Raw genomic sequence first — 57,671 nt, 5'->3', positions numbered from 1 at the left:
CGCTGATGCAGAGTGGTCTGTTCTCCGAGATGGTCCTCATCGACGTGGACAAGAACCGCGCCGAGGGTGAGGCCCTGGATATCGCGCACGGCATGACGTTTGCCGAGCCGATGAAGATCTACGCCGGCGATTATTCCGATGTCGCCGACGCCGCCATGATCGTCGTCACCGCTGGCGCTGCCCAGAAGCCCGGTGAGACTCGCCTGGACCTGGTCAACAAGAACGTCAGCATCTTTAAGTCCATTATCCCCGAGATTAAGAAGTCCGGCTTCGACGGCATTCTGCTCATCGTCTCCAACCCGGTCGATGTTCTGACCTACGCCGCCATCAAGATGTCCGGCCTGCCCGAGGGCCACGTCATCGGTTCCGGTACCGTGCTCGACACCGGCCGTCTGCAGCAGATGCTTGGTGCCCATGTCGAGGTCGACCCGCGCGATGTCCAGGCTTATGTCATGGGTGAGCACGGCGATTCCGAGTTTGTCGCTTGGTCCAGCGCTCAGGTTGCCGGCGTTCCGCTGAACACCTTCTGCGAGCTTCACGGTCATCTGGAGCATGAGGCTGCCGAGAAGCGCATCGCCGAGGACGTCAAGAACTCCGCCTACACCATCATCGAGAAGAAGCACGCCACCTACTATGGCGTCGCCATGGCCGTCAAACGCATCTGCACTGCCGTCATGCGTGACGAGCAGACCGTTCTGCCCGTTTCCTCGCTCATGGTTGGCGAGTACGGCCTGTCCGATCTTGCCATCTCCATGCCGACCGTCGTTGGCCGCGACGGCGTTGTCTGCCGCGTCCCCGTGCCGCTGAACGATGACGAGCAGCACGAGCTCACCGCCTCCGCCAAGGCCCTCAAGGACATCATCGACAGCGTCGACTTCTCCTGCTAAATCAAGCTCGCTAAAGCGAAAAGCTACAATGAAGGCGTCCGAGCCCACACGGCCCGGGCGCCTTTTTGGTGCAAAGTAACCTGACCCCAATGCACCATAGTTGACGGGAGGGCCATGTCGGATTCGCCTAATTTTTTGACCTATGCCCAGACGGCGTTTGACCCGTTTGAGGAACGGCCGTTCTGCGCGGTGGATAGCCTGGTCTTTGCGTGGTTGTCCTATTTGCGTTTGCCGGGTGATATGGCGGAGCTGACGAACTGGCAGGGCCTAGACGTACGCGAGCTGCTGCGTGCCGAGTGCTACTGGGACATGATTGGCGACCTGTGGGACCCAGAGGGGAGCAGGGCCTTGTTGGAGGCCGTGGCAGCAAGCCCTCGCTACCGTGGCGTGCACGTTTGCGGCTATCGTGCCGTGAGCGATGTGGTGGCGACAGAGCAGTTTGCAGCCATGGCGTTCCGGTTTCCGGCGGGGTTTAGTTATCTTTCCTTCCGGGGGACCGACAGCACGATTGTGGGCTGGAAAGAGGACTTTAACATGGCATTCCGGTGTCCTGTGCCGGCCCAGGAATCCGCGGCGCGTTATGTGGACGAGGCGGCGGATGCGATTGACGGGCCGCTTTTGTGCGGAGGTCATTCCAAGGGTGGAAACCTTGCGGTGTACGGTGCGACGATGTGCTCCGATGTTGCCCGTGAGCGAATCGAACGGGTGTATTCCCATGATGGTCCGGGCTTCGTCGAGGAGTTTCTGAACGGCAACGCCTTTGCCGATCTTTCCGGTCGAATCGACAAGACGCTACCTCGGTCGTCGATCTTTGGCATGATGTTTGAGACGCAGGAGGACTATGCCATCGTTGAGAGCACCGAGTTCAGCCTGCTGCAGCACAATCCCTTTAGCTGGGTGGTTGATGGTCGTGACTTCGTGTACTGTGAGCGCCTGTCCGCCGGTGCTCGATACGTTGATGGCTCCATTCGCGAGATGCTGCTTGCAGTGGGGCCTGCCGAGCGCGAGCGTTTTGTAGATGCATTGTTCTCCGTGTTTGAGGCTACGGGTGCTGAGCGGTTTGCGGATATCGCTGGGAATCTGCGCGAGAGCCTGCCCGTGATGCTCCAGACTGCGCAAGGTTTCGACAAGGATACACGACGCTTTGTCTCGCAGACCATCGTGGCAATCCTTAAGTGCGCACTGCTGCCCAAACGACCCCAGATCGACATGTCCGCTGCCGGTAAGAGTCTGGCAGAACAGCTCGAGGCTTGGCAGTCCGAGCTCCTGCGCTAGCCATTGGTGCAAAGCAAACTGTCCCAGATGCACCAATCATCGATGCGCTCGGGGAGGGCTCGACCGCTATACTGGTTCGTGCCGAAATCGATCTAGAACGGAATGCCGTATATGAAAATCAATCACGCGATTCTGCATATCCTGGACTTTGACTCTGCCGTCAACGTCATGAGCCAGCGCGAGCTCGATATCGAGAGTCGTACCGTGCGCAACTTCGTGACCACGCATCTGCGCCGCGCACGTACCTCGGCCGACAATAAACGCGCCACGTTTGCCGAGAACTCTGCGTTTGGCGGCGAGCTCAAGGGCTATTTCTTTGGCGAGCGCGAGTTCGTGGACCTGTCGCAGCAGATTGCAGAGTTTATCTCCTCCGAGCTCACCAAAGCCGAGAAAGCCGAGTCCACCGACGTGCTCGTGGCTGATTTTGACGACGATGAGGATGCCCGCTGGTTTGCCGTGATGCTGCTGGGCTCCAAGCAGGCTTTTATGCACGAAGTGGGCCGCGAGGAGGGAGAGGTGCGCAACGACATCGCGCGCCACTACGCCATTCTGCCGAACCCCTCGCAAAAGGTGCCGAGCTATGCCATCGTGCGCGCGAGTACCATGGAGATCGGCTACGTGGACAAGAAGCGCAAGATTGCCGGCGAGGACCGTATGCTTATCCCCGATGGCCTGCTGCAGTGCGACACGGGCGTATCGGGCAAGGAGGTCATCGACACCGTGACGCGTGTGGTCGAGGAAGTCGCCGAGGAGCACGGTGCCAATACGGCCGTAGCGCTCGCTAAGGTTAAGGCTGCCGTTGCCGAGAAGGTCGAGGATGACGAGGAGCTTCCGCCTTGGGATATCGTCGATGAGGTCTTTGAGGACGAACCGGTCATCAAGGAGAGCGTACGTGCGGCGCTGACCGAAGAGAAGGTGCCCGAGCGTGTGCCCGTGGAGCGCAAGCAGGTCGAGCGTGCGGCCGTGCGCAACCACAAGATTCGTACCGACACGGGCATCGAGATCAGCTTTCCGGCCGAGATGGGCTCGAACTCCGAGTACATCGAGTTCGTCAACGAACCCAACGGCCTCATCTCCATCGAGCTCAAAAACATCGGCAGCATCGAGAACCGATAAACTGCTCTTGGACGCTGCAGAAAAACAAAGGCCGAAGCCTCGGATGAGGGCTTCGGCCTTTTTACTTGGGGCTTAATTACGCTACTGGTTGAGCATAAGTCAGCGAAAACGCCCCAGAGCGAGCAAGGTGACGTGAAAGAGGAGGGCATTGACCTTTTGGTCATGCCCGACGATTGAACGTCAGATTGCCGCTCTGGGGCGTTTGCAGCGTCGGCTAGTTACGCGGTTTGGTAAAACCGCGTAACCCTACAGTTGACGTAAGCCCTCTTCCAGGCCGGTCTTGCTGTCGGTCTTCTCGTCGCGCATCTTGATGACGCGGGCGGGGACACCGGCCACGACGGCGCCGGCGGGGACGTCCTCGACGCACACGGCGCCGGCGGCAACGACGGCGCCCTTGCCTACGTGCACGCCCTCCAGGACCACGGCGTTGGCGCCGATCATGACATCGTCCTCGATGATGACGGGCGTGGCGCTGGCGGGCTCTACGACGCCTGCCAACACGGTGCCGGCGCCGATGTGGCAGTTCTTACCCACGGTGGCGCGGCCGCCCAGCACGGCGCCCATATCGATCATGGAGCCTTCGCCGATGACGGAGCCGATGTTGATGATGGCACCCATCATGATGACGGCGCGATCGCCGATCTCGACGCGGTCGCGGATGATTGCGCCCGGCTCGATGCGGGCGTTGATGCCCTTGAGGTCGAGCATGGGCACGGCGGAGTTGCGGCAGTCGTTCTCTACGTCGTAGTAGTCGATGGAATCGGCATTGGCGACCAGGATGGTCTTAAGCTCATCCCAGTCACCAAAGACGGTCTTGCCGCGACGACCGCCGTAGACGTGCGCATTGCCCCACTGGACCTTCATGCCCGGCTTTTCGCGCACGTATAGTTTGACGGGCGTTTTCTTGGGCGCGGTGGCGATGTAGTTGATAATCCCCTGTGCATCCATCTCGGCTGCGTTACTCATATGCTGTTTCTCCTTTTCGTGGATACGGTTGATACCTGGTTAGGCAAACATGACCTGGTCGAACGTATAGAAGCCGGGTTCGCGGGTGATGAGCTTCTGGGCGGCGGCCAGGGCCCCGTTGACAAAGATCTGGCGGCTCGTGGCACGGTGTGTGAGCGTGACCTCCTCGTCCTGGCCAAAGAAACTCACCTCGTGCACGCCGGCGACAGTGCCACCGCGCAGCGAGTGCATGCCGATCTCCTTGGGGTCGCGTGCACCGCACATGCCCTCGCGGCCATAGACGGGGTGGTAACCTGCCTCGGGCTCGGCTTCGACGACGGCATCGAGCAGCAACTTGGCAGTGCCGCTGGGGGCGTCGACCTTTTGGTTATGGTGCGTCTCGACGATTTCGCAGTCAAAGCCGGGCAGCTCGCGTGTGGCCTGTGCTACCAGATGGCGCAGGGCTGCGATACCGATGGAGTAATTGCCGGAGTGCATGACGCGGGCGTTCTGACCCAGCTCGCGCAGGCGATCCATCTGATCGGGTGTGTAGCCCGTGGTGCCCGAGACCAACGCGGCACCCGTGCGCTCGACATAGGCGACGACGGCGTCGAAGGTCACGACGTTCGAGAAGTCGATGATGACGTCGGCTGCCGGGGCGTTTTCAAGCTCGGACAAGTCGAAACCGATCTGGGCTACGATGTCGAAAACGGGCTGACCGGCGGCGTCGACAACGCCCTCGGCGGTGGTGCGGATGAGCGAGCCCATACGGCCCGTTCCCATAATGACGGTCTTAATCAAGCAGACCAGCTCCCTTCAGAGCGTCGGTAAGTGCGGCACGTGTGTCGTTGGCCATGGGGCACAGCGGCATGCGGTAGTTTGCCTCGATCATACCCATCTGAGCGAGCGCTTCCTTGACGGGGATGGGGTTGACCTCGCTAAAGAGGGCGTTGATGAACGGCTGGCCGGCAATCTGGATATCGCGGGCGCGCTCCACGTCACCGTCCAGATAGGCGCGGCACATGTCGTGCACGAGCTGCGGCTGAACATCGGCCCACACGCTGATGGTGCCCGAGGCACCCAGGCTCATGAGCGGCACGGCGAGCGCGTCCTCGCCCGAGTACATGCGGAAGTCGTCGGACAGCAGGTGGGCGATCTTGGCCGCGTAGGCGACGTTGCCCGAGGCCTCCTTGATGCCCATGATGTTGGGGTGCGCAGCCAGGCGCTCCACGTTGCGCTCGCTGATGCCGCAGCCGCAGCGGCCGGGGATGTTGTACAGGATGCAGGGGATGTCCACCGCGTCGGCAACGGTCTTAAAGTGCTGGTAGATGCCCTCTTCGTTGGACTTGTTGTAGTAGGGGGTGATGAGCAGCAGGCCGTCGGCACCCAGGCCTTGGTAGGTGAGCGACTTGGTAAGCATGGTCTGCGTGGAGTTGGAACCCGAGCCGGCGATGACGGGGACGCGGCCCGCAACCTGCTTGACCACTGCGGCGACGACGGAGTTGTCCTCGTCATCGGTCATTGTGGCGCTCTCGCCGGTGGTGCCCAGGGTGAGGATGGCGTCGGTGCCGTTTTGCAGGTGGAAATCGATAAGGCGCTCGAGTGCGTCAAAGTCGACGCTGCCGTCCTTTTTAAACGGCGTAACAAGGGCGACGATTGAGCCCTCGAGGTTGCGGATATCCATGTTCTTCTCCTTCGCTTCCGCGATCTGGATGCGCTTATTCCATTGGGCGGCGACGGCCAAGCGCTCGTCCTGAGCGCGATGGCGAGCACTTTCGGCGCGCGACTTGGCCAGCAGCTCTCGGCCGCACGGCAGCACATCGAGTGTGGCAAAATAATCGCCCGGGCGCTCGGCGCGGCGGATGAGGTCGGCCGAGCCGTCGGGGCGCAGCAGCACCTCGGCGGAGCGCAGACGGCCGTTGTAGTTGTAGCCCATGGAGTAGCCATGCGCGCCGGTATCGTGGATCACGAGCAAGTCGCCCATGTCGATCCGCGGTAGCTCGCGGTCGATGGCGAACTTGTCATTGTTCTCACACAGATTGCCCGTGATGTCGTAGGTGTCCGTAACGGGTGCTGCGGTCTTGTCGGCGCCACCCGGCTGTCCCATCACCGTAATGTGGTGGTAAGCGCCATACATGGCAGGACGGATCAGATCGACGGCGCTTGCGTCCACGCCGATATAGTCCTTGTAGATCTGCTTTTCGTGGATGGCCTTGGTCACCAGGCAGCCGTAGGGGCCCATCATAAAGCGACCCATCTCGGTGCAAATCGCCACATCGCCCATGCCGGCGGGAACCAAGATCTCGTCGTAGGCCGCGTGTACGCCCTCGCCGATGGCACGGATGTCGTTAGCCTGCTGCTCGGGCAGGTAGGGGATACCCACACCGCCGGACAGATTGATAAAGGCGACATGTGCGCCCGTTTCACGCTCCAGGCGCACGGCAAGCTCAAAGAGGATGCGCGCAAGCTTGGGGTAGTAGTCGTTGGTGACGGTGTTGCTGGCAAGGAATGCGTGGATGCCAAAGTCCTCGGCGCCCTTGGCCTTGAGCATGCGGAAGGCCTCGAAGAGCTGCTCGGTGGTCATGCCGTATTTGGAGTCGCCGGGGTTATCCATGATGCCGTTGGAGAGCTGGAATAGGCCGCCCGGATTAAAGCGGCAGCTGACCGTCTTGGGGATGGGTCCCGCAACGCGCTCAAAGAACTCGATGTGGCTGATGTCGTCAAAGTTGACGATGGCACCCAGCTTGTCGGCGAGCTCAAAGTCCGCCGCCGGTGTGTCGTTGGACGAGAACATGATGTCGTGTCCGGTGATGCCCAGCGAGCGGGCGATCATGAGCTCGGTATAGCTCGAGCAATCGCAGCCGCAGCCGTATTCGTTGAGAATGGAGATGAGTGCCGGGTTGGGGTTGGCCTTGACGGCAAAGTATTCCTTAAAGCCCGGGTTCCATGCAAAGGCGTCGCGCACTTCTTGCATGTTGCGGCGGATGCCCGCCTCGTCGTATAGATGAAACGGCGTGGGGAACTGCTCGACGATATGCTCGAGCGTCTCCTTGTCCACAAACGGCTGCTTGGCCGCATATGCCTCGTTGGGAGTCAATGACATGTCCCGTAAACCTCGCTATCCAGACGGCGCTACCTGCGCATCGAATCCGCATAGCGTGGACCCAATGTCCGGATAGCGCTCCCGCATTGCTGCAGACAGTCCTGCGGGTGTTTCCCGCAGGCCCACCAGGCTGTTCGTGCCCGAAAAACCCAGTTCGGCGGGTTTCGCCTCCCCGCGGGGTCAAAGCCTGCCGGCTCGCCCGCGGCTCTTCGTGCCCGCGCCTCTATCAAGTGGTAACGACCCTACCACGTTGCACTTTACCAAACAAGAGTATTTGTATATAACGTTTAAAAAATGCAGGGATATGCTGGAAATAAGGGTGTAGCAATCTTGCGGCACAATAGATAGCAGCCGACGCGCACCTACGAAAGGAACCAATATGGCCGAGCTCCAAGAACTCCGTCGCTACCGCCGCGACTTGCACAGGATCCCGGAGCTCGACTTCGATCTTCCGCAGACGATCGCCTATATCGAGGGCGTGTTGGCACCGCTCACCTGCGATGTGACCCATCCGTGTCCCAGCTGCGTCTGCGCTTTCTTCGATGCCGGCACGGGCGCCGTGCATGCCACGGCGATTCGCGCCGACATGGACGCCCTGCCCATCGCGGAGGCAACGGGCGCGACCTTTGCCTCGACGCATCCCGGTAAGATGCATGCGTGCGGTCACGACGGTCACATGGCCATGGTGCTTGCCGCCGCGACGTATGTCGATCGTACGATTCGTGAGCAGCCGGGTGCCATCAAGCGCAACGTGCTCTTTGTGTTTCAGCCGGCCGAGGAGACGACCGGTGGCGCCAAGACGGTATGCGAGAGTGGTGTGTTCGAGCGCTATGGGGCCGACCGCATTTTTGGCTTCCATGTGTGGCCCGATCTGCCTGCCGGCACGTTGGCGAGTTGTTCCGGTCCGCTGCTGGCGCGTTCGAGCGAGACGCATATCCATATTCACGGTACGAGCATCCACATCGCTAAGACCTATGGTGTGCCGGTCGGGGAGTCGCACGATGCCGCGTTGGCGGCAGCAAAGTTTTTGGTTGCCGAGCGCGAGCTGATGGACGAGCTGGGCACCGACGAGCCCTGTATCGGTAAGTTTGGTCTGCTGCAGGCCGGTACGGTTTGTAACGCGGTGGCGGGGGAGGCCCATGTGGCCGGAAGCCTGCGTGTGTTTACGGACGACATGTTCGACCGTGCACGCGAGGGTGTGTGCCGCGTGCTTGATGAGGCATGCGCTGCAACGGGCTGCACGTACGATCTAGACTTTGCCGAGGGCTATCCGCCGGTCGACAACGACCCCGAGTTATTTGCCCGAATCGCGCCTGCTCTGCCCGAGTTACAGCTCGTGGACGAGCCGCTGCTGATTGCCGAGGATTTCGCGTTCTATCAGCGCCATCTGCCGGGCGTGTTTTTCTTGCTGGGCACGGGCGTGCCAGAGGACCAAGACAACCCGAGTGATTCGGATGGCTGCCCCGCCTATGCCATGAGCGCCCTGCATACTGATACCATGCTCTTTGACGAGGAAATCCTACTCAAGGGCCTCGATGTCTACAAACGATTGCTTGTGATGGAGTGACGATGAGGCGACGTCGGCAATCTGCCGTATATAGTCCGGGTGGATGCGGGTGTGGTTTGCTGCTACTTCCGGTCATTGCTGTGAGCATTGGCGTGATGTTTGTGCTTGCTGGGCTGGCTGCGGCGGCACTCGTACTGTTTATCACTGCCATCGGCGTGACGATTTGGCTCTGCCGCAATCGCGGGCAACGCCGTGCCGACGGTAAAACCAATGCCGGCTGGGTCGTATTCCTGATCATTGCGTACCCGCTGAGTGTCAGCTACCTGGTGTTCTTTGCCCTGTTGATGATCAGTGCCTTTACCGGGAAATCCGTCACGGTGGGTTGATGCGCTGCCAGCAGACGGTCACGCAAAGTGCGTTTGCTCGGCGTCTGGATAGCTGCATTGGCCGTTTACCGCAACCTTAGCTCTCAGCTAATGAATTCAAATTCAATCCTTCCTACGATGTGCTGTGTGCCGGCACGGTAGCCGGATCGTAGGAAGGATGAATAATGGCAAAAGAGGGAAAGAAGCCGATCGGCAAGATTGTCCTAGGCGTCATCGTGGTGCTGGTTATCGTCGGTGCCGTGGGCTCTATGGGTGGCAATTCAACCGATTCGTCTGCGAGCGATTCGGCAAAATCTGCCGAGACGACACAGCAGGCTGAGGAGCAAAAAGAACCGCAAGAACCGTATACCATTGCTGACGAGGCTGAAGACACCTCCAATCAGTTTGCCTATAAGATCACGGGCACGCTGACCAATAACACGGACAAGGAAAAGAGCTACATTCAGATTGAGTATGTTCTGTATGATGCCGATGGCAACCAGGTTGGAACGGCTCTTGCAAACACCAATCATCTGAAGGCGGGCGGCTCCTGGAAGTTCGAGGCGCTGAGTACGGTGTCTCCCGACCAGGTTGCTAGCTGGGAGCGTTCGGACGTAAGCGGTTTCTAGCATGTTGCATGCACTGGGGGAGGTGAAGTCGTATGCCCGATAAAAAGCTGACCGAGGAGTTGCTCAATGAGCTTCTCGATGCGCCGAACATCGATGGCTATATCAGGGAGCACGACTTTGCCGCCCCGTCGCTTTCGGACTACCTGAAGCAGCTGCTGCAGGAAAAGGGCTTGGAGCGTTCGCGCGTGGTGCGTACGGCCGACCTCAACGAGACCTTTGGCTATCAGATCTTTACTGGTTCGCGCAATCCGAGTCGCAATAAGGTGCTGCAGATTGCCTTTGCGATGGCGCTGACGCTCAAAGAGGCCAACCGTGCACTGACGGCTGCCGGGGTAAGCGTCCTCAACTGCAAGGATCGCCGTGATGCGATTATCATCTTTTGCATCGATCGCGGGTGCAGCCTCCAAAAGGTCAACGAGGAGCTGTATCGCTTTGGCGAGGAGACGGTGAGTTAGCGGCTGATATCTGAGCCGGCGGAGCTGCCGAACAACGATGCAAGCGAACGGGGCGCGGATGCCATGGGGTGTCTGCGTCCTGCGCTATGATGGAGGCTATGGATACTCAGACCACAACATATTCCGATGACGAGCTGACCGCAGCGCTTGCCGAACATCTGGCGTCGCTCGATCGCGACGACAGCTATCGCGTGGAGCGTGTACTTAAGCGCTCGTCCGTTGAAACAACCGAGCTCGTGTACTTTGAAGGAACCGGCGGTGGTTCGCTCGGCCCCTTTGTCCGTAAACGCATCGATGCTTCGGCTCAAATCGGCGGGGCATACGAGCGTCTGTTTGCCGCCCAGCGGGCAGGCAGGCGTTTTGAGCACCTGCCCAGAATCGTCGATTGTCGTCGTGTGGGCGACGAGCTCAACGTGGTTATGGAATACATCGAAGGGGAGACGCTCGGGGTGCTGGTGGACCGTCTGGGAGCCACCCCCGATTATGCGCGTGAATTGTATCCTGCCCTATGCGATGCCGTGGGCGAGCTCCACGCCGGTTTTGCAATGGCGGGGGAGACGTCGGCGCCGGTGATCCATCGCGACCTCAAACCGTCGAATATCATCGTGACGGGTGCGAACTGTACGCTCGATGAGGGCCTGACGTTTTCGTCGCTGGTGATTATCGACTTGGGGATCGCGCGCGTATGGCGCGATGGCGCCGATGCCGACACCGTCAAGTTTGGCACGCGACCCTATGCGCCGCCCGAGCAGTATGGGTTTGGGCAGACGAGTGTGCGCAGCGACGTCTACGCACTTGGCGCCCTGTTGTTCTTCTGCTTGACGGGAGTCGACCCTAAACCAGGGCTCGACATGCGCGAGCAATGCGAGGCGCGTGGCATTCCCACTCCACTTGCCGATGCCGTCTGCATGTCGATGGCGCTCGACCCGGCCAAGCGTTTTGCGAGTGCGGAAGCGTTGGGACGGGCGACGCGCTCGGCATACGATCTGAGCCGCCCCGTGCGGCCTTCTACACCTGCGCCTGTCCGTACTCCGGCCTCGGAGACGGTGTTGACGCTCCAAGGGCTCCAGAACCCCGCAGGGCTTCCTAGGCCTGCCGCCTCCGCTGCATGCGGTCCGCTCTCTCGCGTTCCGGAGTCTCTGGGGCGCATTTGGAATACGCTTGTCTGCTTCTCCCTACTTGTGTTCTTTGCCGGAAGTCACTTTGCCGTCTTTCACCCCACGGGAGCAAACCAAAGCTACCCGACGTGGTTTCTCATAATCGAGTATTTTTTCTTTGTCGATGGCCTTATGGTGCTTATGCATTTTGCGCTGCTCGATAAGCGCCGTCTTCGTCGGCGATTCGCACTGCTCGACAGCTATCGCGGCAAGAAACTCGCGAAACTTTGGCTCAAGGCATTGGGTGTGCTGCTCCTATGCATGATCGTCATAGTCGCGGTTGCCAATGCGACCGGCGTCGTCGATACCTCCGCTACCTAAAAGAAAAGGGCCCCATTGGGGCCCTTTGCAGTTGCACCTAGATGCGGTTCATCTGAGTGGCGACTTTGTTGTACCAGTCCTGCCACGTGGGCGGGCAGTACTTTTTGGCCGCTGCCGGGGTAAGGGTGGAGCCGTAGTTGGCGCCCAGATAGGCAACGTGAGCGGAGATGCCCTCGCTCCAGCTGCCAAAGCTGCGCCAACCGCCGCCACGGGCACTCCAGCCCCAGGCGTTGTAAGAATTGGCGCAATAAGCACCCTTGGTGCTCTCGATGCAGGCGATGGCGGGGGACCAACGGGGGTCGACACCGGTATTCCAAGCGGCGACGGCAAAGTTATAGCCCTGGCCTGCCATGGGGGAGCCGACGAGATAATTGTCGATGCGGCTCGTCCACTCATTAATGAACGAATCGTAATCGGAGCTACCGGTATTGGCGTTGTTCACCGTGGTGTCGATGGTGGTGTTGGTGTTGGTGGCCTGGCTGCTGGAATTGTTGCCGCTAACGCCCTCGCCCGAGATCTTCTCGGCGGCAGCGGCCTTATCGGCCTCAAGCTTGGCAAGCTCGGCGGCATTTTCCTGCTCGGCTTTTGCCTGCGCCTCGCTGCGGAGCTGCTGGGCCTGAGCCAACGCATCCTCGGCGTTTTTCTGCTCTGCCTCAAGCTGAGACTTGGCCTGCTGGAGCTCAGCCTTGTTCTGCTCGAGTTCGGTTTGCATGTTATTGAGCTGTTCGATCTCGTCGACGCTCGAGCTCGTGATCTGGTTGGTGTATTTGCAGGTCGTGATGAACTCACCCAGGCTCTGCGCGTTGACCAGGAAGCTCACGATGGGGTTGGTGCCCTTCTGATACTTGTACAGATCGCGCATGGCGGAGCTTGCCTTGGCCTGCTGCTCGGGAAGCTTGGCCTCGATTTCCTCGATGCTTGCTTCATTGGAGTCAATCTGCTTTTGCAGGTCATCGAGCTTGGTGCGGGCGTCGTTGTAGGCGCTCGTGGTGGCTTCGATCTTCTGCTGGGCTGCGGAAAGCTGGTCCTGCGTTGCCTGCGAGGCGGCATACGCCGCAACGGGGGAGAGCATCGGCGTGGCCGTCAGCGCAACGGCGAGCGCGGCGCTCGTGATGATACGAGCCGGCTTCGACGCAATGAGCGCTGCGGTGCGATGATTCGAATGCTGCATCCAGTCCCTCTGCAATCAATCGTAGGTTATGGTTCGAACGGTATTCTACTACTGCTTTCGACCTCAACTTGAACCTTAAAGGTTCCAAAGGGTCAAGTTGAACTTGAGGCTTTGGCTTTGACCTGCAGTTATGATGAATTGTTGAGAAACCATAGAGTTCAACTTTAACGTTACGGAACCCTGTCGAGAGGGTTTTTGTTTATCAAAAGTCGCCTCATGTGGGGTTTTGCAACTACAGGGTCCCATCACGGCGAGGGCGGATTTCATGCTGGACGATTACGTCGATTGCCATAGATACGGTGGAGCTTTGGGCGCCGGCGGCTTGGCACGCTAGAATAAATCAGTTGCGCAAAGACCGCCCCGTTGTGTGGGCAGTTCATGATAGGAAGTTTCCATGGCATTGCAGTTTACAGAGCGCGAGTTCATTCCCGTGCTGCTCGGTGGCGACATCAACGCCTATTCGGTGGCGCGCGCCTTCTATGAGGAGTACCAGGTCAAGAGTCTGGTCTTTGGCAAGTATCAGACGGGTCCCGCGTACCGCAGCCAGATTATCGACTACACGCCCAACGTGGATATCGATACCATGCCCGTGATGCTCAGGACCGTCAACGGCATTGCCCAAGCGCATGCCGATAAGACGATTGTCCTTGTGGGCTGTGGCGATAACTATGTTGCCCTCGTGGCTCAGGCCAAGGATGCCCATGAGTTGGCGGATAACATCGTCGCGCCTTACGCTCCCTATAGCATGCTTGAGCAGTGTCAGAAGAAGGAGATCTTCTACGAGCTGTGCGAGAAGCATGGCGTGCCCTATCCGCATACCTTTACCTTCACCATGGCGATGCTGAACGCCCAAGGCGAGGCGCCTGCCGAAGTGCTCGACCAGATCGATTTTCCCTACCCGATGATTCTGAAGCCTTCTGACGGCATCATGTGGTGGCAGCACGAGTTCGAGGGCCAGAAAAAGGCCTATGAGATTGCCGACCGTGCCGAGCTGGAACAGGTCATTCGCGACTCGTATGCCAGCGGCTACACCGACGACCTGATCTTGCAGGATCGCGTGCCCGGCAACGACGAGTATATGCGCGTGCTCACCAGCTATTCCGACCGCAACGGCAAGGTCCGCATGATGTGCCTGGGCCACGTGCTGCTCGAGGAGCATCAGCCTCACGGTGTCGGCAACCACGCCTGTATCATCACCGAGCCCAATGACGAGCTCATGGGCGGCGTGCGCAAGTTGCTCGAGGACCTTCACTTTGTGGGTTATTCCAACTTTGACGTTAAGTACGACGAGCGCGACGGCTCGTTTAAGTTCTTCGATTTCAACACGCGCCAAGGTCGCAGCAACTACTACGTCACTAACAGCGGCTTTAACGTTGCCAAGTATGTGGTGGACGAGTATGTGTTCAACCGCCCGTTTGAGCCGGAGTTTGTGACGGCGCAGGACGAGGCGCTGTGGATGGTCGTTCCCATGGGCGTCGTCGACAAGTACGTCAAGGATCCCGAGCTGCGCGCTAAGGTGCATCGCCTGGACAAGGAAGGCAAGGGCGCCGACCCTTCGTTTATGAAGGGCGACTTTGTCTTTAACCGCTGGCTGCGCATGTGGCACACCAAGCTGCGCCACTTTAAGCTGTTCAAGACGTATTACAAGTAGATGAGTGCGGCGCCCGTCCGGTTTACATCGGGCGGGCGCGGGTATGATACGCGCAATTGCGCAAGCGTCACCAAGGAGGCGGCGATGGAAAAGCTGGGAGTTATCGGCGGCATGGGCGCCGAGGCCACGTCGTATTACTACGACCAGGTGGTGCGCCATACGGCTGCTGCCTGCGATCAGGAACATATCGACATGGTGGTGCTCTCCAAGTCGACCATGCCCGACCGCACGCTTGCCATTAAGACCGGCGAGCATGCCAAGCTGCTGGCGACCATGAAAGAGTGTGCCCAGGCACTCGAGTCGCTGGGCTGTGCGCACATTGCCATTCCCTGCAACACGTCGCACTACTTCTACGACCAGATCCAGTCGTTTACGAAGGTGCCGATTATTCACATGCCGCGTGAGTCGGTGCGCTATGCCCTTGCGGGTGCGGTGATGGGGGAGTGCGAGTTCGACCCCAACCTGAGTATGCCGGCCGAGCCAGTGCACAAGATTGGCATTATGGGCACCGACGGAACCGTGGGCGCGGGCGTCTACGGCCGCGAATGTAAGGCTGCGGGTGTTGAGGTTGTCTATCCCAGCGAGAAACGTCAGAACGATGTGATGTCGCTTATCTACGATGATGTAAAGGCCGGACGTGAGCCCGATATGGATAAGTTCGACCGCGTGATGTGGGAGTTCGCCCGTAGCGGCTGCGACCGCGTCATTCTGGCCTGCACCGAGCTCTCGGTGCTGCAAAAGTACCGAGAGATGCCCGAGATCACCCTCGACGCCATGGATGTCCTGGTGCGCGAATCCATCATCCGCAGCGGCGCCCCCTACCGCCTCTAGCTTCCGACCTGCCAAAAAGGGACAGGTTAATTTTGGTAGGTTTTATCTGGGAAAACAGTAAGGCCTCGGCTCGTTTGATGCGAGCCGGGGCCCTTTGCGTTTGGCGGTTGCCGGTGGCGATAGGTTAGAACAGGAATCCGAGGACGATGAGAGCAATGCTGGCAATAAGTAAGGCAATGTCCATGCCCTTGATGGGATAGCGCTTGTACGAGCTCGCGCGCGTACGCAGGTAAAAGCCACGTTGCTCGGCCGCCAAGGCAGTGGCATCGGTCTTGCCCACGGAGCTCACCAGCAGCGGCACGCAGAGCGGTAGCATGAGCTGGATCTTCTTGAGGGGGTTCTTGGTGTCGTACTCAACACCGCGCGCGGTCTGCGCCTCCATGATGGCGTTCATCTCCTGGCTAAAGACCGGTACAAAGCGCAGTGCCGTGGTAAACGTGAACGCATAGCGGTACGGCACGTGCAGCACCTCCACGCAAGCGTTAGCGAGGTCGCCGAGCTGCGTGATGGTGAGCATGAGGATGAGCGGCAGTGCCACGCCGAGCAGGCGAAGCGCCGCCTTGGTGCCGGTGATAAGACCATCTGTGGTAATCCAGGCAAAGATGGGGGCTCCGGTGCGGATAAAGGCGGTCTGCAGGACCAGCATGATTAGCGAGAGTGGCACCATGAGCTTGACGAGCGAGACGAGGCCCGCGGTCGATTTGGCGTAGATGCCCAAGGTAAAAGTCAGCACAAGCAGGGCGATCAGGAGCACATAAGTGTCGCCGAGGAAGGTCGCCAAGATAATAGCCGCGGCCAGGGCTAGCTTGGTCACGGGGTTCAGCCGGTGCAGCAGCGAGTCTCCGGGCACGTAGTCGATCACGTTAGTCATGGTTGAGCATCTCCTTTACCAGGTCGACCAGATCGGAGACCTGACTGATTCCGGCGAATCGGGGCGAAACGTCGCGCGCGAGTTCTTTGGACAGGGCCACAACCTGCGGTGGCTCCACGTAGGCGGCGCGCATGAGGGCATCGTCGGCAAAGATCCGGTTCGCGTCGCCGCGCTCGAGGATGCGCCCGTCAGCCATGACTACCAGGCGCTGGGCAAAGTCCGAGACGACCTCCATGTCGTGGCACACCATGATCACGGCGCAGCCGCGCTCGGCCATCTCGCTCACCGTCTCCATCACGGTCATACACTCGCGGTAATCGAGGCCGCTCGTGGGCTCATCGAGCAAAACCACCTGTGGGTCGAGCACAACCACGGACGCTAGGGCGACCATCTGTCGCTGTCCGCGCGAAAGCGAGAACGGCGATTCGTCCAAGGGGAGCCCAAAGCGCTCCGCCGCCACCCGTGCGCGCTGGCGGGCCTCGTCGGTGCCGACACCGTGCAGTTCAAGACCAAAGGCAATCTCGTCGAGTACGGTGTCGCGGCAGAGCTGGCGGTCGGGGTTCTGGAACAGCGTCGCGCATTTTGCAGCAATCGCGCTGGTGGGAACGTCGGCGGTGTTCATCCCCGCCATACGCACGGTTCCCGACGCTGGATGCAGAAGGCCGTTCAACAGCTTGGTGAGCGTGGTCTTGCCAGCACCGTTCTGGCCGATGACGCCCACGAGCTCGCCGGGATAGACGCACATGTTGAGGTTGCTGACCGAGGCACCACCATGGGGGTAGGCAAAGGTAACATCGGCGAGCTCAACTACTGGCTCCTGATTGGCGCCGCGGGGGACCGCCGGGATATGGGGAGAGGTCTCGGGCATATCGGCGGGCGCGTCCTTGCTCGTTGCATCCGCAAGTAAGGATGAGATTAGCTGGTGTGCTTCGGAAACATTGAGGCAGGGTGCCTGATCGCTCGGCAACAGGCCCGCTTCTGCCAGGCTGTTCGCGATGCGCGCGACGCGGGGACTGTCGACACCCATCTGGCGCAGCTCGCTTGCGTGGGCAAAGACCTGGTGGGGTTCGCCGTCAAACGCGAGCTTGCCGTCTGCCATGACGAGCACACGGCTACAGTATTTTGACAACAGCGCGACCTTCTGCTCGATGACAACCACGGTGATGCCGTGCTCGCGGTTGATTTGGCGCAGGGTGTCAAAAATGAGTGTGGAGCTTGCCGGGTCGAGCGCTGCCGTGGGCTCGTCGAGCACGAGCACGTCGGGTGCCATGGCGATGATCGCCGCGATTGCGACTTTCTGCTTTTGCCCGCCCGAGAGCGTGGCAATCTCGCGGTGGCGCAGGTCGCTAATGCCGACGGTCGCCAGCGTCTGGCTGATGCGCTCCTCGATCTGGTCGTGCGGTATACCAAAGTTCTCGAGGCCAAAGAGCATCTCGTCTTCAACGATGGGTGCAACCATCTGGGCATCGATGTCCTGCAGTACGCTTCCCACCACGCGCGAGATATCCGTGAGGGTGATCTCGCAGGTGTCGCGGTCATCGACGAGCGTGGCTCCAAAGAGCTTGCCGGTGTAATGGTGGGGGATGGCTCCGCTCATAACGGCGGCAAGCGTCGATTTGCCAGCGCCTGAGGGGCCGATGACGCCCACAAACTCGCCCTTTTCGATGGTGAGTGAGACGTGATCGAGGGCATTCTGCGCCTCGTGACCATAGGCAAATGAGACGTCATCGAGCTTGATGATGGTATTGCTGGAGCTCATGGGGGCCTTTCTATCGTAAAAGAGCACTGGTCGCAAAACGACCGGCGGTCTACATGGTAGCAAGTATTACTACTTGGTGAAGACCTTCTTGAGCGGAATGCTGAGGGCCTGGACCAGGATGGCGTTGAAGACGGCGGTGCCTAGGACCAGCGGAATCTTGACCGCGGCGGAGGCGATGGCGCCGCCCATGATTACCGTGCCGAACACGGCGAAGAGTACGCCCGAGATCAACGTGGCGACAAACGTGGCGACGAGCGGGTTGACGTTCTTACCGCCGATGCCTGACTTGACGAGCGAGACCATGGCGAGCGCGGCGACGGTCTCGGTGACAAAGTTGAGGCCGGGGATTGACGTGGTGAGTTGGATGACGCAGGCGGAGATAACCGCGAAGATGATTGCCTGGAGGTAGCTTGCGTCGATCAGAAGAATGGCGAGTGCGTAGGCGGCGATGATGAACTGCGGCTTGATGCCCACGATGGCAAGTGCGTTGCCGAGGGTCAAGTTGAGGATGAAGCCGGCGGCGAGCAGGATGGCGAGCAGGACGAGCGACTTGATGTCGATGATTCCAGCGGAGTTGGCAGTGGCGGTAACGGTGCGGGCGTTGTTTTGAGACATGGGAGTTCCCTCTCTCAATGGGTGTTGCGTCGGCATAGTTGATGGGCGGCGCAGGGATGGGGCGTCGTTGGGTTTTAGAGTGTTATGAGCAGAGTTGTTGTAGAGGTGTCTGCGTGTGGCTTGTCGGCTACTTAGTCGTTGAGCTTGAGGGCCTTCTTGATGGGGATGTAGAGGGCGGTCACGATGATGGCGTTGGCAACACCGGTGGCGGCGACGACAGGAGCCATGACGCCCATGAAAGCCGGGTTGTTCATGACGCCAAAGGAGAAGATCGCGGCGTAGATCATGCCGGAGATGAAGGTGACAACAAAGGTGCCGACGAGCGGGAGCAGGCCCTTGGCCTTGGAGTCGGCGAGCACAGAGACGAGCAGAGCCATGACCATTGCGGCGACGGGCTCAGCGATTAGGTCGGGGCCCTTGACGGAGGCGGTGATTTGGATCACCACGCCGGCGAGGAGGCCGATAATCGCGGACTGGCCGATGTTGGGCTTGACGATGAGAATCTCGAGGCAGAAGGCTGCGATGATGAACTCGGGCGAGAGGAAGCCTCCGGTGAGACCGCTAAAGAACTTGGAGACGGTCATATTGAGGACGAAGCCGGCGGCGAGGAGGATGGCGTAGAGAGTGAGTGCCTTGAGGTCGAGTTTGCCGCGGTCGGCGGTCTGGACGGTGCGGGGCTGGGCGGTGGCGGCGGTGTTCTGAGACATGGTGAAAGTCCTTTCGAAAAGGGGGAGTGCAAGAAAAAGTGGAGGCGCGTGATGCGAATGCGATCGGGCTCGAGATAGAAAAAGGCCCCCGGTCGAAACCGGAGGCCTTTCAGTCACCTAGAGCGTAAAAACAGGCGTGAGGGACTCACCGTCGACCGATCGTATTCGCATCACGCCACCACCAGTTGTTGAGAGACGTCATCGAGTTCTTCATGTTGGTGGCTCCTTTCGTGATGCCGTGGCGCTGTCGCACCTAGTTGCTGTTGCGCTGCACTATAGCACAGCGAAGTGTGTGCGGGGAAATCTTTTTTGAAAAGATTTCGGCGGTGTTTCCCGCCGGTCAGATGACGGGCTAGGAGGGCAAGGCCGCTCACGCTGTCTCGCCCTCCTTTAGAACGTAAGGGTCTTAGGCCTTCTTGCGACGATAGATCACGTAGGCGCAGACACCGATGATGACGACGGCGCCAACGGCCATGGCGGCCATGTTGTTGCCCTCGGACTTCTCCTCGGTCGCCTCTTCCTTAACCTCGGGCTCGGCAACGTCCTCATCGGAGAGGGCCTCGTCGGCGTAGGTGATGGACTCGACCAGGCAATCGTTGTCGGCATCGTAGTCGCTCGGGACGAACTTCTCGGAGAAGTCGCCCTTCTTGAGGTAATCGCGCATTTCCTCGAGCATGGCCTTGCACTTGACATAGGTGTTCTTGGTGGCAGCCTTGCCGGCCTTGTTGGCCAGGGCGGTGCGGGCCTCGGTGTCCTTGGCGGCCTGCATGGCCTCGTCGACGGTCAGGTTCTGCTCAATGAGCTCCTTCTGCAGGGCGTCGAGATAGGCGCGGACGCCGGTAGCGCAGTTGTCGCGGTTCTCATAGGCGAGCGTGTTAATGTCCATGAGAACGTAGTTGATGGAGTTCTTGGGCTCCTCGTTGTTCACAACGTCTTCCTCTTCACAGTGATCGAAGGAGACATCCTGATCGCTGAAGTAGGGGCTGACCTCGGTGAGCAGTGCGGAGTAGAAGGGGATAGCGACGGAGAACTCGGCGTTGGAGAGCATCTCCCACTGGATGGTCGCGATCTCGGGGTCCATGCCCTGACGGATCTGGAAGGTGTGGATCTCGGTGTTGCGGTTGGAACCAATGGCATAGGCGCCGTCGGTGTTGGCATTGAGGCCGGCGACATTCTCGCCACGAGTAGCAAAGCTGCGGATCATCTCAAAGGTGTTCCAGTCGGACTTGCCGGGCTGGAAGAACAGGGGCTGCATCTCGTGGACCAGGGCGCCGGTCGTGGCGCGAGCATCTTCGCGCTCGTCCTTGACGATCTCGTAGTCGGTGCCCTCGGCAAGCGGAGCCATGAAGTAATCGCGTCCCTGGATATAGCGCGACCAAGAATGCATGGCATTCTCGCTAATTTCCTCACCGTAGGTCTGGGCAACGTCGAACTGGCCGTCATCGAAGTACTTGGCAAAGCCCTTTTCTTCGGGCATGGTCTGAATGTCCTTGGAGTGGAGGCAGTTCTCGGTGTCGTCGAGGTTAACCTTGTAGTTAAGGTTGCCGATGTTGGGGTTGACCGAGGCGATGTCATCGGCGAGCTTCATGGCAATCCACTGATGGCCAGAAAGTCCGGCGAACAGCCAGGTCTCGTTGTTGTCGGCGATGATGATCTGGTCGTTGGTGCAGATGCCCTGCTCGTCGACCAGGCTTCCGAGGAGCTCGACGCCCTCGCGGGCCGTGGCGCTTTCGCCCAGGATGACGCTGGCGTAGTTGTACTCACCGATGCCGGTCTCCTCGGTAACGGGGTCGGCCTCCTCGGCCTTCTCGTTGTAGGAGGTGCTCAGCGTGGCAGAGCAGGAGACGCCCTTCTCGTTGATGCCAGCCTCGGAATAAGCGTCATAGCGATCTTCCCACTGAGAGGGGTTGTCGCGAACGAAGGTGTAGCGATACGTGGGGCCCGTGGACTTGTACTCAAAGCCGGATTCGAGCGAAGTGTACTTGCTACCGTCCTTGTGCGCAGGCTCAATGCCAAAGTGCTTGATATAGCGCGTACTAAAGTCCTCTGCGCGGCCGTAGTACGTGTTGCCGTCTGCCGTGAGCTTGCTGCCCATGTAGATCTGGGTGCAGGCGAGCGCCGAAGTCGGCATGGCCATAATGGCCGCAGCTCCGAATGCAAGGCCGCAGCCAAGCTTCTTGAGCGTGTTGACGGGATGAGTAAACCTCATAATCCCTCCCAACCGTTGAAACCCCGCGGAACCGTGCAGGATTTCAGCTAATAAATACATCTATTAGCCTATCGGAAGTCTAAAGAGTATTCATCTATCTTGATGAAATACTCGATGAGCGTCCTAAAATATGCGATGAACGGATAAGAATACTCATTTTGTAGCTTAAGTTAAATAAAGGCACCCTGCAATTACTGCAGCTGGATAAAGCACCTTGCACGAGTCGCAAAGAAAAATCCCCCGCTGTTTGGCAAATGCATAAACAACGGGGGATACGAGAATTGGATGAATATCATACCAATGTGGAATTATTTCTTCCGGCGGTGGATCACGTTGATCGCATAGCCGACGAGCATGGCCAGAACAATGACGATAAAGCCGAGCAGGGGATTGTCATTCATGGGGTCCTCCTATTTTCCGAGCGGGGAGAATTCGTCGACGATGAGGTCGAGGCATTGCGGAAGCGCACGGGCTCCAAAGACGCCCGAGTTGCTGGAGATGATTTCGCCATCGAACTGCATACCCAGCGACGGCGTGCAGGTGATCTTGGCTTCTTTGGTCTGGATGATCTTGAACTGCGGACGGCCGAGCACCTTGCCGGCGGGGTCGAGCGCGGCGGTGATCACGGTGGGCAGGAGCTGGACGGTTTTTACGGGCTCGATGACCGCGATGTCGACCATGCCGTCGTTCATACGGCAATCGGGGAACAGGTTAATGTCGTTTTGAATGACCGAGGTGTTGCCGGCCATGCAGCAGATGCCATCGAGCTCCTCGACAATGCCGTCATGCTCAATCGTAAAGTGCGCCACCGTGGGGTTGGGTGTGGCGAGCGCCGACAGGAAATAGGCGATCTCGCCGATGTCGTTTTTGGTGGGGGCGGCCTTCATCATGATCTCGGCATCGTAGCCCGATCCGGCGATGATAATAAAGCCGTGGCGCTTTTCGTTGCCGTTCTCGTCGAGCCAAAAGAGCTCACCCATATCCGCCTTGACGGTGCGGCCGACGCGGCAGGCCTTGGCGAGCGCCGCGGCCTCAGGGGCATTGCCGATGTTGTTAAAGAACAGGCAGGCCGTGCCGGAGGGGAAGACGAGCGTGGGGACGCCGCATCCGCGCATTTGGTCGAGCACGTTGGAGACGGTGCCGTCGCCGCCCGAAATCACCACGCGGTCAAACTCGCGCACGTCTGCCACGGCGTCCTCGGGTTCCATGCCATCGCCGATAAAACGCATCACGACCTCGTCGCCGCCCTGCGCGAGGGCGTGCGTGAATGCGAAGATTTCATCTGAGCTGGGGCCCGATGCCGGGTTGTGGATGATAAGGCAGCGCATACTTACGTTCCCGTTCTGTGACTAACCGAGTATAGTTGTAGGGCAATGCCGATATCCTACCCGTGTTTTTCGGGCCTAACCTTATTCGATGGGTTGATATGTACATTTCCACACATCAGGCTCTGCTCGACTTTTGTCAGCGCGCCCGCGAGTTCGACGCGATTGCCGTCGATACCGAGTTTTTGCGCGAGCGCACGTTCCACCCGCGCCTGTGCTTGGTCCAGATCGCCACCCCTGCCGAGAGCGTCGCGGTCGATCCTCTGGTGATCGACGACCTATCGCCGCTGGCAGAGCTTATGGCCGACGAGAGCGTGACCAAGGTGTTTCACGCCTGCTCGCAGGATATGGAGGTTATGCTCCATACCGTGGGCGTGCTGCCGCGTCCCATTTTTGACACGCAGGTTGCCGCCGCCTTTTTGGGCGAGCGCCAGCAGATTTCGTATGGCGCGCTCGTTCAGACGTTCTGCGGCGTATCACTGCCCAAGACCGAGTCGCTGACCGATTGGTCACGCCGCCCGTTGACCGATAAGCAGATCGAGTACGCGATCGATGACGTCAAGTACCTGATCGTCGCCTATACCGAGATGATGAGTCGCCTGCGCGAGCTGGGCCGGGTGGACTGGGTACTCGACGAGTTGCGCCCACTGGCCGACGAGTCGCACTATCGCGCCGATCGTCACGAGGCGTTCCGCAAGGTCAAGCGCATCAACTCGTGCAGCCGTCACCAGTTGGGCATCGCGCGCGAGCTCGCCGCCTGGCGCGAGGACCGCGCCGAGCGCCGCAACGTCCCGCGCAAGTGGGTCATGTCCGACGATACGTTGCTGGCGCTCGTCAAGCGCAATCCCGTGCGCGTCGAGGAGTTCCGCAGCATCCGCGGCACCGACCAGCTGGGGGAGCGCGATGTGGACGGCGCGCTCATGGCCATCAAACGCGGCGCGAGCTGCCCGCACGACCGCCTGCCGCTCATGGTGCGCGGGCATCGCCAGATCTCGCCGGAGCTGGAGAGCGTGACCGACCTGATGTATGCACTCATTCGCTTGGTTGCCGAGCGCTCGGGCGTGGCTACCTCGGTCATTGCCTCACGCGATGACCTGGCCGACTACATTGAGCATCCCGAGCAGAGCCGCCTGCGTGAAGGTTGGCGTTTTGAGCTTGTGGGCTCGCGCCTGGACGATCTGCTTTCCGGCAACATGGGCCTCACCGTGAAGGACGGAAAGATTGAGTTGTTATAGGGAAGCCTAGTCGGCTGAGTGGGTAGAATGCCTCCAACGTGTAACTCGATTCGGAGGAATTCGCATGCCTTATTACTATGGATACGGCTTTGGTATCGACCCGCTGTACCTGTTGGTTGTCCTTGTCTGCACAGTGCTTGGCCTTGCCGCGCAGAGCTATATCAACTCGACGTACAAGACGTGGTCTAAGGTGCGCTCGGACGGCGATACGGGCGCCACGGTCGCTCGCCGCATGCTCGACGCCAACGGTTGTAGCGCCGTGGGCATCAAGGGCGTTGCCGGCGAGCTTACCGACCATTACAACCCGCAGGATAACAACCTGTATCTGTCGGACGCTAACCGTTCGGGCGGGTCGGTCGCAAGCGTTGCTGTCGCTTGCCACGAGGCAGGTCATGCCGCGCAGCGTCAAAGCGGTTACGCCATGATGAAGGTACGCACCGCTTTGGTCCCCGTCGTCAACTTTACCCAGAACACCTGGACGATCGTGCTGCTCATGGGCCTGTTTATGAACATAGCAGGGCTCACGACCCTCGCGCTGATCTTCTTCTCGTTTAGTGTGCTATTCCAGCTGGTTACGCTGCCGGTCGAGATTGATGCCAGCCGACGTGCCGTGGCGTATATTGAGCAGTCGGGCATGAGTTCCAAGCAGGTCAACGGTGCCAAGAAGGTGTTGACGGCTGCCGCGCTCACCTACGTGGCCGCGGCGCTCACCTCGATTATTCAGCTGCTCTACCTTATGGCTCGCTACAACAGAAACTCCAACCGATAACAAATGGGACCGACGGGCGCCGTGGGGATTTGTGTCCCCGCGGCGCTGTACTATGTGTTGGACTTGAATTAGCGCAGGGCCGGAGCCCATGTGCACGATGACGAAAGGGGGCTGCGTGGCAGGCTGGAATCTAACCGGCAATGCCGTTTCCGCCGAGTTCGACGGATCGGACGAGCAGGAGCGCAAAGAGCTCAGCGTGAGCCAAGCGGTGGAGATCGCCGCCGGCGCGCTCGATGCCATTCCACAGCTGAGCGTTTTGGGTGAGGTCACTGGTTTCCGCGGTCCCAATGCCCGAAGCGGCCACTGCTACTTCCAAATCAAGGACGACTCGGCGGCCGTCGACTGCATCATCTGGAAGGGCGCCTATCTTAAGCGTACCTTCGATCTGCGCGACGGCATGCAGGTGAGCTTTAAGGGCAGTTTCAATCTCTACAAGCCCACGGGTCGCATGAGCTTTGTCGCCCGCTCGTTCTCGCTGGCGGGGGAAGGCCTGCTGCGTCAGCAGGTGGCTCAGTTGGCCGAAAAGCTGCGTCGCGAGGGCCTGATGGATGAGGCGCGCAAACGTCGCATTCCGGTGTTTTGCTCGCGTGTGGCAGTCGTCACCTCGCTTTCGGGCGCCGTAATCGATGACGTCAAGCGCACATTGCGTCGTCGCAATCCGCTCGTCGAGCTCGTCTGCGTGGGCGCAAAGGTCCAGGGCGAGGGTGCGCCGGCAGAGCTTATTGAAGGCTTGCGCCGCGCCGCTGCCATTACGCCGGCGCCCGATTGCATTTTGCTCGTGCGCGGCGGTGGCTCCTTCGAGGACCTCATGACCTTTAACGACGAGGAGCTTGCCCGTGCGGTGGCATCCTGTCCCGTGCCCGTGGTGACCGGTATTGGGCATGAGCCCGATACCTCGATCTGCGATATGGTGAGCGACCGTCGCGCCTCCACGCCAACGGCGGCGGCAGAATCGGTGGCGCCGGCTATGACGGAGTTGGCCGACGTGCTCGAGACGCGCCATCAGCGTCTGGGCGCCGCGATGGCTTCGATGATCGGGTCGGATCAGGTCGATCTGGAAATGCTCGACCAACGCGGTCGTCGTGCCTGGGACACCTATACGGCTCGCTTAGGCGATGCACTCGATGCGGCTGCGTGCCGCCCGTGCCTCAACGACCCAACGTTTATGGTCGAGCGTCGCGAGTCTGAGCTTGCCCTGACGGCTGATCGTCTGTCCGGCGCCATAACGCGTTCGGTTGGGGCCTTCCGCTCCAACTTCGAGCGTCTGCCCGAGCGCTTGATCGCAAGCACCTCAGGACTCGATGGCAAGCGCCATGCGCTCACGCTCGCGAGTTCTCGCCTGGAGCATCAGGGGCGCACGATGCTCAGCAAACCCGCGTCCGACCTGGGCCGAGCTGCCGCGTCGCTCGATGCCCTGTCGCCGCTCAAGGTGCTTGCCCGTGGCTACTCCATCGCGTACAGCGATGATGGTGTGGCTACGAGTGCCAAGACCTTTAAGCCGGGCGACGCCATCCGCGTACGCATGGCGGACGGCAACGTGGCAGCAACCGTCGATACGGTCGAGTAGACCTCGTTTCACAGTGATAGACCTTTAGGAAAGGAAACAGATATGGCAGAGAAGACCCCGGTCGAGCAGCTTACGTACAAGCAGGCTTCGCAAGAGCTGGAGCTCATCATCCGCAGCCTTGAGTCGGGCGATATGGAGCTCGAGGAGTCGCTCGAGAGCTACACCCGCGGCGTCGAGCTCCTCAAGAGCCTGCGCACCCGCCTGTCCGATGCCGAGCAGAAGGTCTCGGTGCTCCTTAAGGACGTCGACGGCAACGACGTGCTCGCCGACGGCGAAGCCGCCAACACCGACGACAACCTCTCGTTCTAACCATCCCGACCAAATATAATTACCTTGGTCTGTGAGAAAGGAACCAACCATGTGCGATTGCATCTTTTGCAAAATTGCCAACCACGAGATCCCCTCGACCGTTGTCTATGAGGACGATCAGGTCATCGCCTTCGACGACCTTAACCCCCAGGCGCCGGTCCACACGCTCGTGATCCCCAAGAAGCACTACAGCGACATCGCCGACAACGTGCCTGCCGAGACCATGGGCGCCATGGCTCACGCCATCCAGGAGGTCGCCAAGGCCAAGGGTCTGGAGGACGGTTTCCGCGTCATTTCCAACAAGGGTGTCAACGCCGGCCAGACCGTCATGCACTTCCACATGCACGTCCTCGGCGGCAAGAACCTGGGCGAGAACCTCATCTGAGGGCGCGTAGTCCGTCGACTTGGCTGCCTTTGGAGTAATCTATGCAGCTTTCTCAACTCGAATACCTTCAAGCGGTAGCGAACTATGGCGGCGTGCGCAAAGCAGCTCGCGCCGTTCATGTGAGTCCGCAGGCCGTTTCGTCGGCAATCAAAAAGTTGGAATCTGAGTATCAGATTGTTTTGCTCAACCGATCGGCGGGGGAGGCTGTTTTGTCTCCGGCGGGCAGAGAATTTGCGCGTCGTGCACGCGTGATCCTGGCACAAGTCGACGATCTCAAAAAGTACGCTCAATCGGGGAACGGCGGCGTTTCGCCCGACGGCCATTTCCGTCTTTACGCCCCCTGCCTTCATGGGCGGGGGCGCCTTTTTGCCGAAAACTGGTATGACTCGTTTGAACGCTCGCACCCTCAGATTCACCTTGATGTGTGGCATCAGCCAACGGCTACATGCTTTGAATCACTTATACTTGGAATTTCGGACGCGGCTATCTCGTTTGAGGAACCACGGGACAGCGTTCTTTCTTCAAAATATTTGGGTGAAAAGGAGCTCAAGGTTCTTTCATACCCAGCGGGTCATCAATCTGTTGACGCTATGACCATTCGTGAGTTACTGGGCGGCAGGCTCGCTGTTCCCATTAATTTGTCACCCTGTCTCAATGCGATTAACCAATGCCCTGAAGCCCAGCTCGTCAATTTTCGCTTCCGTGATGTCGAATACGAAAACAGGGCGCAGGCTGAGTTTCTTCAAGCCGGGGGATTGATATTGGGTTTTTCTGGCTCTTCTCACGCATCGGATGGATCGGAAGTGAGCGAGTGCTCCATTGAAGCCTCACATGACGTAGCCTTGCCCATTTACTTTTGCTATCGACAAAATGCCTGGACCGATCGACACCAGACGGTATTTCTCCACCTATTGCGTCATCTCGCTTCGTGAGGCCATTTGGCCTCGTGTCGTCAAGTGAATGTTGACGCCTTGTAACACATGACTGACGGCTTTGCCCTCATGCTTTTCCAAGATTCCGATTTAGATTGTTGACTCTTGGAGGGCGGAGCATGAAAAACCGTACGGTTTTGCTTTATATGACGTTCGTTTTTCTGTCGAATTTCAGCACCATTTTGTATTTTCTGACGGTTTACCTTGAATTCGTCGGATTCTCGATGGCGGCGATTTCTAGCATGATGATTGCACATCAAGTGAGCAAGTTCATCCTTGAAGTTCCCACTGGCTATATTGCTGATAGGTTTGGACGAAAGACAAGCGGTCTCGTTGGCGTCGTGGGGATGCTTGGATACTACGCCGCCCTGCTTCTCGTCCGTTCCCCTCTGCTTTTAATCGGTGCGTTCGCTCTCAAAGGTTTTGCCGTTGCATGTCTGAGCGGATCCATAGAAGCGATTTACATTGACAGCGTCTCTCAGGACCAGCTCGTAAGACTTAATGTCGTTGAGCGATTTGTTTTCTATGCCTCTTATGCCATCTCCGCTTGCGTGGGCGGTTTCATTTCGTCTGTCGGTGCATATCTCATTGGTCTTTCGGCAGATATCATCGCAATGGTGTTGACGTTGGTTGTCGTTGTCTGCATTCCTGAGATGCGAAGAGGGGGCGCTGCGGGGGCACCTGAGCGTGGAATTAGCCCGAAGATGATCGGTGCTGCTATTGCGTGTAATGGCATTCTTCGTTCAGCGTTCATCATGGACTGTTCTCAGGCATTTGCTTTTGTCGCCCTGGAAGACTTTTTCTCACTGCTGCTTGCGGGTCGCGGAATGAATGCCGTCGCTTCGGGTGTGACCATTGCGGTCCAGCTCCTTGCCTCGGCCTCTATGGGGCTTATTGTGCCCAGTGTGAGTGCTCATGTCGACAAGGGCCGTTTTGCGCGTATTTGCGGCATCATTCGCTTAGTATTGACAGCTTTGTTTTTGATCCCCCTTACTCCGGCTAATTTGCTGCCCGTGTTCTATGTGCTGCAGACGGTCGCCTACTCGTTGTTTGCCCCAATCAAATACTCAGTTTTTCAAAATGCTGCCGATTCATCGATGCGCTGTTCACTGATTTCGGTTCAAAGCCAGATGGTGGCGGTGGGCGCTGTTCTTTTCTATCTGCTCAACTCTGTGCTGAGTAGCGTTGCGGGCATTCGAGTCGTATTGCTTGTTGCGCTCGGGATTACTTCCCTGGTGTATATCCCCGCGCTATTTCGTCTTACAAGTCAAAGGCCATGAGCATTTAGGCATCGATAACTTATATATCAACGCAATAAACCCGAGCGCGAGGGCGTTTGGGTTTATTATTGAAGCGTATGTAACCTGGCGGCGCCACACCGCCTGTTAGTAGGGAGACACATGAACGTTCTGGTCGTCAACGCAGGATCTTCGACCCTTAAGTATCAGGTCATCGATACCAAGTCCCACAAGGTGTCCGCAAAGGGCTCCTGCGAGCGCGTCTGCTTTACCGGCGGTACCTTCACCCACGCTGCCAACGGCTCCAAGAAGGTGACCGAGAACATTGAGTTCCCCGACCACAAGGTCGCCATCGAGGTCGTCCTGAAGGACCTCGAGGCCAACGGCGTCAAGATCGAGGGCATCGGCCACCGTATCGTTCAGGGCGGTTGGTACTTTGGCGATTCCTCCCTCGTCGACGAGGACGTCCTCGCCAAGATCCGCGAGGTCGCTCCGCTCGCTCCGCTGCACAACAACCCCGAGGCCAACGTTATCGAGTACTGCCTCGAGCAGTATCCCGACCTGCCCAACGTCACGGTCTACGACACCGCTTTCCACTTCAACATGCCCGAGGTCGCCAAGACCTACGCCCTGCCCAAGGACGTCTGCGACAAGCTGCACATCCGTAAGTACGGCGCTCATGGCACCAGCTATCGCTACATCTCCAAGAAGGTCGCCGAGATGACCAACGGCGAGGCCCGCAAGGTCGTCGTGTGCCACATCGGTTCCGGCGCTTCCCTGTGCGCCATCGAGGACGGCAAGTGCATGGACACCACCATGGGCTTGACGCCGCTCGACGGTGTCATGATGGGCACCCGCTGCGGCTCCATCGACCCGGCCACCGTGTGCTACCTGCAGCGCGAAGGCGGCTACACCTTCGACGAGGTCGACGAGATGATGAACAAGAAGTCCGGCCTTTTGGCTGTGACCGGTGGCAAGACCAACGACTGCCGCAACGTTGAGGAGCTCGCCGCTGCCGGCGACCCCGAGGCCCAGCTCGCCTTCGATATGTTCGTCTACAAGATTGCCGCCAAGGCCGCCGAGATGGCCACCTCCATGTGCGGCATGGACACCCTGGTCTTTACCGCCGGCATCGGCGAGCACGCTCCGGCCGTCCGCGCTGGCGTGGCCGATCGTCTGGCCTTTATGGGCGTCAAGATGGACCATGCCCGCAACGCTCTGCGCGGCGACGGCGCTTGGTGCCTGTCAGCCAAGGATTCCAAGGTCAAGATTTTCGTCATCCCCACGGACGAGGAGTTCATGATCGCTTCCGACGTCGAGCGCATCGTCAACGGCAAGTAATTGATGCAAGGGGAGGGGACTGGATGGCCTTGTGCCGTTCAGCCCCCTTTTACGCTCTTTGGGCGAAGAGTTTAATAGATATTTATTGGATTCTGATAACTTCTTATTAAGTGTACGGCCACCTTATAGGTTTGCCGACCGTACTGTAATCACGAAGGAGTCTCATGAACGTACTTGTTGTCAACGCCGGCAGCTCGAGCCTTAAATATCAGCTTTTGGATACCGATACCCGCGAGGTTTTCGCCAAGGGCAACTGCGAGCGTATCGGCTCGGAGATGGGCACCTTTGGCCATTCCGAGAACGGTGGTGCCAAGCTGACCGAGGAGATTCCTTTTCCCGATCATCGCTGCGCCATTGCGCGCGTGCTCGAGGAGCTCGAGAAGACCGACTTTACGATCGATGGCATCGGCCACCGTATCGTTCAGGGTGGCTGGCACTTCGATGATTCCGCGGTCGTCGACGATGAGGTCATGGCTAAGATCCTTGAGGTGGCCCCGCTCGCCCCGCTGCACAATTACGGCGAGGCCGCGGCAATCGAATATTGCCGCGAGAAGTATCCGGAGCTGCCCAACGTGGCCGTCTTCGACACCTCGTTCCACATGACCATGCCCGAGGTTGCCTACACCTATGCGCTGCCCAAGGACGTGTGCGACAAGTACCACGTGCGCAAGTACGGCGCCCACGGTACGAGCCACCGCTACGAGTGGATGATGGCCAAGGAGATTCTGGGCTCGCGCTGCCACCGCCTGCTCTCGTGCCATTTGGGCAACGGCGCCTCGCTTGCCGCCATCGAGGATGGTGTGTGCCGCGACACCACGATGGGCCTCACGCCGCTCGACGGCCTGATGATGGGAACCCGCTGCGGCTCCATCGACCCGGCTACCGTGTGCTACCTGCAGCGCGAGGGCGGCTACAGCTACCAGGAAGTCGACGACATGATGAACAAGCAGTCCGGTCTGCTTGCCATCTCGGGCATCTCCAACGATGCCCGAGACATTCGTACGCGCGCTTCCGAGGGTGACGAGCGCTGCCTGCTTGCCTTCGATATGTTCGCATACAAGGCCATGCAGCAAGCTGGTTCCATGATTGCCTCCATGGCGGGCGTGGACACCATTACCTTTACCGCCGGCATCGGCGAGAATGACTGGTCGATCCGCAAGGCCTTCTGCGACTGCTTTGAGTGGCTGGGCGTGCGTATCGACAACAACAAGAACCGCGAGGCCGTGGGCAACGGCCCACAGGTCATCAGCGCCGCCGGTTCCGCCGTCACGGTCATGGTCATCCCCACCGACGAGGAATACATGATCGCCCACGACGTCGAGCGCCTGACCGCGAATAACTAGTGCGTTCGCTTGCGATTGAACGAAAGGCCTCCTGAGCAGCAGCTCAGGAGGCCTTTTTGCTAGCAGGCGGAAATTCCAGTCCCAAAGTGATCATCACCAGTAACGCCTGCGCTCCCAGCAACGACACCCATCCATTCAGATCCTCAGCCCCAGCTCGTAGCCAAGCCGCCGTCCACTCCAGATGCTCTGAATGCTTCGTAGCAGTAGAAGGCCGTACGGGCTAACCCCTGAAAACATTCCGCAGACCAGAAACGCCCCCGTTCGTAGCTCCGAAGGAGCAGAACGGGGGCGTTTCATTGGTCGAGGACGTTTTCAGGGGTTAGCCCGTACGGCCTTCGGGCGAGTGCGTCCGCTACTCAGCCATCTGAGCCTGGACGGCGGTGATGGCTACGACACCCACGATGTCGTCGGCAGAGCAGCCGCGCGACAGGTCGTTGACCGGCTTGGCGATGCCCTGCAGAATGGGGCCGTAAGCGTCGGCGCCGGCGAAGCGCTGGACCAGCTTGTAGCCGATGTTGCCGGCCTCGAGGTCGGGGAACACGAGCACGTTGGCCTTACCGGCGACGGAGGAGCCGGGAGCCTTGAGCTGGGCGACGGTGGGGACGATAGCAGCATCGAGCTGCAGGTCGCCGTCGATGGCGAGCTCGGGTGCCTTCTCCTTGCAGAACTTCACGGCCTCCTGGACCTTCTTGGCGACCTCGCCACCGGCGGAGCCCATGGTGGAGTAGGAGAGCATGGCCACGTGCGGCTCAACATTGCCCATAAAGGTGGACCAGGAGTGGGCCGAGGCGATGGCGATCTCGGAGAGCTCGTCAGAGGACGGGTTGATGTTGAGGCCGCAGTCGGCGAAGATCAGCGTACCGTCGGTGCCGAATTGCGGGGTGTCGGTGCACATCACGAAGAAGGCCGAGACCAGCTTGGTGCCCGGGGCAGTCTTGAGGATCTGCAGCGCGGGGCGCAGGGTGTCGGCGGTGGAGTGGCAGGCACCGGAGACCAGGCCGTCGGCATCGCCCATCTTGACCATCATGGTGCCAAAGTAGGTGGCGTCCATCACCTGGGCACGAGCCTGCTCGATGGTGACGCCCTTCTTGGCGCGGAGCTCGGCAAACTTCTGCGCGTACTCCTCGTGCTTCTCGGCGTTGCGCGGGTCGATGACGGTGGCGCCGGGAACATCGATCTCGTCGGGGTTGCCCAGGATGACAAGCTTTGCCAGGCCCTCCTCGATGATTTTGTTTGCCGCGACGATGGTACGCGGATCCTCGCCCTCGGGCAGGACGATCGTCTTAAGGTCGGCCTTGGCGGCAGACTTCATACGGTTTAGGAAATCGCTCATGTTACTCCTTACAAGCGTTTTGCTAAGCTCCAGGCCCTCGGCTGTACACGAATAAACCCGCTGCTAGCGGGTTTACCTTTCAATAATGTACGCCGCGGTGCTTGAGCTTTCCTTGTGTGGCAAGCTCATTATAGGACGCATTAGCGCTATAATCGCTCTGATAAATATGTCTCGACGTATGTTCGAGAAAAAGCCCAGTTAAAAAGCGTGTGGCTTTTGACAAGGAGTATCGATGCAGATTACCTCAGGCCTGCCTGAAGGCTTTAATGCCGGTGCGTACGACATGATCGTTGTCGGCGCCGGTTATGCCGGTGCCGTTTGCGCCCGCCGTCTTGCCGAAACTATCGGCTATCGTGTTGCCGTTTTGGAGCGTCGCGGCCACATCGCGGGTAATGCCTACGACTGCACTGACGAGGCCGGAATCCTGGTCCACGAGTACGGTCCGCACATCTATCACACTTTTAACGAGCGCGTCCATAACTTCCTGTCGCGCTTTACCAAGTGGACGGACTACCAGCACAAGGTGCTCGCCAACATCAACGGCACCCTCATGCCCGTACCCTTTAACCATGCGAGCCTCAAGCTTGCCTTTGGCGATGAGCGCGGCGAGGAGCTGTACCAAAAGCTCGTGGAGACCTTTGGCAAGGACGTCAAGGTGCCCATTATGGAGCTGCGCAAGAAGAACGACCCGGATCTTGCCGAGGTCGCCGATTATGTCTATGAGAACGTCTTTTTGCATTACACCATGAAGCAGTGGGGCCAGACGCCCGACCAGATCGACCCCTCGATCACCGGCCGCGTTCCCGTCTTTGTGGGCGATGACGATCGCTACTTCCCGCAGGCTCCTTTCCAGGGCATGCCGCAGGACGGCTATACCGCGCTGTTCGAGCATATGCTCGATCACGATCTGATCGACGTATTCTGTGACGTAGACGCCCGTGACCTCTTTGAAATCGACGAGACCACCGTCAAGATCGACGGCAAGGTCTATGGTGGCGAGATCGTCTACACCGGTCCGCTCGACGAGCTGTTCAACCTCGACCTGGGCGCGCTGCCGTACCGCACGCTCGATATGAAGTTCGAGACGCTCGATTTGGATCAGTTCCAGCCCGTGGGCACCGTCAACTACACCACGAGCGAGGACTATACGCGCATTACCGAGTTCAAGAACATGACTGGTCAGGTCCTGCCCGGCAAGACCACCATCATGAAGGAGTACTCCAAGGCCTATACGCCCGGCTCGGGCGAGACGCCGTACTACGCTATTCTGGAGCCCGAGAACCGTGAGCTCTACGAGCGCTACCTTGAGCGCGTCCAGAACCTGACGAACTTCCACCCGGTGGGTCGTCTGGCCGAGTATCGTTACTACGATATGGACGCCGTGACCAATTCTGCCCTCGATCTTTCGGATGAGATTATCGCCTGCCATGCATAAAGTCATAACATTCGGTATTCCCTCATATAACGCCGCCAAGGACATGGACCATTGCATTACCTCCATCTTGGAGGGGAGCAATTACGCCACCGATATCGAGATTATCGTGGTGGATGACGGCTCCAAGGACGAGACGGCCGCCAAGGCCGACGAGTGGGAGGCCCGTTATCCCGGAATCATCCGCGCGGTGCACCAGGAGAATGGCGGCCACGGTATCGCCGTCCTCTCGGGCCTGCGCGAGGCGCATGGTACGTACTATAAGGTCGTTGACTCGGACGACTGGCTCGACGGTGCGGCGCTTTCGACCATGCTGTCGATTCTGCGTGGCTTTGAGGAGCGCGACCAGCGCGTCGACCTGTTTATCTCGAACTACGTGTACGAGAAGGTTTACGAGGGCACGCACACCGCTATTGGCTACAAGTTTGCCCTTCCGCGCAAAAAGATTTTCTCTTGGGACCAGATCGGACACTTCCGTCCCGATCAGAACCTGCTTATGCACAGCCTGTGCTATCGCACCGATGTGCTGCGTGAGTCCAATCTGCCTATGCCGGCACACACGTTCTACGTGGATAATATCTACGCATACGTGCCGCTGCCGCGCTGCAAGACCATGTACTACGCCGACATCGACCTCTATCGCTACTTTATCGGTCGCGAGGGCCAGAGCGTCAACGAGGCCACGATGGTCAAGCGCCTGGACCAGCAGTTCCGTGTGACGCGCATCATGATGGAGTCGTTCCACCTGTACAGCGATGTTGAGTCGTCGCGTCTGCGCTCGTACATGATGGGTTATTTCACTATGATGATGGCGATCTGCTCGGTGCTCACCAAGCTTTCCGACGAGGATTGCGCCGACGAGCGCCTGAAGACGCTGTGGAATGATTTGAAGGCCTATGACGAGCGTATGTATCGTCGTGCACGTTACGGTGTGGTCGGCTTCTTCACTAACCTCCGCGGTCGTGCCGGAGACAAAACCACACTCGGCCTATACCGTCTTGCCTCAAAGATCTTCAAATTCAACTAACTGCTGAGTAATCGCTGCTGATAGGTTGACAGGGCCCCTTGGCCTTTAGTTTGCCACTGCGAACAGTCCTGCTCGCACGGAAAGCACATTGAGTGCTTTCCGGCTCGTGCGGAACTTGTAGCAAACTAAAGGCCAAGGGGCCTCTGCTATAAGAATCGATTGTCAGGTTATTTGAATTTGAAGATCTTCGACGCGCGGTACACAGGGGCCTGGGCTGAAAAGAATTAGATTGGAAGTCGGTCGGAGGCGGGCGGGCATTACGTTTGTCGCGAGTTCCGCATGCAAAGAAGGCCACTTAATGTGGCCTTCGTCTTGCATAGGACTGTAGAGCAGCAAACGTAATGCCCGCCCGCCTCCGACCGACGGTCGAGTGAGATTACTTTGCGGCGCCGGGGATGCCGTGGGAGGTTTTGGCGGTTTTGGCTCCGTTTACGATGGCAGTTTCCAGGGCCCTTACTGCGAGCATGCCCAGCAGGTCTAGGGGAACGGCGGCGCTTGCCTGGGTGCCCAGTTTGCCGCTGGCGAGGGTGTAGATGGTGTCGCCGTCGTTGGTGGTGTGTGTGGGACGGATGGCGTGTGCGTAGGCGTCTGCGGCCATCTGGGAGACCTTGGTGGCTTGCGCCTTAGTGAGTTCCACGTTGGTGACGATGCAGCTGATGGTGGTGTTGGTGCGGTCGAGCGGCATCTGCATGGATCCGGCGGCAGCAAAGGCTGCGAGTTCCATGTCGACGATCTGGTCGCTATCGGCGGCGGCGCGCATGCCGGCGACCCACTCGCCGGTGAAGGGGTCGACCACGTTGCCGCAGGCGTTGACCGAAACCACGGCGCCTACCTTAACGGGACCGAGCGCCACGGCGGCAGCGCCAAGGCCGGCTTTCATGCAGGTGGTGGGCCCCATGAGCTTTCCGACGGTGGCACCCGTGCCGGCACCTACATTGCCCTGCTCGAGCGTGGTGGGGGTGTTGTCGAGTGCTTCGCGCACGGCGGCGATGCCGGCCTCTATGTCGGGGCGAACGGTGGGGTTACCAAAGGCGAGGTCGAAGATACAGCTGGAGCACACGATAGGCACCTGCGTGGGGCCGACGGGAAGGCCGATGCCGCGGCTCTCAAGCTCGCGAGCGACGCCGCTTGCGGCCTCCAGGCCAAAGGCCGATCCGCCCGAAAGGCAGACGGCGTGGACCTTGTCGACGGTGTTCTCGGGTCGCAGCAGGTCGGTTTCGCGCGATGCCGGGGCACCGCCGCGAACGTCAACACCGCCGGTGGCGCCCTCGGTTGCCACGATTACGGTGCAACCGGTGCCGGCCTCCTCGTCCGTGTAGTTGCCAAAGCAAAAGCCATCGACATCGCAAACGTCAATGGCCTCAAGCAGTGTATCCATGTTTTACTCCTATCGGTTTTCCGCCGGGCCTTATGCCCGGTCGGGATCCGTACGGTACGCCGAAATTGTAGGCGCTGGGGGATACCCAGCGCCAGATGCAATTACGATAGTTTTTGAATCGCACGCGCGACGCGAGCGATGGGCAGGCCCACCACGTTGTAGAAGTCGCCCGAAATATCATGCACGAGCATGCGTCCTCCTGTGCCCTGAATGCCGTAGGCGCCGGCTTTGTCCATGGGCTCGCCTGAGGCGACGTAGCGCTCAATCTGCTCGTCGGTGAGCTCATAGAACGTCACGTCGGTCACATCGACAAACGACAGGCTCTCGGCGGCGTGCGGGGCTGTGGCGTCTCCGGCTCTAACGATGCAGACGCCGGTTGCGACCTGATGCGTGCGCCCGGAGAGCTCGTGGAGCATGGTACGGGCTTCGTCCTCGTTTGCCGGCTTACCCAAAATCTTGCCATCGAAGGTGACGATGGTGTCGGCCGCGATGGTCAGCTCACTGGGATCGGCGTGCTCGGCGGCAACGGCGGCAGCCTTAGCGCGAGCCAAGCGCTCGACAAGCGTAAGCGGGGCCTCGTTATCAAAAGGAGTCTCGTCGATGTCAGCGGGAATGACGCGGATGTCGTAGCCCGCTTCGCGCATCAACTCGATGCGGCGCGGTGATTGCGAAGCCAAAATCATAGCTGAATGCCCTCGGCAACCTTCTCGACAGCCTTGTCTCCAGCGAGCGTACGCAGCAGCTCAAGCGCAAAGGGGAGTGACTGGGCCATGCCGCTGGCGGTGATGATGTTGCCGTCGTGCGTGACCTTGTCGCCGGTATAGGCGCCCTCGGGGAAGCTCTTCTCAAAGCCGGGGAAGCACGTGGCGTGGCGTCCCTCGAGCAGGTCGAGCTCGCCCAGGATAAACGGGGCGGCGCAGATGGCGGCAACGTGCTTGGTCGCGGCGAAATCGCAGACTACGTCGCAGACGCGCTGGTCGGCGCGCAGGTTGGTGGCACCGGGCAGGCCGCCGGGCAGCACGACGCAGTCGTACTCGTCAAAATTGATCTCATCAAAGAGCGCATCGCAGGTCACGGGGATCTGCAGCGAGCTTACGACCTCGCGCGTGGGCATGATCGAGACAAGCGTGGCGCGCACGCCGCCGCGACGCATGACATCGACCATGGTCAGGCATTCAATAGTTTCAAAGCCATCGGCGGCGAGAACGGCAACGCTGGGCATGAGGGTTCCTTTCATAGGCGGCATACAATTAGCCGTCTTATACCCCGAAGACCTCCGCTTGCCACGCTCGATTTCCCAATGTTTAAAATAGCCCCGTCCGAATTAGCTACCCCCACCCATCCTCAACAATCTCAAGCTGTAACATCCATCGACCAAAACTAGCCCCAACTGTTACAGATCGAGACAGTCCCCAACAGCACCGCCCCGTTCGGGGAGCGACCGCCACAGGTACGGCGGGCAGAGGCACTTTTTTCCTCGGTTTTTCTTGACGGAATCTCACCTGTTGTAGTACATTGTCCCAGTCTAAAAACGCGTGGACTTTTCTGGGCGCTAGCCACCTTTTTGCCACGTAACCGAGCAGTCGGTTGCGTGGCTTTTTTCGTCTTGGCAGCAGGTGCCACATGCACCGCCAGAAGACCGCACGAGCCCACCTTCCGACTGCAGGGAACAGACGCACGAGACGTGCGTCTGCAAGGCAGCAGACGGAGGGGAGCCTAATGGCAGGAACAAACACAATCAAGCAACAGGCCGCCGGGGCGGGAGCCACGGGCGTGGGACAGGCCAAGGCGGCGCTCCAGGTCTTTGCGGGCGGCGCCTGCTACGGCGCGATGGCCACGACCTACAAGCTCGCCTACGCCGCGGGCTTCACCTCGGCACAGGTGGTGGCGAGCCAAGCGTGGCTCGGCTGCCTCTTCTTCGCCCTCGCCACGCTCGCAGGGCACGCACTCGGGCACCGCTGGCAGCGCGTGGGCTGGAAGCTCGCCCTTAAGCTCATGGGCCTGGGAGCCCTCACCTGCCTCACCTCAATCCTCTACTGCTACGCCATGAGCGTGCTGCCCGCCCCGGTGGCACTCACGCTCCTCTTCCAGTTCACGTGGCTGGGGCTCGTGTGGCAGACCGTCATGACGCGCCGGCCGCCGAGGCCCCTCCAAGTGGCCTCCGCCCTGGCCATCGTCTTCGGGACGGTGTTCGCGAGCGGCGTTTACAAGACCGGCATCACCGGGTACGACCCCGTGGCCCTGCTCTGCGCGCTGGGGGCGGCCGTGTCCTGCTCCCTCTTTGTCACCCTCTCCGGCAAGGTCGAGGCCCCCTGCTCGTCCGAGCAGCGCGGCGTCATCGTGTGCGCGGGCTCCGTGGTCATGTCGCTCACGGTGTGCCCGGACTACGTCGTCTCGGGCGTCCTCGCCCAGGGCATCCTGCCCTTTGCCGTCATCGCCGGCTTCTTTGGCATGCTCTGCCCGGTCTTGCTCTTCGGCATGGGCTCTCCGCACCTGCCCGCGGGTCTCTCCACTGTCATGGCCGCCGCGGAACTCCCCGCCGGCCTGCTCATCGCCATGATCGTCCTCGGCGAGCCGCTCGGCGTCGTCGAGTGGCTGGGCGTCGCCATCATCCTCGCCGGCGTGTGCCTGGCACAGGTCCCCTCCCTGCTTGGAGGCCGGGAGGCACGTCGCGCCGCCGCAGGACAAGCCATCAGCTAGTCACCCCTTCACGGGCGGCCCGCGCGCATCAGGGAAAGGGCCACGGGCCCGGCGCGTGAGGTCGCAAGGACGTTATAAAGCGTCCCCGCAGAGGTGGGGGCGCCAGAGAGAAGGAGGCACCATGCCATTTCCAAAAGGGTTCCTTTGGGGAGGAGCCACCGCTGCTAACCAATGCGAGGGAGGTTATGACGAGGGCGGCCGCGGCCTTGCCAATGTCGACGTCATCCCACACGGGTCGGAGCGCAACGACGTAAGTCGCGGCCTGAGGCGCATGCTCGACTTTGAGCCCGGGTACTACTACCCGGCCCAGACGGGCATCGACTTCTACCACCACTACCGCGAGGACATAGCCCTCTTCGCGGAGATGGGCTTTAAGGTCTTTCGCCTCTCCATCGCCTGGAGCCGCATCTTCCCCAATGGCGACGAGGAGGAGCCCAACGAGGCCGGGCTCGCCTTCTACGAGGACGTGTTCCGCTGCTGCCGCGAGCACAGGATCGAGCCCCTCGTGACCATCACGCACTTCGACTGCCCCATCCACCTCGTCAAGAAGTACGGCGCCTGGCGAAACCGCGCCCTCATCGAGCTCTACAAGCGGCTGGTGAAGGTGCTCTTCAACCGCTACCGCGGCCTCGTGCATTGGTGGATCACGTTCAACGAGATGAACATGATCTTGCACCGTCCCTTCATGGGTGCCGGCATCGTCCTCGAGCCCGGGGAGAATGCCCGCGAGGCCGAGTACCGCGCCGCGCACAACGAGCTCGTGGCGAGCGCCTGGGCCACCAAGATCGCCCACGAGGTCGACCCGGAGAACAAGGTTGGCTGCATGCTCGCCGCGGGAAGCTACTACCCCTACTCCTGTCGTCCCGAGGACGTCCGTGCAGCGCAGGTCAAGAACCAGGAGGACCTCTTCTTCGTGGACGTGCAGGCACGCGGGCACTACCCCGGCTACGCGCTCAAGATGCTCGAGCGCGAGGGCATCGACGTGGGCATGACCGCCGAGGACGAGCGCATCCTTGCGGAGAACACCGTCGACTTCATCTCGTTTAGCTACTACTCCTCGCGCTGTACCGCGGGCGACCCCGATTCCGTGGGCGGCGTCGCCGAGGGCAACGCCTTCGCCGGCGTAGAGAACCCCTACGTGCGCACGAGCGACTGGGGCTGGGTCATCGACCCGCTGGGGTTCCGCATCACGATCAACGACCTCTGGGACCGCTATCAGAAGCCGCTCTTTGTGGTGGAGAACGGCCTCGGCGCCTATGACGAGGTGCTTCCCGACGGCACGATCGAGGATGACTACCGCATCGCCTACCTGCGCGAGCACATCGAGGCCATGCGTGACGCTATCGAGCAGGACGGCGTCGAGATGCTCGGCTACACCACCTGGGGGCCGATCGACCTCGTGAGCGCGGGCTCCGGCGAGATGGAGAAGCGCTACGGCTTCATCTACGTGGACCGCGACAACCTGGGCAACGGCACGCTCGAGCGCAGGCGCAAGAAGAGCTTCTACTGGTATCAACAGGCCATCGCCACCAACGGAGGCGACCTGGGCTAACCACCCGGGCAATATCACTAAGGAGAAAATAATGGCAGAAAAATACGACGACCTGGCCAGATCCATACTCGAGAACGTAGGCGGCGCCGAGAACGTCGCCAGCGTCGCGCACTGCATCACGCGCGTGCGCTTCAAACTCAAGGACGAGTCCCGCGCCAACACGGCCAAGATCGAGGCCCTCAAGGGCGTCATCCAGGTCATCCAGGCCAACGGCCAGTACCAGGTGGTCGTGGGCAACATCGTCGAGGACGTCTACGACGCGGTCCTGGAGGCCGGCAACTTCTCGGGCGGCGCAAGCGCCGACGACGAGCCCCAGGGCGATAAGACCGTTGCCTCCGTCATCATCGACCTCATCTCTGGCATCTTCCAGCCCATCCTGGGACCGCTTGCCGCCGCAGGCATCATGAAGGGACTGCTTGCCCTCATCACCTACTTCGTCCCGGCCTTTGCAAACGACGGCCTCTACACGCTGCTCTACACCGTGGCTGACGGCTTCTTCTACTTCCTTCCCGTCGCCCTGGCGTTCAGTGCCGCGCGCAAGTTCCGCATGAACGAGTTCACCGGCGTGGCAATCGGCGTGGCGCTCCTCTACCCGACGATGGTCGCCCTGACCTCGGGCGAGGCGCTCGGCAGCATCGACCTCGGCGTGGCCGGCACGTTCTCGTGGTACGCCACCGCCCTCGGGCTCCCCATCATCATGCCCGTGTCCGGCTACGTGAGCTCGGTGATCCCCATCCTTCTCATGGTGTGGTTCGGCTCTATCCTTGAGCGCTGGCTCAAGAGCTGGATGCCGGCTGCGCTCAAGATGTTCCTTGTCCCGCTCGCCACGATGACGGTCTCCATCGTCTTGGGCTACCTCATCATCGGCCCGGTGGCCACCCTCATCACCAACCTGCTGAGCGCGGCGTTCTCGTTCATCTTCCAGCTCCCCGTGGTTGGTTCCGTCCTGGGCAGCGCCCTAGTCGGCGGACTGTGGATGTGCCTCGTCATCTTCGGCTTCCACTGGAGCCTCATCCCCATCTCCATCATGAACCTGAACACCCTCGGCCACGATAGCGTGCTCGCCGCCACCATCGGCCACGGGTTCGCACTCGGAGCGGTCATCTTTGCCATGTACCTCAGAAACAAGGACGAGCGCTTCCGCGGCATCGCCCTTCCCGCGATGATCTCCGCCTTCTTCTTCGGCGTCACCGAGCCGGGCATCTACGGCATCGCCCTCCCCAACAAGCGCGCGTTCGTCGTGGCATGCCTGAGCTCCGCCGTGGGCGGCGCTATCGTGGGAATGACTGGCGCTCTCATGTACATCTCGGGCGGCCTCGGCGTCTTCAACCTGCTCAACTTCATCGACGGGACCCCTGGTGGCGCCGGGATCTCCCACATGATCTTCGCGATCATCGCCTCGCTCATCTCCGCCGTCCTGGCCTTTGTTATCGAGTTCGTCACCTACCGACCCAACGACGAGGAGGAAGGCGCCCACTAGCTTGCGCCCCCTCAATCAGCTCTATGTAATTGAGGAGCAGTTGAGGTGGGTGAGGGCCGAGGGCGATCAAGGTGGCCGCCCTCGGCCCGGGACAACCTGCCAGAAGGCGTTTAGCTTTCTCGGGCGGCGCTGAAATGAACTGCGCCCCGAAACTTAGACGGGTCAATTTGCGGCCTATGCCGCACATGGGGACTGATTCCGGAACTCCTCCGGGGTCAGTCCCTTTTGCTTAACCTGCCTCCTCTTGTTCCAGTGAACGGTGTAGGCGTGGAGGTCCCGCTTGAACTCCTCGAAGCTCCGCCACGACCGGTTCCTGTAGAACTCGTCCTTCAGGCGCCCGGGCAGCAGCTCCGTCGCAAGAGCTCGCCCTCGCGCGCCGCCGGCCCCGGCCGGGTCCGGGCGCCCTTCGGCCTTCGGTGCGCCCGTATCCCCTGTCGCAAAACTCTGCTGCAAGAGTCCTCAGCGCGGCGTCGTGTCCGACTTTCCCGTCCATAAAGAAGCCCCTCATTTCTAATGTCCAAGAAATGAGGGGGCGGTTCAATTTCGGGACGGGGATTAAATAATCATTCAGAACAAATTTTTTTATCCCCGTCCCAGAAAAATCATCGGGCGTGGTCTTGGGCAAACGGTCTAGTTACGCTTGAGGTGGACGACGGTTTCGCAGTGGAAGGTTTGCGGGAACAGGTCGACTGGCGTGATCTTGACGGGGGAGAAGGTGCCTTCTTCGACAAAGCGTTTGAGATCGCGCGCCAGGGTGGCCGGGTCGCAGCTCACGTAGGCGACATCGCGAGCACTCGTGCTGGCGATAAGGTCGATCACCTCGGGGGCGAGGCCTGCGCGCGGCGGGTCGACCACCAAGACGTCGGCATCCTGGTCGGGGAACTCGCGCACCGCGTCTCCGCCAATGACGTCGACGTTATCAAGCTTGTTGATCTCCAGGTTACGGCGCAGGTCGCGCACGGCCGGGCCGTAGGCCTCGACGGCGGCGACGAAGTCGCAGCGGCGGGCGAGCGGCAGGGTAAAGGTTCCGGCGCCGCAGTACAGGTCCACGGCAAGCTCGTCTTCTTGCGGGTCGAGCGCTTCCATGACAAGCTCGATCAAAATCTCGGCACCCTTGGTGTTGACCTGGAAAAAAGACGGGGCAGACAAGCGCATCTGACCCTCGGCGATATTCTCGGTCCATGAGCCCTCTCCGGCGAGCATTTCGACCTTGGAGACACGGCGGGCCTTCTTTTCGCCCTTGCTCATCACGCGCACGATGCTCGTGGGATGAGCGGCGTCCGCCAGCACGCGGGAGACCTGCGAGCGCGGAAAAGAGCCTGTAGGCGTCCAGAGTGCGACCTCGAGTGCCTTGGTACGGCGCGATGCACGAATGCCCACGCGTTCGAGTCCCAAGTCATGGCTGCCGCTTAGATAGTTGAGTGCGCCGACGACCGATTTGAGCGCCTTCGGGAAGCGCTTATCGAACAGCGGGCACGCATCGACGGTCACGATTTTGCTGGGGTCGACACCGTGCATGCCAAGGCGCACGCGACCGTTGACGACGGTCGGTTCGAGCTCGATTTTATTGCGGTAGCCCCAGTCGTCCTTGGTGTGGCAGATGGGCTGTACCAACTCATCGACCTGCTCAGGAGCGAACTTGCCGATGCGCTCGAGCGTGGAGCGCAGGTTTTGCTCCTTGGCGGCGAGCTGTGCCGTGCGTGAGAGATTGCCCCACGAACAACCGCCGCAGATGCCAACGAAGGGGCAGGGGGGCTGAATGCGATCGGGGCTTGGCTTGAGAATCTCGGTGGTGCGGGCGCGCATGAACGACTTGCCGTCCTGTACGACCTCGGCCTCGACGGTGTCGCCTGCCACGGCGCCCTGCACAAAGACGGCCTTGCCGTTGTCGGCGTGCGCCAGCCCGTCGGCGCCGTAGGTCATCGATTCTATAGTGAGCTTCATATCCCTGCCTGTCATTCGCGTTGTTATTCGCACCATGGTAGCAGGGAAAAGCGCCCCGCATCCGAGGCTTTCCTCAAATGCGGGGCGCTTCTACAAACTGCTTCTACAAACGACTATTTCGTCTTGCCGGTAATGAGCGTCTTAAGACCCAGGCCGATCAGGCCCAGGCCCATGCGCACACGACCGGGGCGATGGCGCTCGATGGCCTTGGTCTTGCCGGCGGGCTTATCGCGACGGGCGCTCGTCTCGGGTGCGGGCTTAGCTGCCTGCGGCTCGGGCTGAGGTGCAGGTGCGGGCTCGGGCTCAATGACGGTCGCCTGGACCTTCTGAACCTCGGGTGTGGCCGGCTGCGGCTTAGGAGCAGGGGCGGGCTTTGCCTCAATGACGGGCTCGGGCGCGGCCTCGGCGTTGCGGTAGGCACGCTCCAGCAGGGCTTCCTGCGAGTTGAAGGGTTTCTCACCCTCTGCGCGCTCCACGGGGACCCAGGTGCCGTCGCTCGTGAGGCTGCGGGCCTTCACGTTGTCGCGCAGCTGCATGCTCATGTACTCGTGCACCAGGGCGCGGCAGGTGGGGTCGAGCACGGGGAAGGCGATCTCCACGCGGTGCTCGGTGTTGCGCGTCATCATGTCGGCCGAGCTCAGATAGATCATGTCCGAGTCCACGCCAAAGGCGTAAACGCGCGCATGCTCCAAAAAGCGTCCGACGATAGAACGGACATGCACGTTCTCGGTCTTGCCAGGAACGCCCGGCTTGAGGCACGAGATGCCGCGGATGATCATGTCCACGCGGACTCCTGCGCACGATGCCTCGGCGATCTTGTCGATGACCTCGCGGTCGGTGAGCGAGTTGAGTTTAAAGAACACGCGGGCGGGCTCGCCGGCGAGGGCGCGCTGGATCTCGCGGTCAAGCCCGCGCATGATGAGCGGTTTCAGTCCGACGGGCGCCACACCCAGGAAGCGGTAATCGCCGCGCAGGTTGCCCAGCGACAGGTTGCGGAAGAACAGGTTGGCGTCCTCGCCGATGCCGGGGTGAGCGGTCATGAGCATAAAGTCGCTGTAGAGTTTGGCCGTCTTCTCGTTAAAGTTGCCGGTGCCCAGCAGCGTCAGGCGCGTTAGCGCCATGCCCTCGCGATAGGTGAGCTGGCAGATCTTGGAGTGGCACTTAAAGCCCTCGGAGCCGTAGATGACGGTGCAGCCGGCCTCTTCCAGGCGCTCGGCCCACTCGATGTTGTTCTGCTCGTCAAAGCGCGCGCGGAGCTCCATGAGCACCGTGACCTCTTTGCCGTTCTCGGCGGCATCGATCAGTGACTCGCACAGGCGGCTCTGCTTGGCCACGCGGTAGAGCGTGATGCGCAGCGAGATGCACTCGGGGTCGTAGGCGGCCTCGTGCACCAGATCCAGGAAGGGGTTCATGGCCTCATAGGGATAAAAGAGCAGCTTGTCGTGCTGAAGTACCTGCTCGCGGATGGAGCGGGTCATATCGATGGTGGGGTTGGGCTGCGGCTTAAACGGCGTAAAGAGCAGCTCGTTGCGCAGGTGCTCGGGAATCTTACTCTCAATGCCAAAGACGTAGCCCAGGTCGAGCGGGATATCGCAGGTAAAGACAGAGCGGCGCGAAAGCTCGAGCGCCTTGCGGATGGTCTTGAGCGTCGCCTTCTCGAGCGACCCCGAGACCGCGAGCACTACCGGCTGCAGACGCAGGCGCTTCTTGAGGATGCGCTTCATGTGCTGGCGGTAGTCCTCTTCCTCTTCGACGCCCTCGCCGTCCGGATCGATGTCGGCGTTGCGGGTGACGCGGATGAGCGCGCGGTCGAGTGGCTTGTAGGAGCCAAAGCAGCTGTCCAGGCAGGCGAGGATGACGTCCTCGAGCAAGATGTAGGAGTAGGTGCCGGTGGGCGAGGGGATCTCGACCACGCGGTTCATCGAGGCGGGAATCTCGATTAGGCCCAGCAGACTTTCCTCGTCGGTGACGCCGTCCAGGCCGCAGGCCAGATAGAGTGCGCCGTTGCGCAGGTTGGGGAAGGGATGGCGCGGGTCAATGACCAACGGCGAGATGACCGGCGACACGTAGGCCTGGAAGTAACGGGTTACAAAGGTGCGCTCCTCGGGCGTAAGCGAATCGATGCAGGCGCGGTGAACGCCTAGGATGTCGAGCTTGCCCTCGATGCTCTTAAAGATGGACTCCCATCGGGTAAGGAGCCCGGGCATTTCGGTCATGACAGCATCGACCTGTTCGGAGGCGGTCATATTGCTCTTGTTGTCGACAGGCTGTTTTTTGAGCTCCGCCAGATCGGACAGGCCGCCCACGCGTACCATGAGAAACTCGTCGAGGTTAGACTCGAAAATCGACACGAACTTTAGACGCTCGAACAGCGGAACGGTCTCGTCGAAGGCTTCGTCAAGCACACGGTTATCAAAGCGCAGCCAGCTGAGCTCTCGGTTCTGCGTGTACGAGAAGTCGCGCGGCGGTTTGCGCAGCTTTGCGGCGGCTTGCTTTTTTTCGATTTTGCTCGGCATATGCATCTGTCCGTTCAGTCCCCGCAGGGGACGGTTGCCTAACACTATTCACTATTGTCTCAATTTAGTCGACTTGTGGCACGGACGTATTGTGCGAACGGTATCTTAACCTACTTCTTACGCTGTCAAGCCATAGAGCTGACGCCCGTCGCGTTGCGAAAAACGGTCTAGATCCTCACTCAACTGCTGAGTATGTGTGAATAAGAATGATAGATAGCTGAATATCATCGAATACAGGCAGAAACACGAACAAGCGTCATTTATATACATAAAACCGTTGTAGATATGCAATTCTTAATCGAAAGATTGGAGTTGTAATTGCGAATGATTTTTGAGAAAAAAGAGCGTTTACCTTAGAAAAGCTACTTTAGAACGCCGAAGTGCATTATGGGGGAATCATATTCGATATACCGTTCATCGAACTTTGTTGACCGTTCGGGGGCGAGGTGGAATTGCGGTTGGAATTTGGATATAACTAGAGCTGTCAGCAAGCAGCACCCGTTACGGAAGGGTGCTGAGAGATTCGGCCGAAAGGCCCGAAAGAAAGGTAGGAGGCCATGACGAAAGGTCTGCACGTGCCTTCCGAGATCGGCAAGCTCAGGAAGGTCTGCCTGCACCGTCCCGGCGACGAGCTCCTCAACCTGCCGCCCGACGAGCTCGAGCGACTCCTGTTCGACGACGTCCCGTTCCTGGAGGTCGCGCAGCAGGAGCACGACACCTTCGCCCAGATCCTGAGGGACCAGGGCGTGGAGGTGCTCTACCTCGAGAACCTCGTCGCAGAGGTGTTCGACCAGGTCCCCGGCGCCCGCGCCGAGTTCACCGACCAGTACATCGCCGAGGCAGGCATCCGCGGCCAGCACATGCCGCAGATCGTCCGCGAGAAGCTGGACTCCATCGAGGACAACCTCGAGTTCGTCAAGAAGACCATGGCCGGCATGACCAAGGCCGAGATCGACATGCCCCTCACGGCGTCCACGACCCTCGACTCCCTGGTCAACTCCGAGTCCGAGTCCGACCTGATCATCGACCCGATGCCCAACCTCTACTTCACCCGCGACCCGTTCGCGGTCGTCGGCGAGGGCGTCAACCTCAACCGCATGTACTCGGTCACCCGCAACCGCGAGACCCTGTACGGCAAGTACGTCTTCAAGTACCACCCCGACTACAAGGACGTCTCCCTGTACTTCCGCCGCGACTGCCAGTTCCACACCGAGGGCGGCGACGTGCTGAACATCAACGAGAAGACCCTCGCCGTCGGCATCTCCCAGCGCACCCAGGCGGCCGCCATCGACGTCATGGCCCAGAACATCTTCTGGAACTCCGACTCCAAGGTCGAGCGCATCCTGGCCTTCGACATCCCCGTCTCGCGCGCCTTCATGCACCTCGACACGGTCTTCACCCAGATCGACGTCGATAAGTTCACGATCCACCCCGCCATCATGGGCACCCTGCGCGTCTACGAGCTGACCGCCGGCAAGAACCCGGGCGAGGTCAACATCCGCCTGATCGAGGACACCCTCGAGCACGTCCTGGAGGACGCCACCGGCGTCGACCAGGTCAAGCTGATCCCCTGCGGCGGCGGCGACCCGATCGCGGCCTCCCGCGAGCAGTGGAACGACGGCTCCAACACCCTGTGCGTCGAGCCCGGCAAGATCTGCGTCTACGCCCGCAACACCGTCACCAACGACGTGCTGTACAAGGAGGGCCTGGACCTTCTCGTCGTGCCCTCCGCCGAGCTCTCCCGCGGCCGCGGCGGCCCGCGCTGCATGAGCATGCCCTTCTGGCGCGAGGACCTCTAAGGTTTTCCGTTTCCGGTGCGGTCCCCCTACAACCGCACCGGTTTCGCCCGTCAAACGGGCACCACTTTTTAGTAATTCACTTTTTCGAAAGGATACGAACCATGGGTGTTAACCTCTCCGGCCGTAGCTTCCTCAAGCTCCTCGACCTCACCACCGAGGAGATCGAGTACCTGCTCAAGCTCTCCAAGAACTTCAAGGACATGAAGCGCGCCGGCGTTCCTCACCGCTATCTCGAGGGCAAGAACATCGTCCTGCTCTTCCAGAAGACCTCCACTCGTACCCGCTGCGCCTTCGAGGTCGGCGGCATGGATCTGGGCATGGGCGTCACCTACCTCGATCCGGGTTCGTCGCAGATGGGCAAGAAGGAGTCCATCGAGGACACCGCCCGCGTTCTCGGCCGCATGTATGACGGCATTGAGTTCCGTGGCTTTGCCCAGGACGACGTCGAGGAGCTTGCCGCTAAGTCCGGCGTGCCCGTGTGGAACGGTCTGACCACCGAGTGGCACCCCACCCAGATGCTCGCCGACATCCTGACCGTCCAGGAGAACTTCAACTACGACATCAAGGGCAAGACCCTCGTCTTCATGGGCGACTGCAAGAACAACGTCGCTCGCTCCCTCATGGTCGTCTGCTCCAAGCTCGGCATGAACTTCGTGGCCTGCGGCCCCGAGGAGTGCATGCCCGCTGACGACGTCATCGAGGCCTGCAAGCCCATCGCCGAGGCCAACGGCTGCACCATCAAGCTGACCACCGACGTCAAGGACGGCGTCACCGGTGCCGACGTTCTCTACACCGACGTTTGGGTCTCCATGGGCGAGCCCGACGAGGTCTGGGCCGAGCGCATCGCTCAGCTCACCCCGTATCGCGTTACCTCCGAGGTCATGGCTATGGCCAACCCGGGTGCCATCTTCCTGCACTGCCTGCCCAGCTTCCACGACACCAACACCACGATTGGCGCCGAGAAGTGCGAGCAGTTCGGCATCACCGAGCAGGAGGTCACCGACGAGGTCTTCGAGAGCCCCGCTTCCAAGGTCTTCGACGAGGCCGAGAACCGCATGCACACCATCAAGGCTGTCATGTACGCTACGCTCAAGTAAGAGCATCTAGCATCTCGCTCGGGGTGCATTGCTGCGCACCCCGAGCACTTTTGTCTGGTAAAAATCTCGCACCGAACGACATGCACGGCACGGAAGAGCCGCTTCGGGCGAGATCAGTAAATGATTTATGAAGGGGGGATGAGAACTATGACTGAGACCGCTAAGAAAAAGCGCGGTATGCCTTCATCGTTCACCATTCTTCTTGCTCTGCTGGCAATCGTCGCGGTTGTTACCGTTATCGTCTCCGGTACGTCCGGTGGCGCGGTTACCGCTGCCCGCTTGAGCGATTTCTGCACCGCCCCGGTCAAGGGCTTCGCTGACGCTCTGCCCGTCTGCCTCTTCGTTATGATCCTCGGCGGCTTCCTCGGCATGATGACCGAGACCGGCGCCCTGGACAACGGCATTGCCGTTCTGGTGCAGAAGCTTAAGGGCAATGAGATCATGCTCATTCCCGTGCTGATGCTCATCTTCTCCCTCGGTGGTACCACCTATGGTATGTGCGAGGAGACCGTTCCCTTCTACGCCCTGCTCGCCGCTACCATGATGGCTGCTGGCTTCGACCCCATGGTCGGCGCTGCAACCGTCCTGCTCGGCGCTGGCTGCGGCTGTCTCGGCTCCACGGTTAACCCGTTTGCCGTCGGCGCTGCCGTCGACGCTCTGACCGGCGTTGGCATTGAGGTCAACCAGTCCATCATCATCGGCCTCGGTGCCGTCCTGTGGATTGTTACCACCGCCATGTCCATCTTCTTCGTCATGAGCTATGCCAAGAAGGTCAAGGCTGACAAGGGTTCCACCATCCTTTCGATGCAGGAGCTCAAGGACGCCGAAGAGGCTCACGGCAAGGCTGCTTCCGAGGTTCACAAGGAGGTCAAGCTCACCGGTCGTCAGAAGGGTGTTCTGATCGCCTTTGCCTTCACCTTCGTCGTCATGATCGTCGGCTTCATCCCGCTGGCCGACCTTAACGAGGGCGTCGCCAACTTCTTCGATGCTGGCGCTGTCTATGACGCCGACGGTAACGCCATCGTTCAGGGCTGGTCTGCCCTGATCACCGGCCTGCCCATTGGTCAGTGGTACTTCGACGAGGCTTCCACCTGGTTCTTCCTCATGGCTGTCCTGATCGGTATTATTGGCGGCCTGTCCGAGAAGCAGATCGTCAACACCTTCATCACCGGCGCTGCCGACATGATGTCCGTTGTCCTCGTCATCGCCCTCGCCCGTGGTATCTCCGTCCTCATGGCTAGCACCGGCCTCGACGTCTACGTCCTCGACGCTGCCGCCAATGCTCTGGCTGGCCTGTCCGGCGTGATCTTCGCTCCCATGAGCTTCCTGGTCTACTTCGGCCTGTCCTTCCTAATCCCCTCGACCTCCGGTATGGCTACTGTCTCCATGCCCATCATGGGACCGCTGGCTGTTAAGCTCGGCTTCTCGCCCGAGGTCATGGTCATGATCTTCTCCGCCGCCATCGGCGTCGTGAACCTGTTCACCCCGACCTCCGGCGCCATCATGGGCGGTCTTGCCCTGGCCAAGATCGAGTGGACGACCTGGCTCAAGTTTGCTCTTAAGCTCATCGTCGCTCTCTCCGTCGTCTGCGCCATCATCCTGACCGTCGCTTGCGTGATGCTCTAAGTACCCCTTGGGTACCCCACGGAAACCATGACGATCCTGTAAAGGATCACCTGGTCATCGTCTGTCCGGTGGGGTAACCCCACCGGTAGACTCCTACCTTTAGCCTCCTCCCGTTCCGTGCGCGGGAGGGGGCGCACTTATGTTCCGCGGTTTTACCAAACCGCGGAACCACTCGACGCTGCGCGCCGCCCAGAACTACAATTTGTCATTCAAAAGGCAAGGCATGACCAAAAGGTCTATGCCTTGCCTTTTTCATGCCAACTTGTACGTTCTGGACGGCGCTCGCTGACTTATGCTCAACCTGCGACGCTGTTATTGTTGGTGCAGGGGAACAGCTTGCCCGCTCTGGTGCCCGTTCGTTGACTTTGGCTCTGCCTGTGACGTTTCCATTGTTGGTGCGGAGTGACTTGGTTCCTGCTTCAAATTAGCTATCCCGGGTCCCCGGTGGTTGCGATGGCGTGTTTGGTTGGTGCCTGTTGATGGCCTGGGCATCGGGGAGGGCAGGCTCCGTTATAATCGCGTAGGAACTTAATTTACGAAACGGGACGGGAGCCATACATGCGCCAGGGTTTCGACAACGCGAAGTATATCGAGCTGCAGGCTGCTCACATTAAGGAGCGCATCTCGCAGTTTGGCGGCAAGCTGTATTTGGAGTTTGGCGGCAAGCTGTTCGATGACTATCATGCCAGCCGCGTGCTACCGGGTTTTGAGCCGGACAGCAAGTTCCGCATGCTCAAAAGCATCGCCGACGATGTCGAGGTTATCATCGCGATCAACGCGAACCACATCGAGAAAAACAAGGCTCGTGGTGACCTTGGCATTACCTATGACGAGGACGTCTTGCGCCTGGTCGACCTGTTCCGCGGCAACGGTTTTGCTGTCGCGGCCGTGGTTATCACGCAGTATGCCGGTCAGCCCGCTGCCGACGTCTTCCGCAATCGTCTGAATGCACTCGGCATTCCCGCCAAGCTGCACTATCCCATTGAGGGCTATCCGCACGACGTCGATCTGATCGTTTCTGACGAAGGCTACGGCAAGAACGAGTTCGTCGAGACCACGCGTCCGCTCGTTGTCGTGACGGCGCCCGGCCCTGGCTCGGGCAAGCTCGCCACTTGCCTCTCGCAGCTGTATCACGAGCATAAGCACGGCACTGCCGCCGGCTATGCCAAGTTTGAGACCTTCCCGGTCTGGAATCTTCCTCTGACGCATCCGGTCAATATTGCCTACGAGGCCGCCACGGCGGACCTCGACGATGCCAACATCATCGATTCCTTCCACCTTGAGGCCTACAACAAGACCACGGTCAACTACAACCGCGACGTCGAGGCCTTCCCGGTGGTCCGTGCCCTGATGGAAAAGATCCTGGGCAAGAGCCCCTACCAGAGCCCCACGGACATGGGCGTCAATATGGTCGGCTTTGCCATCACCGATGACGATGCCTGCCGCGACGCTTCCAAGATGGAGATCGTCCGCCGCTACTTTACCGCGGTCGAAAATGTGCGCCGTACCGGCGTGGGCGATGAGCAAGTCGATCGTCTCAAGATTATTATGAAGAAGGCCGGCATCGATAAGAACTATTCGCCGGCACGCTCGGCCGCCCTTACTAGGGAGCAGCTGACGGGCGGTCCCGTGGGCGCCATGGTCATGCCGGACGGTTCCGTTGTGACCGGTAAAACCTCAACGCGTTTGGGCGCTGCGAGTTCGCTGATCATGAACGCCCTCAAGCATGTCTCGGGCGTCGACCTTGAGCTCGAGGTCATCAGCGACGAGGCGATCGAGCCCATCAGCAAGCTCAAGACGCATTTCCTGGGCAGCAAAAACCCGCGCCTCCACACCGACGAGACGCTTATGGCGCTGTCGATCACCTCGGCTACGAGCGAGACGGCCGCTCGTGTCCTTTCGGGCCTGGAGCAGCTGCGCGGTTGCGATGCCTTCTTTAGCGTGATTATCTCGCCGACGGACGAGACGGTGTTGCGTAAACTGGGCATCAACGTGTGCTGCGAGCCCAAGTTTGAGCGCCGCGGTTTCTTCCATCGCTAAGTTTGAAGCACCGCGGTAATTGCATTGCATTTTGGCCGTATCGGGTTAGCGCCCGGTACGGCTTTTTGATCAATAAAGCGCCTATTTCGGCGAAAAATAGCTGTTTACCTGCCTAGAAACAATTTGAGCGGTATACAATAACCGTAACTGTTTCATCCTTAGCGGGATGCCGCATGATGGATATTACCTGCCATCGTGAGGTGTGTCGGTCGCGCACGGCGCGTTAGATGCTCGTGCTCGGTTTGAGGAGGCTGCTATGGCGGGCAAGGGTCGTGCGAGTGTCAACGATATGAAGCGTGTCGAGGTGCTGGTGTTGATGGAGATCGACCAGCAAACCGAAGACAATGGCGGGCCGTATGGTTTCTCGCGCAAAACGCTTGCCGAGCGCGTGGGGGTTTCGCCGTATCGTGCCCGCGCCGCAATCGATCGCTTGGATTCCGAAGGTATGATTGATGTCGTCTCGCGTTATAGCGACGACGGCGGTCAGCTTGCAAATGGCATTTGCCTCACCGAACGTGGTGAGTGGTATCTTGAGGGCGTCCGTACCGGCATGCTCGTTCAAGAAATGCTTGAGGACGAGGTTGCTGATCGATAGCAGCATGTAACCCTTGCCATAGCGACGCCGCCTGGGAAACCGGGCGGCGTTTTGTTTCAAGATCGAGAAATGCAATCGCACGCGAGAAAAATTGCGGACGGTCCGCGGCGCGAGTATTACAATGAAGACCCGTAAGATGTGGATAAACAACTTCTACGGGAAGCGCAGGTAACTCAATATGACCAAGCATGTGTTCGTAACCGGTGGCGTGGTTTCGTCCCTGGGCAAGGGTATCACCGCGGCCTCGCTGGGCCGTCTGCTCAAGTCGCGTGGCTACAAAGTAACGATGCAGAAGGCCGACCCGTATCTGAACGTCGACCCCGGTACCATGAGCCCGTTCCAGCATGGTGAGGTCTTTGTAACCGAGGATGGTTACGAGTCCGACCTGGACCTGGGTCATTACGAGCGCTTTATTGATGAGAACCTGACCCGCGATTCCAACTTTACGACCGGTGCCATCTACAAAAGCCTAATCGCCCGCGAGCGTCGCGGCGACTTTTTGGGCGGTACCGTGCAGGTGATTCCCCACGTCACCAATGCCATTAAGGACAAGTTCCGCCGCATCGAGGAGCAGACCGGCTCCGATGTAGTCATCACCGAGCTGGGCGGCACGATCGGCGACATCGAGTCCCAACCGTTTGTCGAGGCCATCCGTCAGTACCGCAAGGAGGCCGGCCCCGAGAACGTCTGCTACATCCACGTGTCGCTCGTTCCCTATATCGCCGCCGCCCACGAGGTCAAGACCAAGCCTACGCAGCATTCCGTCAAGGAGCTCCGCAGCTTTGGTATCCAGCCCGATATCATCGTACTGCGCTCCGACCACCATATCGATGACGCTATCCGCGGAAAGATCGCAAGCTTCTGCGACGTCGACACCGATTGCGTCTTTACCAACGAGGACTGCGCGAGCATTTACGATGTTCCGCAGCTGCTTGCCGAGCAGGACTTTGACCTGCGCATTTGCGAGCGCCTGGGTCTGGATCCGCGTGAGCGCGACATGAGCGAGTGGAACGAGTTCCTGCGCAAACAGAATCACGCCAACCATCACGCCGACAAGGTGAAGATCGCCGTCGTGGGTAAGTACACGCAGCTGCCCGATGCGTACCTGTCGGTTATCGAGGCCCTGCACCATGCGGGCGTCTTCTACGATCGCCATGTGGACGTCCAGCTAGTCGACGGCGAGAGCCTCGATGAGCAGAATGTCTCCGAGGTTCTAGGCGACGCCTCGGGCATCCTGGTCCCCGGCGGCTTTGGCAAGCGCGCCCTGGAGGGCAAGATCCTCGCGGCCGAGTTTGCCCGTGAGCACAAGATTCCGTATCTGGGCATTTGCCTGGGTATGCAGGTCGCCGTGTGCGAGTTCGCCCGCAATGTCGTTGGCCTTGCCGGTGCCAGCTCCTCCGAGTTTGATCCGGACGGTCCGTATAGCGTCATCGATCTGATGAGCTCGCAGGAGGACGTGACCGAGAAGGGCGGCACCATGCGCCTGGGCGCCTATCCGTGCAAGCTCGCCGCCGATACTCTTGCTCGTGAGGCATATGGCGAGGAACTCGTCTACGAGCGTCACCGTCACCGCTTTGAGTTCAACAACGCCTTCCGCGACCAGCTCGAGGACGCCGGTTTGGTTATCTCGGGTCTGTCGCCCGACGAGCGCCTGGTCGAGATGGTCGAGCTGCCGCGCGACGTGCATCCGTGGTATGTGGCAACCCAGGCTCATCCCGAGTTCAAGAGCCGCCCGACCAACCCGCAGCCGCTGTTCCGCGAGTTCGTGCGCGCTTCGATCGGCCAGCACGAGGGTGTCGACCGTCTGCAGGTGACGCCCATGAACCTCGCTACGGACTAAGGGTGCCGGCGAATAAGGAACATACCGAAGCTACTCCCTCGTCGCTCGCCGTGGCGGCGGGGGAGTATCTCGATTACCTCGCGGTCGAGCGGGGCTTGGCGCGCAACACGATTGCGGCCTATCGTCGTGACCTGACGACGTACTGCGCCTATCTGGAGCGGGCGGGTATTGTGTCTTTTGAAGAGGTGACCCGTCAGATCGTGGAGGGTTTTGTCGCCGATCGCCGCGACGGAGGCTATTCCGACGCCTCGGTGGAGCGTGCGCTTGCGGCCGTGAAGGGCCTGCATGCCTTTTTGGTGCGCGATGGGGCCGTGGCCCAAAACCCGACGGCGGCGTTGCGCCTGCCTAAAAAGGCTGAGCGTTTGCCGGAGTATCTATCGGTGGAGGATGTCTCGGTGCTGCTCGATCAAGACTTTCCCGAGGGCGAGATGGGACTGCGCGACCATGCCATCTTGGAAGTGCTCTACGGATGCGGTTTGCGTGTGAGTGAGCTGGTTGGGCTCGATGTGGGCGATATCCATATTGACGATGGCTTTGTACTCGTTCGCGGTAAGGGCTCAAAGGAACGCCTGTCCCCACTGGTGGGAAGCGCGGCGCGAGCTCTGACGCTCTATGTAACTGAGGGGCGTTCTCGCTTGGCGGCCCATGCCCGCGGAACCGAGACCTCGGCGGTCTTTTTAAATAAGAACGGACGTCGCCTGTCGCGCCAGGCCGTGCATGCGATATGCGAGCGGTATGGGCGTCAGGTGGGGCTGGTGGGGCTCCATCCCCATACCTTGCGCCACTCCTTTGCCACCCACATGCTCGCGGGTGGTGCCGACCTGCGTGTGCTGCAGGAGATTTTGGGCCATGCCGATATTTCGACCACGCAGGTCTACACGCATGTCGACCGAACGCAACTGACCGAGGTCTATCTGGCGGCGCATCCGCTGGCGCATCGTTAACACATCGCTGACCTGTATATTTATAGGTATTTGGGGACGGGCCCCAGATTGCCGTGGCGTGCTTTTGCGCGCGCATGGGCAATCTGGGGTCCGTCCCATTTTTCGCCACTTGGCGTCGCGGTGGTGGGCCGCACGTGCCTTGGGTGGGGGAGTTTGGGGGCGATGTGAACGGCATGTAAAGGGACGCAAAAATCGCCTCAAGGTCAACTTGAAGGTTGAGGTTCGCGGGCGTGGTTCTACAGGTGGCATCCCGCCGTTGCTGCAAACACAACATATTGTGTTTTCGAACATATGCTCGGGGGTGTTTTACAACATATTGGGGGTGGAATGGTGGGGAGGGGTGGGGGAAG

Annotated in this window: 48 protein-coding genes and 1 riboswitch (1 of these 49 cut by a window edge); of the genes, 31 read left to right on the top strand and 17 right to left on the bottom strand. The window is 60.0% G+C overall.

Annotated elements, in window-relative coordinates; all coding sequences use genetic code 11:
* From DXD56_RS04760 to DXD56_RS04750, 3 genes are all read left to right on the top strand, one after another.
* Positions 1-887: the 3' portion of an L-lactate dehydrogenase gene (locus tag DXD56_RS04760; RefSeq protein WP_089573042.1), read on the top strand. 64 nt of this gene lie to the left of the window's left edge; only the last 887 of its 951 coding nucleotides appear in the window; its start codon lies off the left edge, out of view; the stop codon is at positions 885-887.
* Between the two features lie 114 nt (positions 888-1,001).
* Positions 1,002-2,162 carry an Mbeg1-like protein gene (locus tag DXD56_RS04755; RefSeq protein WP_117640358.1) on the top strand — a complete coding sequence of 387 codons (1,161 nt, stop codon included), beginning with the start codon at positions 1,002-1,004 and terminating at the stop codon, positions 2,160-2,162.
* 111 nt (positions 2,163-2,273) lie between these two features.
* Entirely contained in the window at positions 2,274-3,278 is a 1,005-nt protein-coding gene (locus DXD56_RS04750; protein WP_022094136.1) for a nucleoid-associated protein, read from the top strand.
* 246 nt (positions 3,279-3,524) lie between these two features.
* On the opposite strand, the gene dapD is transcribed toward DXD56_RS04750, so the two are convergent.
* From dapD to dapA, 3 genes are read right to left on the bottom strand one after another with little or no spacing between them, the layout of a single operon-like run.
* A complete protein-coding gene (dapD, locus tag DXD56_RS04745; protein ID WP_117640357.1) occupies positions 3,525-4,244 on the bottom strand; it encodes a 2,3,4,5-tetrahydropyridine-2,6-dicarboxylate N-acetyltransferase in 720 nt (239 codons plus the stop codon).
* A 39-nt stretch (positions 4,245-4,283) separates the two neighbouring features.
* On the bottom strand, positions 4,284-5,024 hold the full coding sequence (gene dapB / locus DXD56_RS04740; RefSeq protein WP_199411544.1) for a 4-hydroxy-tetrahydrodipicolinate reductase: 741 nt from the start codon (positions 5,022-5,024) through the stop codon (positions 4,284-4,286).
* Positions 5,017-7,326 (bottom strand): 4-hydroxy-tetrahydrodipicolinate synthase, encoded by a 2,310-nt coding sequence (gene dapA, locus DXD56_RS10190; RefSeq protein WP_117640356.1) that lies wholly within the window; start codon positions 7,324-7,326, stop codon positions 5,017-5,019. The genes dapB and dapA overlap by 8 nt, the downstream gene beginning before the upstream one ends.
* Before the next feature lie 65 nt (positions 7,327-7,391).
* Positions 7,392-7,560: riboswitch (Lysine riboswitch) on the bottom strand.
* A gap of 145 nt (positions 7,561-7,705) precedes the next feature.
* Here dapA and DXD56_RS04730 point away from each other — a divergent pair.
* The 5 genes from DXD56_RS04730 to DXD56_RS04710 all read left to right on the top strand — a co-directional run bounded on the left by DXD56_RS04730 (position 7,706) and on the right by DXD56_RS04710 (position 11,760).
* On the top strand, positions 7,706-8,893 hold the full coding sequence (locus tag DXD56_RS04730; RefSeq protein WP_117640355.1) for an N-acetyldiaminopimelate deacetylase: 1,188 nt from the start codon (positions 7,706-7,708) through the stop codon (positions 8,891-8,893).
* 56 nt (positions 8,894-8,949) lie between these two features.
* A complete protein-coding gene (locus tag DXD56_RS04725) occupies positions 8,950-9,219 on the top strand; it encodes a hypothetical protein (RefSeq protein ID WP_117640354.1) in 270 nt (89 codons plus the stop codon).
* Between the two features lie 164 nt (positions 9,220-9,383).
* Positions 9,384-9,827, top strand: coding sequence for an FxLYD domain-containing protein (locus DXD56_RS04720; protein ID WP_117640353.1), 444 nt, complete (start codon positions 9,384-9,386; stop codon positions 9,825-9,827).
* Between the two features lie 32 nt (positions 9,828-9,859).
* Positions 9,860-10,282 carry an XRE family transcriptional regulator gene (locus DXD56_RS04715; RefSeq protein ID WP_117640352.1) on the top strand — a complete coding sequence of 141 codons (423 nt, stop codon included), beginning with the start codon at positions 9,860-9,862 and terminating at the stop codon, positions 10,280-10,282.
* 98 nt (positions 10,283-10,380) lie between these two features.
* Positions 10,381-11,760 (top strand): protein kinase, encoded by a 1,380-nt coding sequence (locus DXD56_RS04710; RefSeq protein WP_158549329.1) that lies wholly within the window; start codon positions 10,381-10,383, stop codon positions 11,758-11,760.
* A gap of 37 nt (positions 11,761-11,797) precedes the next feature.
* Here DXD56_RS04710 and DXD56_RS04705 read toward each other — a convergent pair whose 3' ends face one another.
* On the bottom strand, positions 11,798-12,931 hold the full coding sequence (locus DXD56_RS04705; RefSeq protein ID WP_117640350.1) for a glucosaminidase domain-containing protein: 1,134 nt from the start codon (positions 12,929-12,931) through the stop codon (positions 11,798-11,800).
* Between the two features lie 394 nt (positions 12,932-13,325).
* On the opposite strand from DXD56_RS04705, the gene DXD56_RS04700 reads away from it, so the two are divergent.
* Complete coding sequence (locus tag DXD56_RS04700; protein ID WP_099431498.1) at positions 13,326-14,582, top strand: ATP-grasp domain-containing protein; 1,257 nt, start codon at positions 13,326-13,328, stop codon at positions 14,580-14,582.
* A gap of 84 nt (positions 14,583-14,666) precedes the next feature.
* Positions 14,667-15,413, top strand: a complete 747-nt coding sequence (locus DXD56_RS04695; protein WP_040358337.1) for an aspartate/glutamate racemase family protein — start codon at positions 14,667-14,669, stop codon at positions 15,411-15,413.
* A gap of 124 nt (positions 15,414-15,537) precedes the next feature.
* Here the strand turns inward: DXD56_RS04695 and DXD56_RS04690 are convergent, their stop codons facing one another.
* From DXD56_RS04690 to DXD56_RS04665, 6 genes are all read right to left on the bottom strand, one after another.
* Positions 15,538-16,284: an energy-coupling factor transporter transmembrane protein EcfT gene (locus DXD56_RS04690; protein WP_117640348.1), complete on the bottom strand. Its 747-nt coding sequence runs from the start codon at positions 16,282-16,284 to the stop codon at positions 15,538-15,540.
* On the bottom strand, positions 16,277-18,043 hold the full coding sequence (locus tag DXD56_RS04685; protein WP_117640347.1) for an ABC transporter ATP-binding protein: 1,767 nt from the start codon (positions 18,041-18,043) through the stop codon (positions 16,277-16,279). The genes DXD56_RS04690 and DXD56_RS04685 overlap by 8 nt, the downstream gene beginning before the upstream one ends.
* 69 nt (positions 18,044-18,112) lie before the next feature.
* The gene (locus tag DXD56_RS04680) at positions 18,113-18,658 is read right to left on the bottom strand and encodes a hypothetical protein (RefSeq protein ID WP_117640346.1); all 546 of its coding nucleotides are present in this window, start codon (positions 18,656-18,658) and stop codon (positions 18,113-18,115) included.
* Between the two features lie 131 nt (positions 18,659-18,789).
* On the bottom strand, positions 18,790-19,365 hold the full coding sequence (locus DXD56_RS04675) for a hypothetical protein (RefSeq protein ID WP_117640345.1): 576 nt from the start codon (positions 19,363-19,365) through the stop codon (positions 18,790-18,792).
* 406 nt (positions 19,366-19,771) lie between these two features.
* Positions 19,772-21,574: a C69 family dipeptidase gene (locus DXD56_RS04670; RefSeq protein ID WP_158549327.1), complete on the bottom strand. Its 1,803-nt coding sequence runs from the start codon at positions 21,572-21,574 to the stop codon at positions 19,772-19,774.
* A gap of 410 nt (positions 21,575-21,984) precedes the next feature.
* Positions 21,985-22,902: a diacylglycerol kinase family protein gene (locus DXD56_RS04665; RefSeq protein ID WP_117640343.1), complete on the bottom strand. Its 918-nt coding sequence runs from the start codon at positions 22,900-22,902 to the stop codon at positions 21,985-21,987.
* Between the two features lie 98 nt (positions 22,903-23,000).
* On the opposite strand from DXD56_RS04665, the gene rnd reads away from it, so the two are divergent.
* From rnd to DXD56_RS04620, 9 genes are all read left to right on the top strand, one after another.
* A complete protein-coding gene (rnd, locus tag DXD56_RS04660) occupies positions 23,001-24,134 on the top strand; it encodes a ribonuclease D (protein ID WP_117640342.1) in 1,134 nt (377 codons plus the stop codon).
* Between the two features lie 64 nt (positions 24,135-24,198).
* Positions 24,199-24,903 (top strand): zinc metallopeptidase, encoded by a 705-nt coding sequence (locus DXD56_RS04655; protein WP_099431506.1) that lies wholly within the window; start codon positions 24,199-24,201, stop codon positions 24,901-24,903.
* A 115-nt stretch (positions 24,904-25,018) separates the two neighbouring features.
* On the top strand, positions 25,019-26,470 hold the full coding sequence (xseA, locus tag DXD56_RS04650; RefSeq protein ID WP_370446005.1) for an exodeoxyribonuclease VII large subunit: 1,452 nt from the start codon (positions 25,019-25,021) through the stop codon (positions 26,468-26,470).
* A 42-nt stretch (positions 26,471-26,512) separates the two neighbouring features.
* Complete coding sequence (gene xseB / locus DXD56_RS04645; protein WP_006234311.1) at positions 26,513-26,779, top strand: exodeoxyribonuclease VII small subunit; 267 nt, start codon at positions 26,513-26,515, stop codon at positions 26,777-26,779.
* A 49-nt stretch (positions 26,780-26,828) separates the two neighbouring features.
* Positions 26,829-27,164 (top strand): histidine triad nucleotide-binding protein, encoded by a 336-nt coding sequence (locus DXD56_RS04640; protein WP_035137921.1) that lies wholly within the window; start codon positions 26,829-26,831, stop codon positions 27,162-27,164.
* A gap of 41 nt (positions 27,165-27,205) precedes the next feature.
* Positions 27,206-28,096, top strand: a complete 891-nt coding sequence (locus DXD56_RS04635) for a LysR family transcriptional regulator (RefSeq protein WP_117640341.1) — start codon at positions 27,206-27,208, stop codon at positions 28,094-28,096.
* 119 nt (positions 28,097-28,215) lie between these two features.
* Positions 28,216-29,376 carry an MFS transporter gene (locus DXD56_RS04630; protein ID WP_117640340.1) on the top strand — a complete coding sequence of 387 codons (1,161 nt, stop codon included), beginning with the start codon at positions 28,216-28,218 and terminating at the stop codon, positions 29,374-29,376.
* 120 nt (positions 29,377-29,496) lie between these two features.
* Entirely contained in the window at positions 29,497-30,675 is a 1,179-nt protein-coding gene (locus DXD56_RS04625; protein ID WP_006234305.1) for an acetate/propionate family kinase, read from the top strand.
* Between the two features lie 164 nt (positions 30,676-30,839).
* The gene (locus tag DXD56_RS04620; protein ID WP_117640339.1) at positions 30,840-32,018 is read left to right on the top strand and encodes an acetate/propionate family kinase; all 1,179 of its coding nucleotides are present in this window, start codon (positions 30,840-30,842) and stop codon (positions 32,016-32,018) included.
* Between the two features lie 352 nt (positions 32,019-32,370).
* Here the strand turns inward: DXD56_RS04620 and pta are convergent, their stop codons facing one another.
* Positions 32,371-33,351: a phosphate acetyltransferase gene (pta, locus tag DXD56_RS04615; RefSeq protein WP_117640338.1), complete on the bottom strand. Its 981-nt coding sequence runs from the start codon at positions 33,349-33,351 to the stop codon at positions 32,371-32,373.
* Positions 33,352-33,583: 232 nt separating this feature from the next.
* Between pta and glf the strand changes: the two genes are divergently transcribed.
* The gene (glf, locus tag DXD56_RS04610; protein WP_117640337.1) at positions 33,584-34,786 is read left to right on the top strand and encodes a UDP-galactopyranose mutase; all 1,203 of its coding nucleotides are present in this window, start codon (positions 33,584-33,586) and stop codon (positions 34,784-34,786) included.
* The gene (locus tag DXD56_RS04605; RefSeq protein WP_117640336.1) at positions 34,779-35,810 is read left to right on the top strand and encodes a glycosyltransferase family 2 protein; all 1,032 of its coding nucleotides are present in this window, start codon (positions 34,779-34,781) and stop codon (positions 35,808-35,810) included. Before glf ends, DXD56_RS04605 begins: the two co-directional genes overlap by 8 nt.
* Before the next feature lie 376 nt (positions 35,811-36,186).
* On the opposite strand, the gene DXD56_RS04600 is transcribed toward DXD56_RS04605, so the two are convergent.
* The 3 genes from DXD56_RS04600 to DXD56_RS04590 form a co-directional block, all read right to left on the bottom strand.
* A complete protein-coding gene (locus tag DXD56_RS04600; RefSeq protein ID WP_117640335.1) occupies positions 36,187-37,188 on the bottom strand; it encodes a P1 family peptidase in 1,002 nt (333 codons plus the stop codon).
* 101 nt (positions 37,189-37,289) lie between these two features.
* Positions 37,290-37,871, bottom strand: a complete 582-nt coding sequence (locus DXD56_RS04595; RefSeq protein ID WP_117640334.1) for a nucleoside triphosphate pyrophosphatase — start codon at positions 37,869-37,871, stop codon at positions 37,290-37,292.
* The gene (locus tag DXD56_RS04590; protein WP_117583934.1) at positions 37,868-38,410 is read right to left on the bottom strand and encodes a DJ-1 family glyoxalase III; all 543 of its coding nucleotides are present in this window, start codon (positions 38,408-38,410) and stop codon (positions 37,868-37,870) included. The genes DXD56_RS04595 and DXD56_RS04590 overlap by 4 nt, the downstream gene beginning before the upstream one ends.
* A 497-nt stretch (positions 38,411-38,907) precedes the next feature.
* Here DXD56_RS04590 and DXD56_RS04585 point away from each other — a divergent pair, with 497 nt between their 5' ends.
* The 3 genes from DXD56_RS04585 (at position 38,908) to DXD56_RS04575 (ending at position 42,920) form a co-directional block, all read left to right on the top strand.
* Complete coding sequence (locus DXD56_RS04585; RefSeq protein WP_117640333.1) at positions 38,908-39,888, top strand: EamA family transporter; 981 nt, start codon at positions 38,908-38,910, stop codon at positions 39,886-39,888.
* Between the two features lie 121 nt (positions 39,889-40,009).
* A complete protein-coding gene (locus tag DXD56_RS04580) occupies positions 40,010-41,440 on the top strand; it encodes a 6-phospho-beta-glucosidase (RefSeq protein WP_117635389.1) in 1,431 nt (476 codons plus the stop codon).
* A gap of 31 nt (positions 41,441-41,471) precedes the next feature.
* Positions 41,472-42,920: a PTS transporter subunit EIIC gene (locus tag DXD56_RS04575; RefSeq protein WP_117640332.1), complete on the top strand. Its 1,449-nt coding sequence runs from the start codon at positions 41,472-41,474 to the stop codon at positions 42,918-42,920.
* 174 nt (positions 42,921-43,094) lie between these two features.
* On the opposite strand, the gene DXD56_RS10270 is transcribed toward DXD56_RS04575, so the two are convergent.
* The 3 genes from DXD56_RS10270 to ppk1 all read right to left on the bottom strand — a co-directional run bounded on the left by DXD56_RS10270 (position 43,095) and on the right by ppk1 (position 47,380).
* A complete protein-coding gene (locus DXD56_RS10270; protein ID WP_199411543.1) occupies positions 43,095-43,373 on the bottom strand; it encodes an IS3 family transposase in 279 nt (92 codons plus the stop codon).
* Positions 43,374-43,550: 177 nt separating this feature from the next.
* Entirely contained in the window at positions 43,551-44,879 is a 1,329-nt protein-coding gene (gene rlmD / locus DXD56_RS04565; RefSeq protein WP_117640331.1) for a 23S rRNA (uracil(1939)-C(5))-methyltransferase RlmD, read from the bottom strand.
* A gap of 98 nt (positions 44,880-44,977) precedes the next feature.
* Positions 44,978-47,380 carry a polyphosphate kinase 1 gene (gene ppk1, locus DXD56_RS04560; protein WP_233524933.1) on the bottom strand — a complete coding sequence of 801 codons (2,403 nt, stop codon included), beginning with the start codon at positions 47,378-47,380 and terminating at the stop codon, positions 44,978-44,980.
* 557 nt (positions 47,381-47,937) lie between these two features.
* On the opposite strand from ppk1, the gene arcA reads away from it, so the two are divergent.
* The 7 genes from arcA (at position 47,938) to xerD (ending at position 57,321) form a co-directional block, all read left to right on the top strand.
* Complete coding sequence (gene arcA, locus DXD56_RS04555; RefSeq protein WP_117564676.1) at positions 47,938-49,179, top strand: arginine deiminase; 1,242 nt, start codon at positions 47,938-47,940, stop codon at positions 49,177-49,179.
* Between the two features lie 101 nt (positions 49,180-49,280).
* Positions 49,281-50,276, top strand: a complete 996-nt coding sequence (gene argF / locus DXD56_RS04550) for an ornithine carbamoyltransferase (RefSeq protein ID WP_117584234.1) — start codon at positions 49,281-49,283, stop codon at positions 50,274-50,276.
* Positions 50,277-50,414: 138 nt separating this feature from the next.
* Complete coding sequence (locus DXD56_RS04545) at positions 50,415-51,902, top strand: YfcC family protein (RefSeq protein ID WP_369831814.1); 1,488 nt, start codon at positions 50,415-50,417, stop codon at positions 51,900-51,902.
* A 558-nt stretch (positions 51,903-52,460) separates the two neighbouring features.
* A complete protein-coding gene (locus DXD56_RS04540; RefSeq protein WP_022094206.1) occupies positions 52,461-53,942 on the top strand; it encodes a DUF1846 domain-containing protein in 1,482 nt (493 codons plus the stop codon).
* 256 nt (positions 53,943-54,198) lie between these two features.
* Entirely contained in the window at positions 54,199-54,537 is a 339-nt protein-coding gene (locus tag DXD56_RS04535) for a hypothetical protein (RefSeq protein ID WP_040358312.1), read from the top strand.
* 178 nt (positions 54,538-54,715) lie between these two features.
* Positions 54,716-56,377, top strand: coding sequence for a CTP synthase (locus tag DXD56_RS04530; RefSeq protein ID WP_006234274.1), 1,662 nt, complete (start codon positions 54,716-54,718; stop codon positions 56,375-56,377).
* A 2-nt stretch (positions 56,378-56,379) separates the two neighbouring features.
* Complete coding sequence (gene xerD, locus DXD56_RS04525; protein ID WP_199411542.1) at positions 56,380-57,321, top strand: site-specific tyrosine recombinase XerD; 942 nt, start codon at positions 56,380-56,382, stop codon at positions 57,319-57,321.
* The last annotated feature ends 350 nt before the right edge of the window (positions 57,322-57,671 follow it).

The organism is Collinsella sp. TM06-3, from assembly GCF_003436395.1.
GTDB lineage: Bacteria > Actinomycetota > Coriobacteriia > Coriobacteriales > Coriobacteriaceae > Collinsella.
This window is presented reverse-complemented; position numbering and strand designations above follow the sequence as displayed.

What these genes read in the sequence shown, in the direction of transcription:
- DXD56_RS04630 (WP_117640340.1), top strand. Translation starts at nt 28,216, where the DNA reads ATGAAAAACCGTACGGTTTTGCTTTATATGACGTTCGTTTTTCTGTCG.
- DXD56_RS04670 (WP_158549327.1), bottom strand. Translation starts at nt 21,574, where the DNA reads ATGAGGTTTACTCATCCCGTCAACACGCTCAAGAAGCTTGGCTGCGGC.
- DXD56_RS04680 (WP_117640346.1), bottom strand. Translation starts at nt 18,658, where the DNA reads ATGTCTCAAAACAACGCCCGCACCGTTACCGCCACTGCCAACTCCGCT.
- rnd (WP_117640342.1), top strand. Translation starts at nt 23,001, where the DNA reads ATGTACATTTCCACACATCAGGCTCTGCTCGACTTTTGTCAGCGCGCC.
- DXD56_RS04590 (WP_117583934.1), bottom strand. Translation starts at nt 38,410, where the DNA reads ATGCCCAGCGTTGCCGTTCTCGCCGCCGATGGCTTTGAAACTATTGAA.
- DXD56_RS04530 (WP_006234274.1), top strand. Translation starts at nt 54,716, where the DNA reads ATGACCAAGCATGTGTTCGTAACCGGTGGCGTGGTTTCGTCCCTGGGC.
- DXD56_RS04635 (WP_117640341.1), top strand. Translation starts at nt 27,206, where the DNA reads ATGCAGCTTTCTCAACTCGAATACCTTCAAGCGGTAGCGAACTATGGC.
- DXD56_RS04605 (WP_117640336.1), top strand. Translation starts at nt 34,779, where the DNA reads ATGCATAAAGTCATAACATTCGGTATTCCCTCATATAACGCCGCCAAG.
- DXD56_RS04595 (WP_117640334.1), bottom strand. Translation starts at nt 37,871, where the DNA reads ATGATTTTGGCTTCGCAATCACCGCGCCGCATCGAGTTGATGCGCGAA.
- argF (WP_117584234.1), top strand. Translation starts at nt 49,281, where the DNA reads ATGGGTGTTAACCTCTCCGGCCGTAGCTTCCTCAAGCTCCTCGACCTC.
- DXD56_RS04685 (WP_117640347.1), bottom strand. Translation starts at nt 18,043, where the DNA reads ATGAGCTCCAGCAATACCATCATCAAGCTCGATGACGTCTCATTTGCC.
- rlmD (WP_117640331.1), bottom strand. Translation starts at nt 44,879, where the DNA reads ATGACAGGCAGGGATATGAAGCTCACTATAGAATCGATGACCTACGGC.
- ppk1 (WP_233524933.1), bottom strand. Translation starts at nt 47,380, where the DNA reads ATGCCGAGCAAAATCGAAAAAAAGCAAGCCGCCGCAAAGCTGCGCAAA.
- dapD (WP_117640357.1), bottom strand. Translation starts at nt 4,244, where the DNA reads ATGAGTAACGCAGCCGAGATGGATGCACAGGGGATTATCAACTACATC.
- DXD56_RS04580 (WP_117635389.1), top strand. Translation starts at nt 40,010, where the DNA reads ATGCCATTTCCAAAAGGGTTCCTTTGGGGAGGAGCCACCGCTGCTAAC.
- DXD56_RS04695 (WP_040358337.1), top strand. Translation starts at nt 14,667, where the DNA reads ATGGAAAAGCTGGGAGTTATCGGCGGCATGGGCGCCGAGGCCACGTCG.
- DXD56_RS04625 (WP_006234305.1), top strand. Translation starts at nt 29,497, where the DNA reads ATGAACGTTCTGGTCGTCAACGCAGGATCTTCGACCCTTAAGTATCAG.
- DXD56_RS04640 (WP_035137921.1), top strand. Translation starts at nt 26,829, where the DNA reads ATGTGCGATTGCATCTTTTGCAAAATTGCCAACCACGAGATCCCCTCG.
- xseB (WP_006234311.1), top strand. Translation starts at nt 26,513, where the DNA reads ATGGCAGAGAAGACCCCGGTCGAGCAGCTTACGTACAAGCAGGCTTCG.
- DXD56_RS04665 (WP_117640343.1), bottom strand. Translation starts at nt 22,902, where the DNA reads ATGCGCTGCCTTATCATCCACAACCCGGCATCGGGCCCCAGCTCAGAT.
- DXD56_RS04710 (WP_158549329.1), top strand. Translation starts at nt 10,381, where the DNA reads ATGGATACTCAGACCACAACATATTCCGATGACGAGCTGACCGCAGCG.
- DXD56_RS04715 (WP_117640352.1), top strand. Translation starts at nt 9,860, where the DNA reads ATGCCCGATAAAAAGCTGACCGAGGAGTTGCTCAATGAGCTTCTCGAT.
- DXD56_RS04730 (WP_117640355.1), top strand. Translation starts at nt 7,706, where the DNA reads ATGGCCGAGCTCCAAGAACTCCGTCGCTACCGCCGCGACTTGCACAGG.
- DXD56_RS04750 (WP_022094136.1), top strand. Translation starts at nt 2,274, where the DNA reads ATGAAAATCAATCACGCGATTCTGCATATCCTGGACTTTGACTCTGCC.
- dapA (WP_117640356.1), bottom strand. Translation starts at nt 7,326, where the DNA reads ATGTCATTGACTCCCAACGAGGCATATGCGGCCAAGCAGCCGTTTGTG.
- DXD56_RS04655 (WP_099431506.1), top strand. Translation starts at nt 24,199, where the DNA reads ATGCCTTATTACTATGGATACGGCTTTGGTATCGACCCGCTGTACCTG.
- DXD56_RS04755 (WP_117640358.1), top strand. Translation starts at nt 1,002, where the DNA reads ATGTCGGATTCGCCTAATTTTTTGACCTATGCCCAGACGGCGTTTGAC.
- DXD56_RS04675 (WP_117640345.1), bottom strand. Translation starts at nt 19,365, where the DNA reads ATGTCTCAGAACACCGCCGCCACCGCCCAGCCCCGCACCGTCCAGACC.
- DXD56_RS04545 (WP_369831814.1), top strand. Translation starts at nt 50,415, where the DNA reads ATGAGAACTATGACTGAGACCGCTAAGAAAAAGCGCGGTATGCCTTCA.
- DXD56_RS04600 (WP_117640335.1), bottom strand. Translation starts at nt 37,188, where the DNA reads ATGGATACACTGCTTGAGGCCATTGACGTTTGCGATGTCGATGGCTTT.
- DXD56_RS04535 (WP_040358312.1), top strand. Translation starts at nt 54,199, where the DNA reads ATGGCGGGCAAGGGTCGTGCGAGTGTCAACGATATGAAGCGTGTCGAG.
- DXD56_RS04540 (WP_022094206.1), top strand. Translation starts at nt 52,461, where the DNA reads ATGCGCCAGGGTTTCGACAACGCGAAGTATATCGAGCTGCAGGCTGCT.
- DXD56_RS04620 (WP_117640339.1), top strand. Translation starts at nt 30,840, where the DNA reads ATGAACGTACTTGTTGTCAACGCCGGCAGCTCGAGCCTTAAATATCAG.
- glf (WP_117640337.1), top strand. Translation starts at nt 33,584, where the DNA reads ATGCAGATTACCTCAGGCCTGCCTGAAGGCTTTAATGCCGGTGCGTAC.
- pta (WP_117640338.1), bottom strand. Translation starts at nt 33,351, where the DNA reads ATGAGCGATTTCCTAAACCGTATGAAGTCTGCCGCCAAGGCCGACCTT.
- arcA (WP_117564676.1), top strand. Translation starts at nt 47,938, where the DNA reads ATGACGAAAGGTCTGCACGTGCCTTCCGAGATCGGCAAGCTCAGGAAG.
- DXD56_RS04700 (WP_099431498.1), top strand. Translation starts at nt 13,326, where the DNA reads ATGGCATTGCAGTTTACAGAGCGCGAGTTCATTCCCGTGCTGCTCGGT.
- DXD56_RS04720 (WP_117640353.1), top strand. Translation starts at nt 9,384, where the DNA reads ATGGCAAAAGAGGGAAAGAAGCCGATCGGCAAGATTGTCCTAGGCGTC.
- DXD56_RS04585 (WP_117640333.1), top strand. Translation starts at nt 38,908, where the DNA reads ATGGCAGGAACAAACACAATCAAGCAACAGGCCGCCGGGGCGGGAGCC.
- DXD56_RS04705 (WP_117640350.1), bottom strand. Translation starts at nt 12,931, where the DNA reads ATGCAGCATTCGAATCATCGCACCGCAGCGCTCATTGCGTCGAAGCCG.
- DXD56_RS04575 (WP_117640332.1), top strand. Translation starts at nt 41,472, where the DNA reads ATGGCAGAAAAATACGACGACCTGGCCAGATCCATACTCGAGAACGTA.
- DXD56_RS04690 (WP_117640348.1), bottom strand. Translation starts at nt 16,284, where the DNA reads ATGACTAACGTGATCGACTACGTGCCCGGAGACTCGCTGCTGCACCGG.